The following is a 57671-nucleotide window of genomic DNA, read 5'->3' on the forward strand; positions in this document are numbered from 1 at the left end:
GGAGAACTATCCCGGCTACGCCGATCCGGTCCAGGGGCCCTGGATGATGGAACAGATGCTGAAGCAGGCGACGCACGTCGGTGCGGAGATCGTCAATGACCTTGTGACCGATGTCGATCTTTCCGTCCGCCCCTTTCGCATCAAGACCGATAGCGGCAACGACTGGACGACGGATGCATTGATCATCGCCACCGGCGCCAAGGCGAAGTGGCTCGGCATCGAAACCGAACCGACCTTCATGGGCTTCGGCGTTTCGGCATGCGCTACCTGCGATGGTTTCTTCTATCGGAACAAGGATGTCATCGTCGTCGGCGGCGGCAATTCCGCGGTGGAAGAAGCGCTCTATCTTTCAAATCTGGCAAAAACCGTCACCGTCGTTCACCGCCGCGACGCGTTCCGGGCGGAAAAGATCCTTCAGGAGCGTCTTTTCGCCAAGCCGAACGTGAAGGTCATCTGGGATCATGAGGTTATCGAATATCTCGGTACGCCCGCAAAGCCGCCGATGCCCGCTTCGGTCAACGGCGTGAAGCTTCGCAACACCAAGACCGGCGAAACCACGGATATGGTCACCGATGGCGTGTTCGTCGCGATCGGCCACGCGCCGGCGGTGGAGTTGTTCAAGGGCAAGCTTCGGCAGAAGCCGAATGGCTATCTCTGGACCGCGCCGGATTCGACGGCGACCGATGTCGCAGGAGTGTTTGCTGCCGGTGATGTCACCGACGACGTCTATCGCCAAGCAGTCACGGCGGCGGGCATGGGCTGCATGGCGGCGCTCGAGGCGGAGAAATATCTGGCGGGTCATATGCCCGTCGCAATTGCAGCCGAATAGAAGCTGCGAATCGGGACGCGCGCCGTAAGGCGCCGCGTCCCGCGTGGGAACAGGTGTATCAGCCACAACCGGAGGGCGACCAGCCAGCCCCCCGGAGTGGTCGTTTATGGGGGCTTTCATGTCGTTAGACTGGGATAAACTGCGCATATTTCATGCGGCGGCCGAGGCAGGCTCGTTCACGCACGCGGCAGACAAACTCCATCTTTCGCAATCGGCCATCAGCCGGCAGGTCAGTTCGCTCGAACAGGATGTCGGCATCAAGCTGTTTCATCGCCACGCGCGCGGCCTCATTCTCACCGAACAGGGCGAGATCCTCTACCGCACCGCGCACGAGGTGCTGATGAAGCTCGAGAGCGTCAAGGTGCAATTGACCGAGACGACCGACAAACCTACCGGCAAGCTGCGCATCACCACCACGGTCGGCCTCGGCCAGGGCTGGTTGACCGACAAGGTCCAGGAATTCATGTCGCTGCACCCGGACGTGCAGGTCCAACTCATCCTCGACAACGAAGAGCTCGACGTGAACATGCGGCATGCCGATTGCGCGATCCGGCTGCGCCAGCCACAGCAGTCGGATCTGATCCAGCGCAAACTCTTCACGGTGCACATGCATGTCTATGCCGCTCCCTCCTACATCAACAAATACGGTGAGCCCCAATCCGTCGGGGATCTGGACAATCACCGCATCATCACTTTCGGTGAGCCGGCGCCCAACTACCTGCTCGATGTGAACTGGCTGGAGATCGCCGGACGCGATCACGACAATCCGCGTATTTCGCATCTCCAGATCAACAGCCAGACGTCGATCAAGCGCGCCTGCCTGCTCGGGATCGGCATTGCCATGCTTCCCGATTACATCGTCGGCCGCGACCCCGGGCTGATTCAGCTTCCGATCAGCGCGGACATCCCCTCCTTCGATACCTATTTCTGCTATCCCGACGAAATGAAGAACGCGGCGAAGCTGAAAGTCTTCCGTGACTATATCGTCGCCAAGGCGCGCAACTGGAATTTTTAACGTCTGCTGCAGTTGCTTGAATTGTGGGCAATTGCTCAGCGAAGTCGTAAATTCTTGTTTTAAAAACAAATATTCTGACGAAGAAGAAGACATCCGGAGGCTGGGGGCATTGTGCGCCGCAAAAATGTGCAGGAATGCGCGCACGACATGGCTGTCATGCATATTAAATGATTGCTGCGCGCCCAAAAAAACAGCATACCAAACCCAGCTGATGCATCTTTGGTGGCTTCTCCTCCCAGTGCCACCGCAGCAGCTGTTCCCCTCTGGAGGTTCTTATTACCTTCACAACTACAAGGGCCCAAGTTTTCTTGCGGCCCTCTTTTTTTGCCCGCCGTTTGCTCACAGCCATCAGTTGAGAAAAACGCGAGACGAGCTATTGAAAGCCGCCTTCGCACTCCCCATATGCCTTTTGGCTGATGCATATGGCGGCATTCTCCTCCCAGCCGCCGCAGCAGCTGTTCCCCTCTGGAGGTTTTTAGACCTTCACAACTGTATGGGCCCAAGTTTTCTTGTGGCCCTCTTTTTTTTGCCATGAAACAGCGTGATTTCGGATCGACTCCCGACGATTGCTCTGCTGCTTCCTCGAAATCACGAGCATGTGATTTGTATATCTAATTTTTGCGATACATATATCGATAAAACTAGGTACGACGATTTACGATGGATAAAGACGAAATCCTGAAGGCACTGGCGCATCCGGCCCGCATGGACATCCTCACATGGCTGAAGGAGCCACAGGTGCATTTTTCCGGTCAGGAGCATCCTCTCGAGATGGGAGTCTGCGCCGGGCAGTTCGAGCGTTGCGGACTGTCGCAATCGACTGTGTCGTCTCATCTTGCGGTGCTGCAGCGCGCCGGCCTGGTGACGACCCGCCGTGTCGGTCAGTGGATCTTTTACAAGCGCAACGAAGAAACGATCGCCGAGTTCCTCAAGGCCATCGGCAACCTTTGACGCCATTCTTCCTCCCAAGTCTCATCTCCTCCCAAGTCTCAACCGAAACGGAAAGGACACTTTCATGGCTTCTCTTTTCGACCCGATCACGATCGGTGATATCGCGCTCAAGAACCGGGTCGTGATGGCTCCGCTCACTCGCAATCGCTCGCCGAAAGCGGTCCCCAATACGCTGAACGTAACCTACTACGAGCAGCGCGCTTCCGCCGGCTTGCTGATTACGGAAGCAACGGCGATCACACATCAAGGGCAAGGCTATGCGGACGTTCCGGGCCTCTATACATCCGAGGCGCTTGAAGGATGGCGCAAGGTGACGGATGCCGTTCACAAGGCTGACGGCAAGATCGTCGTCCAGATGTGGCATGTCGGCCGTATTTCGCACACCTCCCTCCAGCCCAATGGCGGTCAGCCCGTGGCTCCGTCGGCGATCCGGGCAAAGTCGAAGACCTATCTCGTCAACGGCGACGGAACCGGCAGCTTCGCCGAAACGTCCGAACCCCGCGCGCTGGAACTGGCGGAAATTGCCGGAATCGTCGAAGATTACCGCAAGGCCGCACGCGCCGCGATCGATGTCGGATTCGACGGTGTCGAAATACACGCCGCGAACGGTTATCTGCTCGACCAGTTCCTTCGCTCCAGCTCCAACAAGCGCACCGACGCCTACGGCGGCTCGCTCGAGAATCGCGCGCGCTTCCTCTTCGAGGTCGTTGACGTGGTCACGAAGGAGATCGGCGCGGGCCGTGTCGGCATCCGCATTTCGCCGGTCACTCCGTCCAACGATGCTTTTGACCCGGAACCGCAGGCGCTCTTCACTTACGTGGTGGAAAAACTCGCTGGCTATCCGCTTGCCTATGTTCACGTCGTCGAAGGCGCGACGGGCGGGGCGCGTGATCACCAGCAGGGCGATCGCCCCTTCGACTACGCCGGGCTTCGTGCTGCATACACAGCAGCCGGCGGCAAGGCTGCCTGGATGGCGAACAACGGATACGACCGCGACCTGGCCGTCAGAACCGTCGAAAGTGGTGAAGCTGATCTGGTCGCTTTCGGCAAGCCGTTTATTGCCAACCCGGATCTCGTCCGCCGGCTGAAGGACGGCGCGCCGCTTAATGCGCCCGACCAGGCAACCTTCTACGGCGGTGGCGCCAAGGGATACACCGATTATCCGCTGCTTGAGCAGGTGGCTTGAGACTTAAGTCGGATGAAGTGGCCCTGCGCGATGCGGGGCCCTTTCGCATGAAGAATCGCCTATCCTGCCCCGATGTTTGCTCCTTGGATCGAAAAATGGGCGCTTGCGCCTGACGGAGAGGCAATCACGACCCGTTCGAGCCGCCTGCTGCCGGTGCGCTGGCACGGTCTGCCGGCAATGCTCAAGATTGCGCAGGAGGCGGAGGAAAAATTCGGCGGGCCGCTCATGCAATGGTGGGACGGCCACGGTGCAGCACGCGTCCATGCTGCGGAAGGTGACGCGATCCTCCTGGAACGCGCGGAAAGTCGGCGGTCCCTTTTCCACATGGCCATGACCGGCGGCGATGACGCTGCAACCCGTGTCATTTGCCGCACGATAGCCGCGCTGCATTCCCCACGCTCAAAGCCGCTTCCGGAACTCGTTCCGCTCGAGCGATGGTTCGAGGCACTGGACCCGGTGGCGCGTGCCGAGGGCGGTCTGTTCGGGATCTGCGCCGGGGCAGCAAGGGCGCTTTTCGCTGATCCTCATCCGCCGAGCGTGCTGCACGGCGACATTCACCATGGGAACATTCTCGATTTTGGCGAACGCGGCTGGCTCGCGATCGATCCGAAGCGCCTTCACGGCGAACGTGGGTTCGACTACGCGAACCTATTTTGTAATCCCGAGTTGCCGATCGTCACCGCTCCCGGCCGATTGGAGAAACAGCTCGCTGTCGTAGCGGAGGAGGCGCGGCTCGACCCGCGGCGGGTTCTTCACTGGGTTCTCGCCTACGCAGGCCTGTCGGCAGCCTGGTTTTTGCAGGATGGCGAAAGTGCGGAACGTCCGCTTGCGATGGCGGAGATTGCCGCGGCTGCACTGAACCGTTAAAGCTCGCGGCGCTCTCGATGGCGCCGCGTCGCGGCGCTGTTGATCGAGAGCAGCCAGGGAGAGCAACATGCAAATCAGGGATGCGGCCGACAGCGATCTGGAGGCCATTCGCGACATCTATAACGACGCGGTGGCGAACACGACGGCAATCTGGAACGAGACGCTCGTCGATGTCGCCAACCGTGCAACCTGGCTCAAGGCGCGAAAATCGGTAGGTTTTCCTGTGATCGTTGCGACCTCCGATGCAGGCGAAGTCATCGGCTACGCCTCCTTCGGCGATTGGCGTGCTTTCGACGGCTATCGCCATACGGTCGAGCATTCTGTCTATGTACGCAGCGACCGGCGCGGCGGCGGCATCGGCCGGGCGTTGATGGTGGCGCTCATTGAGCGCGCCGAGGCACTCGGCAAGCACGTGATGGTCGCCGGGATCGAATCGAGCAACCTCGCCTCGATCCGTTTGCACGAGCAATTGGGCTTCGAGCAAACTGGCCACATTAAGGAAGTCGGCACAAAATTCGGCCGCTGGCTTGATCTGACCTTCATGCAACTCACCCTGCGCACCGGTGCGCCGAGCTGAGATTGCCTTCGCCTGTTTTTCGTGATCGACGAAGATGCTATGTTTGCTCACTCGTCCGTCGCTGAGGAGCCGCATGGTCGAACACAACAGAGTCGGCAGATGCCGCATCTGGGGCAACCGAATGGGACGTCTGGCGCGCTCTGCGGGGGCTGCGTTGGTTGCAATGGGGCTTTGCGCCACTGTCGCGGCGGTTGCCGAGGCCCGCACAGATGCGCCGCCGGTTCCTCCGCGAAAGTGCCTCTATTCAGGCGTCTCCGCTACGAACCCGTCGCTTCGTCTCTGCATCAGTCCCGATAATTTTGCCCGAGATGTCTGTGGCATCATTGAGCACTATGCCGTCGCGAACGACCTGCCAGCTCCTTTCTTTGCCCGGTTGATCTGGCGCGAAAGCCTTTTTCAACCGGACGCCATCAGTCCGAAGGGTGCGGAGGGAATCGCGCAATTCATGCCGGCAACGGCAAAGCTGCGCGGCCTGTCGGATAGTTTCGATGCTGTGGCGGCACTCGGCAAATCGGCCGAGTATTTGAGTGAGCTGAAGTCGCGCTACGGCAATCTCGGCTTTGCCGCAGCGGCCTACAACGCTGGTGAGGCCGGCCTTGAGCGCTTCCTCGAAAACGATCGGCTGCCCTACGAGACGCGCGATTACGTCTTGGCGATCACAGCTTTTCCCGTCGAAGACTGGCGCGACAATCCACCGAAGTCGCTCAATCTTGAGCTCGAAAAGGACAAGAGCTTTCTGGACGGCTGCGTCGCGCTGGCCAACACCCGGCGGTTGCGCGAGCTCGTCATCGCCGACGAGGCGGTCTGGGCGCCCTGGGGCGTCCAGCTCTCGGCGCATTACCAGAAATCCGTTGCGCAACGTTTGTTCTTGCACGCGGTGAAAAGACTACCGGCGCCAATCAACACCGAGAAGGCAGTCCTCGTGCGGGAGCGCAACGGCGCATTTGGAGCGAGAAGACGGTACGCCGCCCGCATCGGCCGCCAGACGCAAGGAGAGGCAAACGAACTCTGCGCCGCCATTCGCAAGAGTGGCGGCGCCTGCATCGTTTTCAAGAACTGACGTTCAGGCTTCGCGACGCAGCGGAGCCGCGATCGGCACGCGTATTGCAGCCGGAAGGCAATCGAGCGATGTAAGCGTCGCCGCGACAGCGTCATCAATCGCCGTCTGCGGCTCCTCGCCGAGCGTGGCGATCATCCGATCATTGCGCATCTCGAGCGGCTCGCGCCAAAGATAGCGCATTTCCTTGAGCTCCTTGAAAAACGGCACGAAGGGCGACGCGATGATCACGAGCCACCAGGGAAACCGTTTGACCTTGAGATCAGGGTCCTCAACGGCGCGCCGGATCGCCGCAATCATCTTCGTGCCGTCTTCGTCGAAGAAACCGCGCATGTGGTAGATCGCAAATGGTGGGAGGCTTTCCGCCCGCTCGATCAATCGGATCATCGTCTCTGCCACATCCGGCAGATAGGCCCATTGGTGGGCCGTTCCCGCCTTCCCCGGATAGGTGATCGCGGTCACCCGCTTTCCGGGTTTCACAAGCCCTTGCGAGAACCAGTTGTTGGCGGCATCCGGGCCGAAGAAGTCTCCTGCCCGTAGAATGACGACACCAACCCCGGCTTCGGAAGCAGCCTTCAGCCTGGCTTCCATCTCCTTGCGGATGGCACCCTTTGCCGTTCTCGGGTTCTGTGGCGCATCTTCGTCAAGCACCGGGAATGCATCGGGCCCGAAATTATAGATCGTACCGGGCAGGACGATGCGCGCGCCAGCCGCCCTGGCCGCTGCGATCGTGTTGTCGAGCATCGGCAATACGAGCTTGCCCCAGTCGCGATAGCCGGGTGGATTGACCGCGTGGACGATGACCGCCGCGCCCTCGGCGGCAGCATTACGTCGGTGACGTTCATTGCGTCGCCCTGGATCCATTCGAACGCGGGCGCCCTTCTGGACGCCTTCGCGGCGTCCCGGTTCAAGGCTCGGACCATCCACCCGCGAAGGTGAAGGCCTCGGGCAACCGCGCCGCCAATCCCGCCGGTCGCGCCCAGCACGAGAACCGTTCCTATCTTGTCCTGTGTTTCCGTCACGTTTCTCTCCATCGGTTCGGATGGATCAAGCATCGTGGTTATTGAGGTCAAACGGAATTGTCTAAATGCCTATGGCGGCTATACTTAAATTCATGAACAAGGATGAACCGAGCTGGGATTTTTACCGCACCTTTCTGATGGTCCTGAGTGAGGGGTCGCTGTCGGCCGCCGCGCGCGAACTTGGGCTGACGCAGCCGACCGTCGGCCGTCATACCGACGCGTTGGAAGCGGCTCTCGGTTTCGCGCTGTTCACGCGCTCGCCGCACGGGCTGCTGCCGACCGATGCGGCCCTGGAACTGAAGCCATATGCCGAGACCATGGCAGCCACCTCCTCCGCCCTGCTTCGCGCCGCCTCTGGCCAGCAGGGCGCGATTGGCGGGACCGTGCGCATCAGCGCCAGCGAGGTGATCGGCATCGAGGTCTTGCCGCCGATCCTCGCCGAACTCAACCGAGAATATCCGGACCTCTCCATCGAGCTTTCCGCGTCCGATGCGGTGGAGGATCTTCTGCGCCAGGAAGCCGATATCGCCGTGCGTATGGTCAGGCCGGAGCAGGATGCGCTGATCGCTCTTCATATCGGCGCGGTGCCGCTCGGCTTCCACGCGCATCGGTCCTATCTCGAAAGGCGCGGCGTGCCTGAAAAGATCGATGATCTCTCCCGGCACAGTCTCATCGGTTTCGACCGGCAAACCGCCGCGATCCGCGCGATCATGGCAAGGACGCCGAACCTGCCAGCAGCGCGATTTGCATTGAAGACCGACAGCAATGTCGCGCAACTTGCTGCGATACGCGCCGGCTTCGGCATCGGCATCTGCCAGAACGCTCTTGCTACCCGCGATCCTCAGCTTGTCCATGTACTTCCCGACGCGTTCGAGATGAAGCTCGAAACCTGGCTCGTGATGCACGAAAATCTGCGCGCAAGCCCGCGCTGCCGTGTTGCCTTCGACGCGCTGGCCAAGGGTCTAAAGGCCTATATCCGGCAATAACGCCAACGGATAGACGCAACGAAAAAGCCCGCCGGCGAGGCGGGCTTTTCAGGTCTCGAAGGTCAGTTCGATCAGTCTTCAGATGCTTCAGGTGGCTCCGGCGCGATACCTTCGCCATTCGCAGCGTCCACGACCTCGTCCTCGCCGTCCGGTTCGCTGATTCGCTCGACCGACACGACCTTCTCATCCTTGGCGGTCGAGAAAATCGTAACGCCCTTTGTCGCGCGGCTGGCCAGACGGATGCCGTTGATGGGCACGCGAATGAGCTGACCGCCATCGGAGACGAGCATGATCTGATCGTTGAGCTCGACCGGGAAGGCGGCGACCAGTTCGCCGATCTCTGCCGTCTTCGACGTATCGGTGGCGCGGATGCCCTTGCCGCCGCGGCCGGAGGTGCGGAAGTCGTACGAAGACGAACGCTTGCCGAAGCCTCTCTCGGAAACTGTCAGCACGAACTGTTCGCGTGCCTTCAGTTCCTCGTAGCGCTCGTTGGAAAGCTCGCCGCCGTCGGTAACTTCCTCGCCGACCAGTGCGATTTCCTCTTCTTCGCCGTTCGTCGTGCGCCGCTCGGCCGCTGCGCGCTTCAGATAGGCCGCACGCTCCCAAGGCTCGGCATCGACATGGCCGACGATCGCCATCGAGATGATCCGGTCGTTGTCGCCGAGCGAGATGCCGCGCACGCCGATCGAATTGCGGCCCGCGAAGACGCGCACGTCGGAGACGGGGAAGCGGATGCATTGGCCGAGCGCCGTGGTCAGCAGCACGTCATCGAACTCGGTGCAGGTGTCGACCGACAAAATCTGGTCGCCCTCTTCATCAAGCTTCATGGCGATCTTGCCATTGCGGTTGACCTGGACGAAGTCCGAGAGCTTGTTGCGGCGGACCGTGCCACGTGTGGTCGAGAACATGACGTCCAGGTTTTCCCAGGTCGTTTCGTCCTCGGGCAGCGGCATGATCGTGGTGATGCGCTCGCCGGGTTCGAGCGGCAGCATGTTGATTAGCGCCTTGCCGCGCGATTGCGGAGTGCCGATCGGCAGCCGCCAGACCTTCTCCTTGTAAACGATGCCGCGCGACGAGAAGAACAGCACCGGCGTATGGGTGTTCGCAACGAATAGCCGGGTAACGAAATCCTCGTCCCGCGTTGCCATGCCGGAGCGGCCCTTGCCGCCGCGACGCTGTGCCCGATAGGTCGCCAGTGGCACGCGCTTGATATAGCCGAGATGGGACACGGTGACGACCATGTCCTCCTGGGCGATCAGGTCTTCGTCATCCATATCCGGACCGCCCTCGGCGATCTCGGTACGGCGCGGCGTCCCGAACTCGTCGCGGACGGCTTCCAGTTCCTGCTTGACGATCGACATGATCCGCAAGCGCGAGGAGAGGATATCGAGGTAGTCCTTGATTTCCTCGCCGATCTTGTTGAGTTCATCGCCGATTTCGTCGCGGCCGAGCGCGGTCAGGCGCTGCAGGCGCAGGTCGAGGATGGCACGGGCCTGCTCTTCCGACAGGTTGTAGGTGCCGTCCGCGTTGATGCGATGACGCGGATCGTCGATCAGGCGGATCAGAGCGTCGACGTCATGCGCCGGCCAGCGGCGCTCCATCAACTGCTCGCGCGCCGTCTGCGGATCTGGCGCGTGACGGATAAGCTTGATGACCTCGTCGATGTTGGCGACCGAGATCGCGAGACCGACCAACACATGCGCGCGCTCGCGCGCCTTGCGCAGCAGGTATTTTGTTCTCCGGCTAACGACTTCTTCTCGGAAAGAGACGAAGGCGCGCAGCATGTCGAGCAGCGTCATCTGCTCCGGCTTGCCGCCGTTGAGCGCCACCATGTTGCAGCCGAACGAGGTCTGCAGCGGCGTATAGCGGTAGAGCTGGTTGAGGATGACCTCGGCATTGGCGTCGCGCTTCAGTTCGATGACGACGCGATAGCCCTGGCGGTCGGATTCGTCACGCAGGTCCGAAATGCCCTCTATGCGCTTCTCGCGCACCAGTTCGGCCATCTTCTCGATCATCGTCGCCTTGTTCACCTGATAGGGGATCTCGGTGATGATGATCTGCTCGCGATCGCCGCGCATCGGCTCGACATGGGCGCGTCCGCGCATGATGACCGAGCCGCGACCAGTCTCATAGGCCTGGCGAATACCTGAGCGACCGAGGATGAGCGCGCCGGTCGGAAAATCCGGCCCGGGAATGATCTGCATCAGTTCCGGTAGTTCGAGCGCCGGATCGTCGATCAGTGCGATGCAGCCGTTGATGACTTCGCCGAGATTGTGCGGCGGGATGTTTGTCGCCATGCCGACGGCAATGCCGCCCGCGCCATTTACCAGGAGATTCGGGAACTTCGCCGGGACGACGACCGGCTCGTGCAGTGTGCCGTCATAGTTGTCGCGGAAATCGACCGTTTCCTTGTCGAGATCATCGAGCAGCGAATGCGCCGCCTTCTGCAGCCGGCACTCGGTATAGCGTTCAGCTGCTGGCGGATCGCCGTCGACGGAACCGAAATTGCCCTGGCCGTCGATCAGCGGCAATCTGAGCGACCAGTCCTGCGCCATGCGGGCCAGTGCGTCGTAGATCGCCATGTTGCCGTGCGGGTGATATTTACCCATCACGTCGCCGGTGACGCGGGCGCATTTGACGTATTTCTTGTTCCAGTCGATGCCGAGTTCGCTCATCCCGTAGAGGATGCGCCGGTGAACCGGTTTCAGACCGTCGCGCACATCGGGAAGCGCGCGGGAAACAATTACGCTCATGGCGTAATCGAGATAGGACCGCTGCATTTCCTCGATGATGGAAATCGGCTCGATGCCTGGCGGATTTTTTCCGCCGCCGGGATTGCTTTGTTCAGTCAATGTTGATCACGATCTTTGTTCAGAATCAGTCGATTTTTTATAGCCGAATGCGGCTCTAAGCGCCAATTTTTGCAGTTGGTTGTGAACAGTCTTTTGCCGCCAGAACAGGCTTTTCTAGGGCATTCGTCCGGAAATCGGAACGAGATCTGCGTCTGCCTCCCATGTGCACCTGCGTCCCTGACGATCAGGGCCACAATCGACGCGCCCAGCCCGGTTTAAGCCATTGATCGACCGTTGGCTAGCCACCCCTTTCCAAGCTCGCTGCGCTTGCCTAACAATGCGTCCATGCCACCGGGAAAACCCGGGGTAGCAATCCGGGAGGGGAAACGGATGTTCAATGTCGATCTTTTGATCAATGCACTGACGACTTTGCTTGTCACGCTCGATCCGCCGGGCCTGGCGCCGATTTTCTTAAGTCTTACAGTGGGTCTCAGCCGTCAGGAGCGTTTTCAGGTCGCCACCCGTGGCTCGCTGATCGCCTTCTTCATCCTTGCCGCCTTCGCTCTCTTCGGTGATGGCATCCTCGGTTTGCTCGGCATCTCGATCGGCGCCTTTCGCATCGCAGGCGGGCTGCTGCTCTTCTGGATCTCCTTCGAGATGATCTTCGAGAAACGTCAGGAACGGAAGGAAAAGGCCGGCGAAGTTGCAGTGACCAAGGACCATCTTCACAACATCGCGGTCTTTCCCCTCGCCCTGCCTTTGATCGCCGGCCCGGGCGCGATTTCGGCCACGATCCTGCTCGGCAGTTCGTTTCCCTCCGTCGTCGACCGAGTCCAGCTTCTCCTCGTCATCGCCGCGTCGATGGCGCTCCTGTTTCTGGCACTCGTCATCGCCGAACGCATCGACCGCTTTCTCGGGGTCACCGGGCGCGCCATCCTCACGCGTCTCCTCGGTGTCATCCTGGCTGCACTGGCAGTGCAGTTCGTCGTCGACGGCGTACGCTCGGCCTTTCTGGCGTAGCGCGCTTCTCGCATGGCAGAACCGAAGCCCTGTTGCGCAGCGATCCCGTGCGCACCAACAACTGGATTGTCTGCGGGCCGGCGCGCCCAAGCGGCAATGGAGTGGAAAAGTCAAAAAAACGTCGAAAGCCGGCCCTCTTGGACCGGCTTTCTGATACTTCGCCGCCTATCGCGTACAAACAGACGTGAGCCGCCCTTGCGAGCGGCAACACATCAGAACGGAATGTCGTCGTCGAGATCGCGCGAGAAGTTGCCGCCGCTTTGACCACCCTGGCTGCCTTGGCCGCCAGAACGGCCGCCCGAAGACTGGCGCGGCTGATCGTAATCCTCATAGCCGCCGCCGTAGTCGCTGCCGCCGCCACGGCTGACACCGGAGCCACCGCCCTCGCCTCTACCGTCGAGCATCGTCAGCGTCGAGTTGAAGCCCTGCAGTACGACTTCGGTCGAATAGCGGTCGTTGCCGTTCTGGTCTTGCCACTTGCGGGTCTGCAACTGACCTTCGATATAGAGCTTCGCGCCCTTCTTCACATATTGCTCGACCACCTTGCAGAGGCCCTCGTTGAAGACGACGACGGTGTGCCATTCCGTCTTCTCTCGGCGCTCTCCGCTGTTGCGGTCGCGCCAGGTTTCCGAGGTGGCGATGCGCAGGTTGGCGATCGGGCGGCCATCCTGCGTGCGCCGGATTTCCGGGTCGGCCCCGACATTTCCGATCAAGATCACCTTGTTGACGCTACCAGCCATATCGCTTTTCCCGTGTTTTCCGCCGAACCGCCGGTCCGGCTCTCCAATATTTCAAGAACGCGCATCTTAGCGGCCCGCCGCCGTTGATACGCCCCGCATAGCGCATAATCCACAGCTGATTTGCAAGATTAGCCCTGACATTTGTTCTTTTTTTGTTCTAATATTCCCCTATTATCCTGTCAACCGAATCGCAATTGAGCCGCCTCTTTGCCGATTGCGCCTCGACATGGGCGTTGTCGTCATTACATAGGAGGCTTTCAACGACATGCAAAGCTGGCTTCCGATGAGCGAACTCAAGACCATCTCCATTCGCGGCGCGCGCGAGCACAATCTCAAGGGCATCGACCTTGATCTGCCGCGCAACAAGCTCATCGTGATGACCGGGCTTTCCGGATCCGGCAAGTCCTCGCTCGCGTTCGATACGATCTACGCCGAGGGCCAGCGCCGCTATGTCGAGAGTCTGTCGGCCTATGCCCGCCAGTTCCTCGAAATGATGCAGAAGCCAGATGTCGACCAGATCGACGGCCTGTCGCCGGCGATCTCGATCGAGCAGAAGACGACTTCGCGCAATCCGCGCTCTACGGTCGGCACGGTCACCGAGATCTACGATTATATGCGCCTGCTTTTCGCGCGCGTCGGCGTGCCCTATTCGCCGGCCACCGGTCTGCCGATCGAGAGCCAGACCGTCAGCCAGATGGTCGATCGCGTGCTGGACTTCGGCGAAGGCACGCGTCTCTATATTCTTGCACCGCTCGTGCGCGGCCGTAAGGGCGAGTACAAGAAGGAACTCGCCGAACTGATGAAGAAGGGCTTCCAGCGCGTCAAGGTGGATGGCCAATTCTATGAAATCGCCGACGTGCCGGCGCTCGACAAGAAATACAAGCACGACATCGATGTGGTCGTCGACCGTGTCGTGGTGCGGCCCGATCTCGCGACGCGTCTTGCCGACAGCCTCGAGACCTGCCTGACGCTTGCCGATGGCCTGGCGATCGCCGAATTCGCTGACAAACCTCTGCCGCCGGAAGAAACCGCTGCCGGCGGCTCTGCCAACAAATCATTGAACGAGACACACGAGCGGGTGCTGTTTTCGGAAAAATTCGCCTGCCCAGTCTCCGGTTTCACCATTCCGGAGATCGAGCCGCGGCTCTTTTCGTTCAACAATCCCTTCGGCGCCTGCCCGACCTGCGATGGGCTCGGCAGCCAGCAGAAGATCGACGAGGCGTTGATCGTCCCGGAGCCGAACCGGACCTTGCGCGACGGCGCGATTGCGCCCTGGGCAAAATCCTCCTCGCCTTATTACAATCAAACGCTGGAGGCGCTGGGCAAGGTCTTTGATTTCAAGCTCGGTAGCCGCTGGAGCGAACTCTCCGGGGAGGCGCAGCGGGCCATCCTGCATGGCACGGAGGAAAAGATCGTCTTCCACTATGTGGATGGTGCGCGTTCCTACAACACGACGAAGACCTTCGAAGGCATCGTGCCCAATCTCGAGCGCCGCTGGAAGGAGACCGATAGCGCCTGGGCGCGCGAGGAGATCGAGCGCTTCATGTCGGCGGCCCCCTGCCCGGCCTGTGCCGGATATCGGCTGAAGCCGGAGGCGCTTGCCGTCAAGATCAACAAACTGCACATCGGCGAAGTCACCGAGATGTCGATCCGAGTCGCCCGCGACTGGTTTGATGCGTTGCCTGAACACCTCAACGCCAAGCAGAACGAGATTGCCGTGCGCATCCTCAAGGAGATCCGCGAGCGGCTGCGCTTCCTCAACGATGTCGGGCTTGAATATCTCAGCCTCTCACGCAATTCCGGCACGCTCTCCGGTGGCGAAAGCCAGCGCATCCGGCTTGCTTCCCAGATCGGTTCCGGTCTGACCGGCGTGCTTTATGTGCTCGACGAGCCCTCGATCGGTCTGCATCAACGCGACAATGCCCGCCTGCTCGAGACGCTCCGGCATCTGCGCGACATCGGCAACACGGTCATTGTCGTGGAGCACGACGAGGACGCGATCCTGACGGCAGACTATGTCGTTGATATCGGCCCGGCGGCCGGCATCCACGGCGGCGAGATTGTCGCCGAAGGTGCACCGTCCGACATCATGGCCAATCCGAAATCGCTCACCGGAAAATACCTCTCCGGAGAACTCGCCGTCGCCGTTCCGAGCGAACGGCGGAAGCCGAAAAAGAAGAAGGAAATTACGGTCGTAGGCGCGCGGGCTAACAACCTGAAAGACGTTTCAGCCTCGATCCCGCTCGGTGTCTTCACCGCGGTCACAGGCGTTTCGGGCGGCGGCAAGTCGACCTTCCTCATCGAAACGCTCTATAAGGCTGCCGCACGCCGCATCATGGGCGCACGCGAAAATCCTGCAGAGCACGACCGGATCGACGGCTTCGAGCATATCGACAAGGTGATCGATATCGACCAGTCGCCGATCGGCCGCACGCCGCGCTCGAACCCGGCGACCTATACCGGTGCCTTCACGCCGATTCGCGATTGGTTTGCAGGGCTTCCCGAGGCGAAGGCGCGCGGCTACCAGCCGGGACGCTTCTCCTTCAACGTCAAGGGCGGCCGCTGTGAAGCCTGCCAGGGAGACGGCGTCATCAAGATCGAGATGCACTTCCTCCCGGACGTCTACGTCACCTGCGACGTCTGCCATGGCAAGCGCTACAACCGCGAAACGCTGGACGTGCATTTCAAAGGTAAGTCGATTGCCGACGTGCTCGACATGACGGTCGAAGAAGGCGTCGAATTCTTCTCGGCCGTGCCGTCAGTGCGCGACAAGCTCGTGACGCTGAACCAGGTGGGCCTTGGCTATATCAAGGTGGGGCAACAGGCGAACACCCTTTCGGGTGGCGAAGCGCAGCGCGTGAAGCTCGCCAAGGAACTGTCGAAACGGTCGACCGGCCGCACGCTCTATATCCTCGACGAACCGACAACGGGCTTGCATTTCCACGACGTAGCGAAACTTCTTGAAGTTCTGCATGAGCTCGTCAATCAGGGAAATTCGGTCGTGGTCATCGAGCACAATCTGGAAGTCATCAAGACGGCCGACTGGATCATCGACTTCGGCCCGGAGGGCGGCGACGGCGGCGGCGAAGTGATCGCCAGGGGTACGCCGGAAGACGTGGTGAAGGAGCCCCGCTCCTATACCGGGCAATTCCTGAAAGAGCTGCTGGAGCGTCGACCGCTCAAGAAGGTCGAAGCGGCGGAGTGACCGGCTTACGGCCGATCCGCGTTTCCGACACGGGGTGGAACGCGGCGCTCGGTTGGAACTGACGCTCGCTCGGAAACGGGTGGCCGTGCTGACGGGGATCGGCGACGCTGATTGCGAGTGTCGTCGAGCCGTTTGGCGGCAATGAGGTGAAACGCCCCGAAGGGCCGTGAGGAGGAGACGATGACACAATCCGGGAAAATCCGCGTCGGCATCGGCGGCTGGACCTTCGAGCCCTGGGAAGGCACCTTCTACCCTTCCGACCTGCCGAAGAAGCGCCAGCTCGAATTCGCCGGCAAGGAACTGCGGACGATCGAGATCAACGGTACCTATTACAGCTCGCAGAAGCCGGAAACCTTTGCCCGGTGGGCGGCGGAAGTCCCGGACGATTTTATCTTCTCGCTGAAAGCCAGCCGCTTCGTGACGAATCGCAAGATTCTCGCCGAAGCCGGTGAATCGATGGGGAGATTCCTGACCCAGGGCCTGACGGAACTGGGCGAGCACCTCGGCCCTATCCTTTGGCAGTTCGCGCCAACCAAGAAATTCGAGCCGGACGATTTCGAAGGATTTCTCAAGCTCCTTCCGGAAAAGCAGGATGGGCTGAAGCTTCGCCATGTGGTCGAGGTCCGCAGTCCGTCCTTTCAAACGCCCGACTTCATCGGACTCCTGAACAAATACAAGGTGGCGGTCGTGCTCGCCGAACATGCGGACTATCCGATGATCGCCGACGTCACCGCGGACTTCGTCTATGCGCGACTGCAGATCGGCAGCGATGACATAAAGACCTGTTATCCGCCAAAGGACCTGGATCTCTGGGCCGAACGGCTGAAAACCTTTGCGGCGGGCGGCGAGCCGGAAGGGCTCGAGAAGAGTGCGCCGGACCGCAACGCAGACAAGCAGTCCCGCGACGTTTTTGCCTTCTTCATAACCTCGGGCAAGATCAACGCGCCGAATGGTGCACGAGAACTGCAGAAGCGGGTGGGTTAGCCCGCCCCGCCGCTATCTCGAACGGCGTAGCGCCGAGCACAAGGTGATTCGCTGCAGCGGGGTCGCCGCGGCGACGCTAGTGCATGTATCCTTAAATCGGAGCCGATTTAAGGATACATGCAGCAGCTCAAAGTGCTACAGCTGATAAGACGCGCGGCGCTGTAGTGTCGTGGGCGCTCGCTCAAATCGCCACGGAGCTGCCTCTTCGATGTCACCGCACAGCGAATCACTAAGGTGCGGTCATAGACGGACCGTGTTTGCAATCGCGGGTAGCGGTACGGCATAGCCTTCATCTGCTTTTTTACCCCTGAAAATTTTGATCTTGCCCCTGCCGTTGCGGCATTGTCGCAGGCAACCTGCTGAAGTCCCTGATTTTCAACGGCTTGACCAATGTCCCCGTTTTCCACAGTCGATCCACACAACATATAGCGCTCAAACTTCCGTCACAAACCACCCCTTGACGCCCCGAGCCGATTCACGGTTAATGGATTTCACGTTGCGACGGCGGCGGACCGGGAAGTTAAGAGGCCGGTTCATCTCCCCAAATCGTCGGTCCTGGCATGCGATCCGCACGGATGATCCGTGTGGCCGCGGCGGGGGAGTTTTGCGCGATTTTCGGGCCGTCGGGACAACATTCAGGCTGGCATAAATGACTTGTTAATACTATATTTAGTGTTTGCAGCCAGCATAATCACAAGATACAGGGTGACCCAGGGCGTGGGTTTCCTTCAAATGACGGAAGCTGGAGCTGGCTGCGGGACCTCGCGGCCGGGCGGGGATATTTGCGCCTCGGGCGCATGGCAACAAAGGACACGGGACCATGAAGATCGAACGCCGTTTCACGAAGGCCGGGCAAACCGCCTACGCCGAGATCGATTTCCGCAAGGCGACGAGTGAGATCAAGAACCCGGATGGGTCGATCGTTTTCCGCCTCGAGAACATCGATGTGCCGGCGCAGTTCTCCCAGGTCGCCGCCGACATTCTGGCGCAGAAGTATTTCCGCAAGGCGGGCGTGCCGGCCAAGCTGAAGCGTGTCGAGGAAAACGACGTACCCTCCTTCCTGTGGCGCTCCGTGCCCGATACCGATGCGCTGAAGGCGCTGCCGAAGGATGAGCAGTACGGCTCCGAAACGGATGCGCGCCAGGTTTTCGATCGCCTGGCCGGCACCTGGACCTATTGGGGCTGGAAGGGCGGCTACTTCGACACGGAAGAAGATGCTGCCGCTTTCCGTGACGAACTCGCCTACATGCTCGCGACCCAGCGCGTCGCGCCGAACTCGCCGCAATGGTTCAACACCGGCCTGCACTGGGCCTACGGCATCGATGGCCCCGGCCAGGGCCACTTCTATGTCGATCCCTTTACCGGCAAGCTGACGAAGTCGAAATCCGCTTACGAGCACCCGCAGCCGCATGCCTGCTTCATCCAGTCCGTTGCCGATGACCTCGTCAACGAGGGCGGCATCATGGATCTCTGGGTGCGCGAGGCGCGCCTCTTCAAATACGGCTCCGGCACCGGCTCCAACTTCTCGCATCTGCGTGGCGAAGGCGAAAAGCTGTCGGGCGGCGGCAAGTCCTCCGGCCTCATGAGCTTCCTGAAGATCGGCGACCGCGCCGCCGGCGCCATCAAGTCGGGCGGCACGACGCGCCGCGCTGCCAAGATGGTGGTCGTCGACATCGACCATCCGGATATCGAGGAATACATCAACTGGAAGGTCAAGGAAGAGCAAAAGGTCGCTGCCCTCGTCACCGGCTCCAAGATCGTCGCGAAGCATCTGAAGGCGATCATGAAGGCCTGCGTCAATTGTGACGGCAGCGACGACGCCTGCTTCGACCCGAAGCAGAACCCGGCGCTGAAGCGTGAGATCCGCGCCGCCAAGCAGGCGCTGGTTCCAGAAAACTACGTCAAGCGCGTCATCCAGTTCGCGCGCCAGGGCTACAAGGATATCGAGTTCAAGACCTATGACACGGACTGGGATTCGGAAGCCTATCTCACCGTCTCCGGCCAGAACTCGAACAACTCCGTGTCGATCAAGGACGACTTCCTGCGTGCCGTCGAGGCCGATGGTGAGTGGAAACTGACCGCCCGCAAGGACGGCCGTGTGATGAAGACGTTGAAGGCCCGCGATCTCTGGGAGTCGATCTCCTACGCCGCCTGGGCGTCGGCCGACCCGGGCCTGCACTTCAACACGACGATGAACGACTGGCACACCTGCCCGGCTGCCGGCCCGATCCGCGCGTCGAACCCATGCTCGGAATACATGTTCCTCGATGACACGGCCTGCAATCTCGCCTCACTGAACTTGATGCAGTTCAAGGATGCCGCCACCAAGCGGATCAACATCGGCGATTACGAACATGCCGTCCGCCTCTGGACGCTCGTTCTCGAAATCTCGGTGATGATGGCGCAGTTCCCGTCCCGCGAGATCGCCGAGCTTTCCTATGAATACCGCACGCTCGGCCTCGGCTACGCCAATATCGGCGGCCTGCTGATGTCGTCCGGCATTCCCTATGACTCGGCCGAAGGCCGTGCCATCGCCGGTGCGCTGACCGCGATCATGACCGGTATTGCCTATGCCACTTCGGCCGAAATCTCGGCCAAGCTCGGCCCCTTCCCGAGCTTTGCGCCGAACCGCGACAACATGCTGCGCGTCATGCGCAACCATCGCCGTGCCGCCTACGGCGAGGCGAAGGGCTATGAGAGCCTGTCGGTCAACCCGGTCGCTCTCGTCCACGCCGATTGCCCGGACCAGGACCTGATCACCCACGCCAAGAGCGCCTGGGACAAGGCGGTCGAACTCGGGGAGAAGCACGGCTACCGCAATGCCCAGGGAACCGTTATCGCGCCGACCGGCACGATCGGCCTCGTAATGGATTGCGACACCACCGGCATCGAGCCTGACTTCGCGCTCGTAAAGTTCAAGAAGCTCGCCGGCGGCGGCTACTTCAAGATCATCAACCGCGCGGTACCGGAAGCACTGCGCACGCTCGGCTACTCGGAAAGCCAGATCGCCGAGATCGAGGCTTACGCCGTCGGCCACGGCAACCTCAACCAGGCGCCGGCGATCAACCCGGCGACGCTCAAGGCCAAGGGCTTCACCGACGAGAAAGTCGAAGCCGTCAACGCCGCGCTGAAGTCCGCCTTCGACATCAAGTTCGTCTTCAACCAGTGGACGCTTGGTGCAGATTTCCTCAAGGGCACGCTGAAGGTCACCGACGAACAGCTTGCCTCCATGGACTTCAACCTCCTCGAGCACCTGGGCTTCTCCAAGAAGGACATCGAAGCCGCCAACATCCACGTTTGCGGCGCGATGACGCTCGAAGGCGCGCCGTTCCTGAAGGCCGAACACCTGCCGGTGTTCGATTGCGCCAACCCCTGCGGCAAGATCGGCAAGCGTTACCTTTCGGTCGAGAGCCACATCCGCATGATGGCGGCCGCCCAGCCGTTCATCTCCGGCGCGATCTCGAAGACGATCAACATGCCGAACGAGGCGACCGTCGAGGATTGCAAGAACGCCTACATGCTTTCCTGGAAGCTGGCGCTGAAGGCGAACGCCCTTTATCGCGATGGATCGAAGCTGTCGCAGCCGCTGAACGCTTCGCTGATCGAGGACGACGAGGAAGAGGAAGCAATCGAAGAGCTGATGCAGGCACCGGCGGCCGCCCAGGCTGTCGCAGTGACCGAGAAGATCGTAGAGCGCGTGATCGAGAAGGTCATCCGCGCCCGTGAAAAGCTGCCGAATCGCCGCCAAGGCTACACCCAGAAGGCGATCGTCGGCGGCCATAAGGTCTACCTCCGCACCGGCGAATTCGGCGATGGCCGCTTGGGCGAGATCTTCATCGACATGCACAAGGAAGGCGCCGCCTTCCGCGCGATGATGAACAACTTCGCCATCGCCATCTCGCTCGGCCTGCAATATGGCGTGCCGCTCGAAGAATATGTGGAGGCCTTCACCTTCACCAAGTTCGAGCCGGCCGGCATGGTCCAGGGCAATGACGCGATCAAGAACGCGACGTCGATCCTCGACTACGTGTTCCGCGAACTCGCGGTCTCCTATCTCGGCCGCCACGACCTTGCGCACGTCGATACCTCCGACTTCGGCAACACCGCACTGGGCCGCGGCATTCAGGAAGGCAAGACCAACCTCGTCTCGACCGGCTGGACCCGCGGCTACAAGCCGACCATCGTCGGCGGCACGGCAGATCGCACCCTCTCCGAGCCGAAGGGTGCATCGACCGCCGCACCGGCGCGTGCTTCCGGCGGTGCCACGATCACCTCGATCGCCGGCAACGCCGCCCGCAAGCTGGAACCGGCCGTGGCGGCTGCTGCATCGGAAGCCCTCGCCTTCAAGCGCGATTATGAAGAACGCGCCGCGGAGCTTGCCGAAGACGTTGCGGCCGATTCGGACGAGGGCGTAACCGCCCTCTTCTCCGACAAGGCCGCCGCTGAGGCCGCCTCCGCCAAGGCCGACGCCAAGAAGGTCGAAGCCGAACGCCGCGCCCGCTCGATCATGCAGGGCTACACCGGCAACATGTGCTCCGAGTGCCAGAACTTCACGATGGTCAGGAACGGCACCTGCGAGAAGTGCGACACCTGCGGCGCGACGAGCGGGTGCAGCTGATGACACTTGCGCCCCGGCTGCTGCTGATGATGCTGCTGCGGGACTGAACACCACCTAGCAAAGAAAAGTCAGAGAGCGGCCACCCGGCCGCTCTTATGCGTTATATCGCATGTCTGGCTCAGCTTGTTCGCCGCGCTACATACCCGTGCAGCGTGTGTCTGATCATGGGCAGACGGCTGCAGGGGAAGGACTTGCACCCGCGTGCGCCGGCAACGAACGCGCGCCTCAGCGCATCGGCCTGAAAATCGGAATCGATTTTCGGAAAGCACGATGCGTAGATTCAAAGACTTACAGCGTCCTTTGTGCGTCCTGAAGGACGCACGGCGCTGTAGCCGAGCCGTGGGAGGGAAGGAACGATGAGAGATGTCGACGGCAAACAGTTCGTTCTGGCAGGCATCGTCATGAAACGCCTGCTGTCCGGAGAACAGACAGCGGGGCAGTTCTGCCTCTTCGAGAACAACAGCGACGGAAACACGAGGACGCCGATCCATGTCCACGCCAAGGACGACGAGACGGTCTACATCGTCAAGGGCGAACTGACTGCGGTGATCGACGGCGAGCGTCGGCGCCTGACCGCAGGCGAGAGCATCTTCCTGCCGCGCGGCATTCCGCACCAGCTTATGAACATGAGCGGCAATCCTTGCAGATACATCTTGATCGGGACGCCCGCTTTGTTCGACCGGTTTGTCGAGGAAGCCGGCCACGAACTTCGACCGGGCGAAGTCGCAGGGCCGCCGACACCCGAGGAGATCGAGCGCCTGCGCGAGGCTTCGCCAAGGTTCGGCATCACTTTGCTCTCGGATTGGCACCAGCCCAGGTGACTAAGTGTCCTGGGCATCAACGCGTCTCCTGACGAAGAGACCAGTCTCGCTCACCTTCGTGTCACAGGACACTGGCGCCCCTCGCGGAATTCTCCTATACACTTCAGGTGATGGGGTCGTAGCTCAGTTGGGAGAGCGCCGCAATCGCACTGCGGAGGTCGAGGGTTCGAATCCCTTCGACTCCACCAAATGTTTCTTGTCCGGCCCGGACCCTAAGACATGGGTGACGATCTCGCGTCGAGGGAAGCACCTGCCCCGGCACGCGCGGATGTCGGTATATGACTTGACCCGCGCGAGTTTCGGACGCGGCTTCCATGAAAGCCCGACTTCGAGGACTTCAGCGAAAGCGCTTTCTGGCCAAATGCCGACATTTGCGGTCTGAGAGGCTTTGGCGATTTGCCTGGCCCCGCGCGGCTGCTGTCGGAGATTCTGCCGATGCGGGCCAACAATCACCGCGGCGGAACGATGCCCTGGTAGTACTCCCCTTCGCCTCCGACGTGGACGGTTTGCGAGCATGCCGCGAGAGTGGCGATTGCGAGCAACAACAGGATCTTGCGCATAGGTCTCGTACTTTTTGCTAACGGATTGACGATCATTGATATTCCGGCGTTGGCGCGGGATCAATTCCCTACGGGTGATCGGGAGCCATTCTTTTGGATGTGCTCACTCATTGGCCAAGCGAAGATTTGCGACAGAGCATCGGCTATGCCTCAAATGGAGTGCGTCCATTCAGGAGACGCGATCAGCGGGGCAGGAAGCCCGGTCGATGAGGCCCCCCTGCGTCACGACTTCCGTAACGTGAATGCGGTTGGCGTTCTAGAATGGGGTCGGCGGTACGATGCCCGGATAGTAATCCCCTTCCCCGCGTTCGTACCGGTCGACCGTGGTCGACCTTGAGGTTTGCGAGCACGCGCACAGTGCAGAAAGCGCTACCAACAACACGATCACGCGCATAGACCTTCGTCCTTTCCTGGCTGAGTGACGTCCCCCAATGCTCATGCATTTGCGCAGGATCTGGCGGCCCCTTTTCTTCGTTGCGACTGTGATTGTACTATGTTGCTCAACCGAAGGTATAGAAATTATTGGGTGAATTCGGGCACCCATCGCAGCATGCGAATGCGTTGGTCTATTTCCCCCGGACCTCTTCCGCCCAGCTCTTCGCGCCGCTCTCGCCGTTGAGGAAGGGTAAGGCTGCTTCCAAAAGCTTCGGCGAGACGAAGATGTCGTAATGGGTGAGATCGGGCAGGATCGCCAGCCGGTTCTTCGACATGTTCTCGCGCATCCAGCCGGCGTCCTTCAGACCGCCGCCGAGCTTGTGGTAGAAATCGACGACGTGCTCAAGCCGGAACATGTCGCTGTCGCCATAAATGAGCATGACGGGCATGGTGAGCTTGGCCACGGCTGCTGACCCGTCATAGTCGCGCCGCATCAGGTCGCCCATAGCGTCGAGCAGTTTCGGGAACTCCGACACGTCCGGCGCGACGGCAGCGTAGGACTTGTACATCGGCGTCTCCTTCATCATCTCGGCCGCGCCTGCGCCGACCTGGGCCTGCGCTGCGATCATTTCGGGATAAAAGCCGTCTTTGGCGTAGGGCGTCGAGACCAGCACCAGCCGCCGCACGCTCCCGGGCGCCTGCGCCGCCATCTGCAAAGCGACGCCGCCGCCCATCGAATAGCCGAGCACGTCGACCTGTTCGTAGCCGAGCTCCTTGACGAGAGCGCCCATGTCCGCGCCCATCGCGGCGAGATCGATCCGGCGGTTGCCGAGTGGCGTACGGCCGTGTCCCTGGAGATCGACGCCGATCACCTGGCGGCTCTCGGCAAGCTTCGCGAGATTAGGCCCGAACATTTCGATGATCCCGAGACCACCATGGAGCAGCAGTACCGGCTCGCCATCGCCGTAGACCTGATAGTAGTAGTTGATGCCGTTCAGCTTGAGGTGCCCGCTCCTCGTTGGCGCCGGGGTTGCCTTCTGTTCCACTGTCGCCTCTTCGGCGGCGCTTGTCGCGGGCGTGCAAAGTGCGCCTATCGTCGCAACGATCAGGCTGACCAAGGTCGTCTTCAGCATGTCTCATCCTCCAGTTTGGATCGCCCTAGGTGGCGTGTCATGCCTCAAGGACGGCCCGGCGGATAATCTGCCGACAGCACAGCGCAAACTTTTTGCCGGCCGCCGCTGCAGTCGACGCAAACGTTAAGATTTGTATAAAATCCGCCCGCCCGATTTCACCGCCTCGCAAGCGAAATCTGGCACAGAAGAAGGATTGTTGAGGTTCGAAAAGGCGCTTGGCGCTGAACGAGGCGGGATATCTTGACCCAGGTCGTCTCCATCTCCGCGACAACGGCGGCATACGCGGCGGAAGCCGTGAAGCCGTCGGCCCGCGTGCGTGGCGACGGCCCGACCGATGAGGCGATCACGCTGCTTTCGGTGCGCAGGCAGGAACACGCCGCGCCAGCGCCAATTGCCATGGTCAAGGGCGCCCTGCCCCTCGGGTTAATGCTCATCAGCGCCGATGGCCGCCCGCCGCAAGAGACGCAGGCCGAAGCGCTGCGTCGCTATCTCGAACACATGGATGATGAACGCGGCGAGAAAGAGGAAAGCCGGCAGGACGATCCTGCCGGCGACGAAAGAGAAAATGACGATGAGATCGCCGCGATGCTGGATCAATTCATCCAGGGATCGTGACGGTCTGAAGCGGACGAGGTTCAGTTGTGCTTATGGCCGCCGGTGGCGGCGCCGACTGGCAGCACATAATCGACCTTGCCCGCCTTTTCGAAGGTGAGCGTCACGGGCACTGTCTCGCCCTCGGCAAAGGGCTTCTTCACCTCCATGAACATCAGGTGCAGGCCGCCGCTCTTCAGTTCGACGGTCGCGCCTGCCGGAATGGCAACGCCGTCATCGAGCTTGCGCATCTTCATGACGTCGTTTTCCATCTTCATTTCATGCAGTTCTACCCGCCCTGCAGCAGGGCTCTCGACAGCGAGCAGCCGATCGTCAGTGCCGCCGGTATTCTTCACGACAAATCCGCCACCGCCGACCTTCGCGCCTGGCAGCATTGCCTTGACGGCGCCGCCGGAGATTTCGAGGTCCCCGGCCCCGACCGGCCCACCGGCCATCTGCTGATTGTCCTGCTCGCCCTGTGCGTGCGTGCTGCTTGCGAGCGTCACAGTCGGTGCCGGGCCCTCGGCCGCCACCTGGTCAAACTGGAGAACGGCCCTGGAAGTTGTTTCGGCAGCGGTTTGGAAGGTGGAATGGGCCTGCGCCATAGTGGTGGCGGTAAGGCTGAGGCCGGCGGCAAGCAGGGTCAATTTGATCTTGGTCATGTCGTAATCTCCGAACCACGCGGGTCTCGGACCCTTGTGGTCAACACCGCCTTGGCGGTTGAATGAAAAATGGAATGCGTCAGGAGAAGCTTACGACAGCTGTTGGCGGACCGCGTGACGGCGGCAACAGCCGGAATAGGGGAAGCGCCACTTCGGTCTTGATGGCTGGCGCCTGAACGAGCCAGTTGCCGTTGTCAGCGGGGGCGCTTTCTTGGGGCGGCGCTGGCAGCATGACCGATCCGGCCAGGCGGCAGGCTTCACATACGGGGGCGATCTTGGGCGCTTTTTCCTGTCCCGCGTCATGATCGACACCGTCCGTGCCGAAGCAGATATCCGCGAATGTGCCGTCGGGCAGCAGATACTCGGCAGCATCCTCTGGGCCCAGCGTTTTCGGGAAAGCCGGCTTGTGGGCGAAAGACAGGAAAACGAGCGCAAAGGCGGTGAGCACCCGCACCGCAATCCGCCATTTGTCCACGCGCCTTGCCATGATCTCCCCTTGGTCAGCCAATTCGTTATCCCCAGCCGACCAGAATTGCAAAGGCCGAATTGCCGCACGTTGTTAGCGGCGGTGATGAAGCTCACGCGACAAAAATATGTTTGGTCGCGACATAGGCTCTTGCCAAGTTCCGGCCTTCGCCGTTATCTGGAGACGATCTTGTTGGGAGAAACCGGTTCAATCCGGTGCCGAAGGAGCAACCGCCCCGGAAACTCTCAGGCCAAAGGACCAGCAAGGTGCCGGTAGGACTCTGGAGAGAAGCGGTCACGCTCGCCGAAGGGATAACAATCTCAGGCAAAGGGACAGAGGGGGCTCAAATTTCTCGGCGTTTGACGCCGGTAGTGTGAGCCGGCGCAGGATGCGCCAGACCTGGAGGCCGGATTTGGAAGATATTTCCCATTTGAAGCACACGCCGCTTAACGCGTTGCACCTTTCACTCGGTGCGCGCATGGTGCCCTTTGCCGGCTACGACATGCCGGTGCAGTACCCGGAAGGCGTTCTCAAGGAACACCTGCACACTCGCGCCGCAGCAGGCCTCTTCGACGTGTCGCACATGGGCCAGATCGTCGTCCGGCCGAAGTCCGGTCGCATCGAGGACGCGGCGCGGGCGCTCGAAAAACTCGTGCCTGTCGACGTGCTCGGCCTGGCGGAGGGCCGCCAGCGTTATGGCCTGTTCACCAATGACGAAGGCGGCATCCTTGACGATCTGATGATCACCAATCGCGGCGATCACCTTTTCCTCGTCGTCAATGCCGCCTGCAAGGGCGCGGATTTCGAGCACCTGAAGAAGGGTCTTGGCGACAGTTGCGAGGTCACCATGCTCGATGACCGCGCTCTAGTTGCGCTGCAGGGACCGCGTGCGGAAACGGTGCTGTGCGAGCTCTGGGCAGACGTCGCCTCCATGCGCTTCATGGATGTGGCGGAGGCCGACCTCCACGACGTGAGCTGCATCATTTCTCGCTCCGGCTACACCGGCGAGGACGGCTTCGAAATCTCGATCCCCGTCCAGTCGGCCGCCGACGTGACCCAGCGCCTGCTGGAACATCCGGACGTCATGCCGATCGGTCTCGGCGCGCGCGATTCGCTTCGCCTCGAGGCGGGTCTTTGTCTTTACGGCAACGACATCGATACCGACACGACGCCGGTCGAGGCGGCGCTCGAATGGGCGATCCAGAAGAGCCGCCGCTCGGGCGGCGATCGCGCCGGCGGTTTCCCCGGTGCCGAGCGCATCCTTTCCGAATTCGCCAGCGGAGCCGCGCGCCGCCGTGTCGGGTTGAAGCCTGAAGGGCGCGCGCCTGTTCGTGGCGGAGCCAAGATTTTCGCTGATGCCGAAGGCAAGATGCCCGTGGGCACCGTCACCTCCGGCGGCTTCGGCCCGAGCGTCGATGGCCCCGTTGCCATGGGCTATGTCGACGCCGCCCAGGCCGGAAACGGCACGAAACTTTACGCGGAGGTGCGGGGCAAATACCTGCCGCTTACCGTCACCGCCATGCCCTTTGTAAAACAAACCTACAAACGCTGATCAGGAGAGAGCGCCAATGCTGAAATTCACCGAGGAACACGAGTGGCTGAAGATCGAAGGTGACGTCGCGACTGTCGGCATCACCGAGCACGCAGCCGGGCAGCTCGGCGATCTCGTCTTCGTGGAACTGCCGGAAGCCGGTGCCTCCTTCGCCAAGGGCGATTCGGCCGCGACCGTCGAATCCGTCAAGGCGGCCTCCGACGTTTATTGTCCGCTCGACGGAGAGATTGTCGAGGTCAACCAGGCGATCGTCGACGACCCTTCGCTCGTCAACAGTGATCCGCAGGGTGCTGCCTGGTTCTTCAAGCTGAAACTCGCCGATCCGAGTGCCGTCAACGCCCTTCTCGATGAAGCGGCCTACAAGGAGCTCGTCGCCTGATGAGCATGCCCAAGGACTTCACCTTTACCGACTACAAACCTTACGACTTCGCCAATCGGCGTCACATTGGCCCCTCGCCCGCGGAAATGGATGAGATGCTGAAGGTTGTCGGCTATCCAAGCCTCGACGCCCTCATCGACGATACGGTTCCGCCGGCGATCCGTCAAAAAACACCGCTCGTCTGGGGCACGCCGATGACCGAGCGCGAGGCGCTCGACAAGCTGCGCGAAACGGCGAACCGCAACCAGAAACTCGTCTCGCTGATCGGTCAGGGCTATTACGGCACGATCACGCCGCCGGTCATCCAGCGCAATATTCTGGAAAATCCGGCCTGGTACACCGCCTATACGCCTTATCAGCCCGAAATCAGCCAAGGCCGCCTCGAAGCCCTGCTCAATTACCAGACCATGGTCTGCGACCTGACCGGGCTCGATGTCGCGAATGCTTCACTGCTCGACGAGGCGACGGCGGCTGCGGAAGCCATGGCCATGGCCGAGCGCGTTGCGAAGTCGAAGGCGAAAACCTTCTTTGTCGACGCGAATTGCCACCCCCAGACGATCGCGCTCCTGAAAACCCGTGCTGCGCCGCTCGGGTGGCAGGTCGTTGTCGGCGATCCCTTCGCGGATCTCGATGCCGCCAATGTCTTCGGCGCGATCTTCCAGTATCCAGGCACCTACGGCCACGTTCGCGACTTCACCACCCTGATCGCCAAGCTGCACGAACAGGGCGCGATCGCGGCCGTCGCGGCCGACCCGCTGGCGCTGGCGTTGCTCAAGTCGCCCGGCGACATGGGCGCTGATATCGCCATCGGCTCGACGCAGCGCTTCGGCGTCCCGGTTGGTTATGGCGGCCCGCATGCAGCCTATATGGCCGTCAAGGACGCCTACAAGCGCTCGATGCCGGGCCGTCTTGTGGGCGTTTCGGTCGATTCGCGCGGCAACCGCGCCTACCGTCTGTCGCTGCAGACGCGCGAACAGCACATCCGCCGCGAAAAGGCGACATCCAACATCTGCACGGCGCAGGTGCTGCTTGCCGTGATGGCGTCGATGTATGCCGTTTTCCACGGCCCGCAGGGCATCAAGGCGATCGCGCAGAGCGTCCACCAGAAGACGGTGCGTCTCGCGATGGGGCTGGAAAAGCTCGGCTACACTGTCGAGCCGGACGTCTTCTTCGACACGATCACGGTCGAGGTGGGCAAGCTGCAGGGCATCATCCTGAAGACGGCGGTGGCCGAGGAAGTGAACCTTCGCAAGATCGGCAGCACGAAAATCGGCATCAGCCTCGACGAACGCTCGCGGCCGGTGACGCTCGAAGCCGTCTGGCGCGCCTTCGGCGGTGATTTCAGGGTGGAAGAGTTCGAGCCGGGCTATCGCCTGCCGCAGCCGTTGCTGCGCACCAGCGAATATTTGACCCATCCGATCTTCCACATGAACCGCGCTGAAAGCGAGATGACGCGCTATATCCGCCGCCTCGCGGACCGCGATCTCGCGCTCGACCGGGCGATGATCCCGCTCGGCTCGTGCACGATGAAGCTCAACGCTACGGCGGAAATGCTGCCGATCAGCTGGCCGGAATTTTCCGAAATTCATCCCTTCGCTCCGGCGGACCAGGCGCTCGGCTATCGCCACATGATCGAGGATCTGTCGCAAAAACTTTGCGCAGTCACGGGATATGACGCGATTTCGATGCAACCAAACTCGGGTGCGCAAGGTGAATATGCCGGTCTTCTGACGATTCGCGCCTATCACATCGCCAACGGCAACGATCATCGCGACGTTTGCCTCATTCCGACCTCGGCGCACGGCACCAACCCGGCCTCCGCGCAGATGGCCGGCATGAAGGTGGTGGTCGTCAAGGTCAGCGACATCGGCGAAATCGACATGGACGATTTCCGTGCCAAAGCCGAGCAACATGCCGACAATCTCTCCTGCTGCATGATCACCTATCCCTCCACGCATGGCGTGTTCGAGGAGAATGTGCGCGAAGTCTGCGAGATCGTTCACAAGCACGGCGGCCAGGTCTATATGGATGGTGCCAACATGAACGCCATGGTCGGTCTCGCCCGACCCGGCGACATCGGCTCCGACGTCAGCCACCTGAACCTGCACAAGACTTTCTGCATTCCGCACGGAGGCGGCGGCCCAGGCATGGGACCGATCGGCGTGAAGGCGCATCTTGCTCCCTTCCTTCCGGGCCATCCGGAAACGGACGGTCATGAGGGTGCCGTGTCCGCAGCTCCCTTCGGTTCGGCCTCGATCCTGCCGATCTCCTGGAGCTACTGCCTGATGATGGGCGGCGAAGGCCTGGCCCAGGCGACCAAGGTGGCGATCCTCAATGCCAACTATATCGCCGCGCGGCTGAAGGGTGCTTACGATGTGCTCTACAAGTCGGCTAGGGGCCGTGTCGCACACGAATGCATCGTCGACACGCGTCCGCTTGTCGACAGCGCAGGCGTCACCGTCGACGATGTCGCCAAGCGCCTGATCGACTGCGGCTTCCATGCGCCGACAATGAGCTGGCCGGTTGCCGGCACGCTGATGATCGAGCCGACCGAGTCGGAAACGAAGGCGGAACTCGACCGGTTCTGCGATGCGATGCTGGCGATCCGCGAGGAAGCCCGCGCGATCGAGGAAGGCCGGATGGACAAGGTCAACAACCCGCTGAAGAATGCGCCGCACACGGTCGAAGACCTCGTCGGCGACTGGGATCGGCCCTATTCTCGCGAACAGGCTTGCTTCCCGCCCGGTGCCTTCCGGGTCGACAAATACTGGTCGCCGGTTAACCGTGTCGATAACGTCTACGGCGACCGCAATCTTGTCTGCACCTGCCCGCCGATCGAAAGCTACGCGGAAGCGGCGGAATGATGTGACGCGGCGGAGCGTGCCACGTGCACGACCGCCGCCCCGTCAACGACAATCGCGATAAAACGAAAAAGCCCGGCTGAAACCGGGCTTTCTTAAATTCTTCACGCTTGCGAAACGGTCAGTTCGCGCGAACGACGGCATCGCCGCGGGACGCAAGCGCCGCCAGATCGGCCGGCTTGAGCTCGACGGACTCGCCGCAGCCGCAGGCGGAAGTCTGGTTGGGGTTGTTGAAGGTGAAGCCGGAGCGCAGCGGCGTCACTTCGAAATCCATCTGAGTGCCGAGCAGATAGAGCACCGCCTCGGGCGCGACCCAGACCCTGGCATCGAGATGCTCGACCAGATCGTCCTTGCTATTCGGCTCGGTCACCAGGTCGATGGCATATTCCATGCCGGCGCAGCCGCCCTTCTTGATGCTCACGCGGATGCCCTTGGCATCGCTTCCAGCGTTCTCGACGATCGCCCGTACGCGGCCGGCGGCCGCATCGGTCAAGCTCATCACGGCAAAGCCCATCGGCTTTTTCTCCTTCATATCACCGGGGTAAAGGCCCAGCGCTTTCCAGAATCTAATGTAGTGCCCGCGCCTTAACGGATCAATATCAGGCTGAAGCTCAGTACCAGCCGAGCGCGACCTGCGCCTCTTCCGACATGCGGTCCGGCGTCCACGGCGGGTCGAAGGTCATCGTCACCTCGACGCCCAAAACACCTTCGACGGCGCCGACAGCGTTTTCGACCCAGCCCGGCATCTCACCCGCCACGGGGCAGCCCGGAGCGGTCAGCGTCATCTCGATCTTCACCATCCGGTCGTCTTCGATGTCGATCTTGTAGATAAGACCGAGCTCGAAGATGTCGGCCGGGATCTCCGGGTCATAGACTGTCTTGAGCGCTGCAATGATGTCGTCGCTGAGGCGCGCCAATTCCTCGGCAGGAATAGCCGAGTGAACGATGCCTTCGCGGACATCGACCTTTTCTTGCGTTGCATCCAGGCTCATATCGGCCTCCTTAGACAGGCTCCGCGAAAGTGTTCCGGTAAGAGCCCGCGAGAAAACAACATCAACAGACGCCCTGCAGCGGTCTGTTCAGGCGAAAAACTTGCGAGCGTGGTCCAGCGCATCGGCCAGCGCATCGACCTCGGCCCGCGTATTGTAGAGGCCGAAGGACGCACGGCATGTGGAGGTAACGCCGAAGCGTTTCAAGAGCGGCTGAGCACAATGTGTTCCTGCCCTGACGGCAACGCCAGCACGGTCGATTACCATTGAAACGTCGTGGGCATGAACGCCGGCAATCTCGAAGGAAAAGATGCTGCCCTTGCCCGGTGCATCGCCGAAGACCCGCAGCGAGTTGATCGACGACAGCCGCTCGCGGGCGTAAGCCGTGAGATCCGCCTCATGGGCCCGGATCGCTTCCCGGCCGATTTTATCCATATAATCGAGTGCGTAGCCGAGGCCGATCGCCTGCACGATCGGCGGTGTACCGGCCTCGAAGCGGTGCGGCGGATCGTTGTAGGTGACGCGGTCCTCGGTCACCTCCTCGATCATCTCGCCGCCGCCCATGAAGGGACGCATGTCCTTCAGGCGATCCATCTTGCCGTAGAGCACGCCGACGCCGGACGGACCGTACAGCTTGTGGCCGGTCATTACGTACCAGTCGCAGTCTATGTCCTGAACATCGACCGGCATATGCACAGCGCCCTGGCTACCGTCGATCAGCACCGGAATGCCGCGCTCACGGGCGATGCGGCAAATCTCCTTTACGGGCACGACCGTGCCGAGCGCGTTCGACATGTGGGTGATGGCGATCAGCTTCGTGCGTTCCGTCAGGCACTTGACGAAGTCCTTGATGTGGAACGTACCGTCGTCGTCGATGGGCGCCCAGACGAGCTTCGCACCCTGGCGCTCACGGATGAAATGCCAGGGAACGATGTTGGAGTGATGCTCCATGATCGAGAGCACGATCTCGTCGCCTTCGCCGAGTTTCGGCATGCCGTAGCCGTACGCAACCGTATTGATCGCCTCGGTCGAGGACTTGGTGAAGATGATGTTGTCGGCCGACGGCGCATTCAGGAACCGGCGAACCTTTTCGCGCGCCGCCTCATAGGCTTCCGTCGCGGCGTTCGACAGGAAATGCAGGCCGCGATGGACGTTGGCGTATTCATTGGCATAGGCATGGGCGACGGCGTCGATAACGAGCTGCGGCTTCTGCGCCGATGCGCCGTTGTCGAGATAGACAAGCAGCTTGCCATAGACCGTCCGCGAAAGGATCGGGAAATCCTTTCTGATGGCTTCGACGTCATAGGCCGGCACCGGCACGATATGTTCCATGTCTTTCGTCCAATCAGGCGTGTTTTTCCAGCCAGGTCGAGATTATGCCTTCCAGCGCCTCGACCAGTTCCTCGTCATCGTCAAGTTCTTCGACGATCTCGGCGACGAAGGCGTTAACGAGCATCGCGCGCGCCTTGTTCTCCGGGATGCCGCGGGCGAGCAGGTAGAAGAGCTGCGTATGGTCGATATCGGCGACCGTCGCACCATGACCGCACTGCACGTCGTCTGCAAAGATTTCGAGCTCAGGCTTTGCCGAAAGATCGGCATCGTCGGACAAGAGCAGCGTATTGCAGGACATCTTCGCGTCGGTCTTCTGCGCATCCTTGGCGACCAGGATCTTGCCTTGGAATACGCCCTTCGCCCGGTCGAAAACGACGTTGCGGATGATCTCGCTCGAGGTGGTGTGCGGCACGTCGTGGCTGAGCGTGAACGTCACGTCCGTGTGGCTCTCGCCGCCAAGCAGGTTGATGCCGCGCAGCGTCAGATCAGCACCCTCGCCGCTCGTCTTGCCATGGATCTCCTGGCGCACCAGCTTGCCGCCGGCGTTAATGACGAAGAGGTGCAGCTTCGCGTCCTTGCCGAGGTTGAAGCGGATCTGGCCGAGATGGGTATCGGCCGCGCCCTGCTGTTGCACGATGATCCAGATCACGTCGGAACCCTCGGCGAGGGTGACGTCGCTCACCGACGAAACGAAGCTCGGCTCCGCATTCGTCGACAGGTGCCGTTCGATCACCGTCGCCTTGGAGCCGGCGCCGAAGGACACGGGAAAGCGCGTGTGTGCTTGGCCATGACTCTGAACAACCTGAATCTCGAGCGGCGCTTCCAGTTCGGCGCCTTCCGCAAGCTCGATCTCGAGACCACCGCGGACGAGCCCGCCGTTGATCCGGCCGATTGCGTCATCCGAACCGAGAACAGCGAGACCGGCGATAGCCGAACCGTCAATCAGGCTCTCGGTGTAGGAGCGTGCCGTCACGCCTTTGGGAAGGCTCTTGACGTCGGCCTGACCGCTGCGAACCGAAAGCACCGACGAACCCGGAACGACGGCATCGACCCGATCGGCAAAGGCGGACGGATCGGCGTCAGGCACCGCGCGCAACAGCGTGCGCAAGTCCGTATAGTGCCAGGACTCGATGCGGCGGGTCGGCAATCCTGCCGTCCGCAGTTCGTGGACGAGCGTGTCGCGGAGCGACAGCACGGCCCCGTCGCCGGGCAGATCACCGATCTGCGCAGTATAGGCATCGACCAGCGCCGTTTCGGCGGCCGTCATCTTGATGGCCTGTTGCATATTCATTCGAACACTCCTTCAACAGGCGTCAGGCTGCTGCCTCGATCAGATCGGCATAGCCGTTGGCTTCCAGTTCATGCGCCAGCGTCTTGTCGCCCGACTTGATGACTTGGCCCTTGTAGAGAACGTGGACGGTATCGGGAACGATGTAGTCGAGCAGGCGCTGGTAGTGCGTGATCACGATAACGGCGCGATCGGGCGAACGTAGCGCATTGACGCCATCGGCGACGACCTTGAGCGCGTCAATGTCGAGACCCGAGTCGGTTTCGTCGAGCACGCAAAGCTTCGGCTCCAGCAGCGCCATCTGCAGGATTTCCGCACGCTTCTTCTCACCGCCGGAGAAGCCGACGTTGAGCGGACGGCGCAGCATTTCCGGTGCGATTTTCAGCTCGGCGGCGGCTTCCTTGACGCGACGCATGAATTCCGGTGTCGTCAGTTCATCCTCGCCGCGATATTTGCGCTGCTCGTTCATCGCCACCTTCAGGAACTGCATGGTGGCAACGCCGGGAATCTCGACCGGGTACTGGAAGGCGAGGAAGATACCCTTGGCTGCGCGCTCCGAAGCGTCGAGCTCCAGGATGCTTTCGCCGTTATAGAGGATGTCGCCCTCGGTCACTTCATAATCTTCGCGCCCCGAAAGGATATAGGACAGCGTCGACTTGCCGGAGCCGTTCGGTCCCATGATGGCGGCGACTTCGCCGGCCTTCACGGTCAGATCCAGGCCGCGGATGATCTCGGTGCCGTCTTCGGCGATGCGTGCGTGCAGGTTCTTGATTTCAAGCATTTTCAATCGTCCTCTTGGGAAGCGAATAGTTTTTGCGCGCAAGTCCGTGCGCGCTTTTCGATAGTCAGTTCGAGGCGTTAGCCCACGCTGCCTTCAAGCGAGATGCCGATCAGCTTCTGCGCTTCGACCGCGAATTCCATCGGCAGTTCCTGGATGACTTCCTTGACGAAGCCGTTGACGATCAGTGCGATCGCCGCCTCTTCCGGAATGCCGCGCTGCAGGCAGTAGAACAACTGGTCCTCGGAAATCTTGGACGTCGTTGCCTCGTGCTCGAACTGCGCCGTCGAATTCTTCGCTTCGATGTAGGGCACCGTATGGGCCCCGCACTTGTCGCCGATCAAGAGCGAGTCGCACTGCGTGAAGTTGCGGGCGTTCTCGGCCTTGCGGTGGGCCGAAACCTGACCGCGATAGGTGTTGTCCGAAACGCCGGCGGCGATGCCCTTCGAGATGATGCGGCTCGACGTATTCTTGCCGAGATGGATCATCTTGGTGCCGGAGTCGACCTGCTGGTGGCCGTTGGACACGGCGATCGAGTAGAACTCCCCGCGCGAGCCATCGCCACGCAGGATGCAGGACGGATATTTCCAGGTGATCGCCGAGCCGGTCTCCACCTGTGTCCAGGAAATCTTCGAGTTCTTGCCGCGGCAATCGCCGCGCTTGGTGACGAAGTTGTAGACGCCGCCCTTGCCGTGCTTGTCGCCCGGATACCAGTTCTGCACCGTCGAATACTTGATCTCGGCATCATCGAGCGCGATCAATTCGACGACCGCGGCATGAAGCTGGTTCTCGTCGCGCTGCGGCGCCGTGCAGCCCTCGAGATAGGACACATAGGCGCCCTCGTCGGCGATGATCAGCGTGCGCTCGAACTGGCCCGTGTTCTTCTCGTTGATGCGGAAATAGGTCGAAAGCTCCATCGGGCACCGCACACCCTTCGGCACGTAGACGAAGGAGCCATCGGTGAAGACAGCGGAGTTCAGCGTCGCATAGAAGTTGTCCGTCGGCGGAACGACCGAGCCGAGGTACTTCTTGACCAGATCCGGATGCTCGCGGATGGCTTCCGAGATCGACATGAAGATCACGCCGGCCTTCTTCAGCTCTTCCTTGAAGGTGGTGACGACCGAGACGGAATCGAACACCGCATCGACGGCGATCTTCGACTTCTGCACGCCAGCAAGGATTTCCTGTTCCTTGAGCGGGATACCGAGTTTCTCGTAGACCGCAAGCAGTTCCGGATCGACCTCTTCGAGCGACTTCGGACCCGTCGTGCCCTTCGGCGCGGCGTAGTAGTGAATGTCGTTGAAGTCGATCTTGGGATAGCGGACACGCGCCCAGCTCGGCTCGTCCATGGTCAGCCAGCGGCGATAGGCGTCAAGGCGCCACTCCAGCATCCACTCCGGTTCGTTCTTCTTGGCCGAAATGAAACGGATGATCTCCTCGGACAGGCCCTTCGGTGCCTTGTCCCTCTCGATCAGCGTTTCGAAGCCGTATTTGTACTGGTCCACGTCGATCTGGCGGACCTGATCAATGGTCTCCTGCACGGCAGGCATGTCGTTCTCCAATCTCGCCGGATCCAAGGTCCGGCAGCTTGTCAACACGATGCGAACTTTGCGCACCGCTTATGTAATGGCTAAAAGGCGCTTTTCACCCCGTTTGCCAAGCGGAAAGTTGCTTTTCCGCAAATTCATTCAATCGTTTTGCTTCATGCGGCCTGTCCGGTCGAGCGACGGCGGGCCGCCACTTTCGCGAACACCGCCCCGCAGCGCTCGATTTCGGCCTCCGTGGTTGCCTCGCCGATTGAAATACGCAACGCACCCTGTCGAGGATCGTAGCCCATCGCTGTCAGCACATGGCTCTGCCCGACCTTGCCGGAGGAGCAGGCCGATCCCGCCGATAGCGCCACGCCTTCGAGATCGAAGGCGATCTGGCCGGTTTCGGCTTTCAGGCCCGGAAGCGTGAAAAAGGTCGTGTTGCCGATGCGAGCAATATCGCGTCCATGGATCACCACATCCGGCGCCGACGACTGCATTTCGGCCTCGAGCCGGTCGCGCAGCGCGGCAACGGCGGCCATTCGTCCGTCTATATTACCGGCAGCCACACGGGCAGCCGCTCCAAAGCCGGCAAGTGCGGGCGCATTTTCCGTACCCGAACGGTGACCTTTCTCCTGCCCGCCGCCGCGGATCAGCGCCGAAGGCATCATCACTTCGCCACGTGCGATGAGCGCGCCCGCACCTTTCGGTCCGCCGATCTTGTGTGAAGAGACGATGAGGAAATCCGCGCCAAGCGCTTCGATCGACAAAGGCAGACGTCCGGCCGCCTGTACAGCATCGACGACCAGGAGGCCGCCATGGGCGCGAACGATGGCGGCCACCTCGGCGATGGGCTGGACTATACCGCTCTCGTTATTGGCAAGCATCACGGCGACCATTGGCAGCCCGGCCTGGCGGTCATGGGAGGCAAGCAATGTTTCCAGCACGGCACAATCGACGACACCGGCGGCCGTCACCGGCACCTCGCAAACATTTTCGCGCGCGAAACGCCCGCCCTCGCGGATCGCCGGATGCTCGATCGCCGACGCGTAGAGCTTGGCGATCCTGAGCGGCGTCCGCCCCATGCGGAAATCCGGGGTCAGCACCATATTGGCGGCCTCGGTCGCGCCGCTGGTGAAGGTGACTGAGGCGGCTTGCGCGCCGCAAAGTGCAGCGACATCACGCCGCGCGCTTTCGACAAGCGCGCGCGTCGCCCTACCCTCGCCGTGAACCGAAGACGGGTTGCCGACCTGATCAAGCGCCGACAGGAAGGCCTCGCGCGCTTCAGCTAGAAGCGGCGCCGTGGCGTTCCAGTCCATATAAATGCGCGATCCCGACATCGTTTCTTTCGTTAGGGCAAACGGCTCTGCCGTTACAATCGGTGCTGTTGCATTTTCCTTGAATTTTCCGCGTCGCTTGCCTTATGAGACGAAGCACAAGGCGGAATGCCCGCACCGAAGTTTTGAACGGTTCTAAACTAGGTTTTAGAAAAGCTGACTGCTTTCGTCAAGACAAGATCGGCACTGAAACCGCAATTCGAACCAGAAACATTCCCGGAGAGCCAATGCCCGAGATTATCTTCAACGGACCAGCCGGTCGACTGGAAGGTCGCTACCAGCCTTCGAAGCAGAAGAGCGCCCCGATCGCCATCGTCCTGCACCCGCACCCCCAGTTCGGCGGCACGATGAACAACCAGATCGTCTACCAGCTTTTCTACATGTTTCAGAAGCGCGGTTTCACGACGCTCCGGTTCAACTTCCGCGGTATCGGGCGAAGCCAGGGTGAGTTTGATCATGGTGCCGGCGAGCTTTCCGACGCGGCGTCTGCGCTCGACTGGGTGCAGAGCCTGCATCCCGATTCAAAGAGCTGCTGGGTTGCCGGTTACTCCTTCGGCGCCTGGATCGGCATGCAACTCTTGATGCGCCGTCCGGAAATCGAAGGCTTCATGGCGGTCGCGCCGCAGCCGAACATCTATGACTTCTCGTTCCTCGCCCCTTGCCCCTCGTCCGGGCTGATTATCAACGGCGATTCCGACAAGGTTGCCCCCGAGAAGGACGTCAACGGCCTCGTCGACAAGCTGAAGGCGCAGAAAGGCATCCTGATCACGCACAAGACCGTGCCCGGCGCGAACCATTTCTTCAACGGCCAGATCGAGAATCTGATGGCCGAATGCGAAGACTATCTCGATCGCCGTCTTAACGGCGAACTGACGCCGGAGCCGGCCGCCAAGCGCATCCGCTGACAGATGGATTGTACCAAGCCGTCTCGCGCGCGGATGAGCACGCGAGACGCGCTTAACAAAAGGCGGCGTCTAGCTCCGTCCGACCCAATGCGGGACTGCCGGCTTGACGACGTGTGTCGGCGTTTCGGCGCACTCAACCCTGTTTCGTCCAGCGGCCTTGGCGGCATAAAGCGCCTTGTCCGCACGTCGCATGGCCAATTCAAGCGGCTCGTTTACGACGACAGTAGCGACGCCGAAGCTGGCGGTAACCGTCGCGTTGTCAGGCAGGCCGTCAATCTGCATCGATGCCATCGCCGCGCGGATGCCATGGGCGAGCACACGCGCCTCGGACAGGCTCGTGAGGGGAAGAAACACGGCAAATTCCTCGCCTCCAAGGCGTCCGGCAACGGCGCGGCTCGGCATCAGGTCGTGAAGGAGGCATGAAAACCGCCGGATCACCTCGTCTCCGGCATGATGGCCGTAACTGTCGTTCACCTGCTTGAAATGGTCGAGGTCGGTAAGGATGAGAGCGCCAGGATTTTCGGCGCCGCGTCGCTCCAGCATCGGAGCAAGACGCTCCATGAAGCCCCGGCGATTGTAGAGGCCCGAAAGGGCGTCGATTTCAGAGCTGGCCCTGGCGTCGTCAATGATATCCTTGACCATGACGCCGAGCATTGCGAGGCCGGTTCCGACGATCAGCATGGCTCCAAGAGCCTGCGAAATCAGCGCGAACGGGCTGGAGACATAATCGGCTGCCGTTCTTCCTGCGCCTGCTGCCACGGCAGCGTAGATCTTCGCAAGGTAGTAGGCCGCACTCAACATCAGAAGCCAGAGCAGGATTCGGTCGGCGTAGTTTTTCCGCCGCGACCGGACGATAGCCGACGCGGACCACGCCTGTATCAGGAAGAACGGCATCTGGTAAAAGAAAGCGTGCTGCAAGGTCCCGCGCGGAAGGTCGTAAATCAGGAGATCCACGATGACCGAACCGATGAAGAAAGCTGCAAGCAGCGCCGGCCGGGCCGGCACCTGATAAAGCAGCCCAAGCCCGACGCGAAGCAGGCTGAAGCCCCCGAGGACACTCGCGAAAGCGGCTATCGCGAACAGGCGGGGAAACGGGCTGAAAGGCAGAACCGCTTCAAACACCGCCGCCAAGGAGGCGACAGCGAAACAGGCAGCTATCCAGATCGCCGGCCGGCCCGAGCGGCTTTTTGCCGCGACGACGAGGAATGCGACCACAAAAATCTGGGCGACAATAAAATTCACGGCCAGAAGGGAAATCGCACCACCCATTCGACAGCTTCCGAACAGCTCCGATTGCGAATCACCGATCCGCATAAGTCTCACACACGGGAAGCTATCCTAGCGGCGGAGTACGAAGAAACAATTAGAGCACAAGGAAAAGTGTGAAGTTGCTGTCAAGGCCGTTCGCCGTATGTTGTCCCTTGATCAGGTTCGGTATCTATCGCCTGCGATGCAAATCGACCACCACTCACGGGGCGATCGACGCCGGTCGTTTCGGGGTAGGTCAACGGCAAGCCACGCAGTGACCTCACTGCCAGATACGCCCACGCCTCGGCCTCCATCGAATCGCCGTTTAATTCCAGTGCTTCAGCGGTAAGCACGCGGCCGTGCGCGGTATCGGCGAGCGCCGTCAGATCCTTCATGATGGTCGGATTGAGCCGGCCGCCGCCGCAGATCACATAGGTCGCCGGTGCCTCCGGAAGATGCCCTGCCGATTTGAAAATGGCTGCGGCGGTGACGTAGGCGAGCGTGCGCGCGCCGTCTTCCAGGCCTGCGTCGGCGCCCGAGGGTGGCGCGAAGTCGTTACGGTCGAGCGAGCGGCGCTTCTCCGCGGTAAAGAACGGATGAGAGAGATAGCGGTCGGCGAGTTCTGGCACGATCGTGCCTTCGCTCGCGATCATGCCGCCCTGATCATAAGGGACACCGGCATGGGCCTCCACCCATTGGTCGATCAGCGTATTGCCGGGACCGCTGTCATAGGCGACGATTCGCCCGTCCGCGCCAACGAAAGTGAGGTTGGAGATACCACCGATGTTGACGAAGACAACCGGTGCGTCGATCGCCCGCTTTTCCGACAAGCCATGTGCCAGCGCGGCGTGGTAGACCGGAATGAGCGGCGCACCCTGGCCGCCATGGATCATGTCGTTGGCCCGCATATCGTAGACGATGTCGATTTGTGTTTCGCGCGCCAGCAGGTCTCCGTCGCCGATCTGCACCGTCAATCCCTCGTCGGGGCGGTGCAGGACTGTTTGCCCATGGAAACCTATTACATCAATATTCTCGGGCAATAGATTGTTTTCACGCAGAAATGCCATGACTGCCTCCGCATGGCGCAGCGTTAAGTCCCGCTCCAGTTGGGCGAGTGTCCCCGGCCTTTCCGTTCGGACGGTGATCGATTTGGCGTCTTCAAGCCCCTGTTTCAGCCGTGCTCGAAAATGCGCATCATAGGCGTATCCGGCCGAAGGGCCTCTCTCAACGATGTTCTCGCCGTCGGTCCGGAGCAGCGCGACGTCGATGCCGTCCATGCTCGTGCCGCTCATCAGGCCGATCGCCGTCAAGAGCTTGCCCATTGATTCCTCCGCGCTGGTCGCCTCGATCGATGCCGGCAGGAACAGACACTGTTCCTCGTCCGCCTCGCCGTTCATAACAAAATGCCCGCCAACCAAAAACGTGCACTTTCGACAAAACAATGATAAACGCCGGCCGCAGACGTCCTACCCAGCCGAAAGAAACAGGTTATGTCCGAGTTCAAGTCCGAATTCCTCCATACGCTCAGCGAGCGCGGTTTCATCCATCAGACCTCCGATGATGCCGGGCTCGACCAGCTGTTCCGTACGGAAACCGTGACTGCCTATATCGGCTTCGATCCTACCGCACCGAGTCTCCATGCGGGCGGTCTCATTCAGATCATGATGCTTCACTGGCTGCAGGCGACCGGGCACCGACCGATCTCGCTCATGGGTGGCGGCACCGGCATGGTCGGTGATCCGTCCTTCAAGGACGAGGCGCGGCAACTGATGACGCCGCAGACGATCGCGGCCAACATTGCCAGCATCAAGACGGTATTTTCCAACTACCTGAAATACGGAGAAGGACCGACGGACGCATTGATGATCAACAATGCGGACTGGCTGCTTGGCATCAACTACCTCGAATTCCTGCGTGATGTCGGTCGCCACTTCTCGGTAAACCGCATGCTGTCGTTCGACAGCGTCAAGACGCGGCTCGATCGCGAACAGTCGCTGTCGTTCCTCGAATTCAATTACATGATCCTCCAGGCCTATGATTTCGTGGAACTCCACAAGCGGACGGGATGCCGGCTGCAAATGGGCGGTTCGGATCAATGGGGCAACATCGTCAACGGCATCGATCTCGGCCACCGCATGGGCACGCCGCAGCTGTACGCGCTCACATCGCCGCTTCTGACCACGGCGTCCGGCGCCAAGATGGGCAAGTCGGTCACCGGCGCCATTTGGCTCAATCCCGATATGCTCGGCGCTTACGACTTCTGGCAATACTGGCGCAATACCGAGGATGCTGACGTCGTCCGTTTCCTGAAGCTCTACACGACCTTGCCGATGACGGAGATCAATCGTCTGGCCAAGCTCGGCGGTTCCGAGATCAACGAGGTCAAGAAGATCCTCGCGACGGAAATCACGGCCATGCTGCACGGGCGCCCGGCCGCCGAGCAGGCAGCCGAAACGGCGCGCAAGACCTTCGAGGAAGGCGCGCTTGCCGAGAACCTGCCGTCGGTCGAAGTCCCCGGCTCCGAACTCAAGGCCGGCGTCGGGTTACTGACGCTCATCGTGCGGGCCGGTCTGGCGGCCTCCAATGGCGAAGCGCGACGCCACGTCCAGGGCGGTGCTGTGAGAATCAACGACGAAGCGATCAGCGACGAACGTCGTGTCGTGGCGTATGACGACATCGCCGGCGGCGTCATCAAGCTTTCGCTCGGCAAGAAGAAGCATATCCTGGTGCGACCGGCCTGAGCCGCATGGGAGAGTCCTTTGCGCATCTGATAAGACGCGCGCCGCTATAGAACGGGAGGGGAAGCTGCAGCTTCCCCTCCCGTTCTCGTTTTTGCATTTTGCTGTCGATGGACTCCGCGGTAATACCGCCATGGTCCGGATCGATCGTCTCACTGAAACTCGAAAATGCTGCGGAACACGCCGGGCGCGATGATTGACAACGGGTTGATCGTGAGTTGGGGTTGCGTGAATTGGCCGGTCAGCTTGAAGGTGATGCCGAGCAGGCCGCGATCACGGCCGTTGCCGAGGAGAACTCCGATCAGTGGAAGTTCGCCGAACAGCCGGTTCAGGCCGTAGGCCGGCATGAAGGTACCCGTCATGTCCATCCGATCCCGCGAGTCGCGGACGGTGCCCTGGAATGTCGCCCCGACATTGACGCCGCGCAGGATGCCGCTTTCGACGCGGATCGTGCCCTGATCCAGGAAGAGTTGAGCGAAGCCGCGGTCGAACTGCGCGGTGCTCACGTCGATATCACGCCGAACCGCCTCATTAAGGCTACGGCCATCCTCTCCCGCCGGCGTCGAGACCATGGATTGCAGCCGCTGTTCACCGACGAGCGAGAATTTGCGCACATCCACAGCGCCGCGCCAGGAACGCGCGCCACGGTCGCGCAGCCTAAGATTCATCAGGCCGCCGCGCATGTTGCGATAGATATCGGCAAAGCGCGCCAGCGAGCCTGCGTCACCGGTTGTCAGTTCCAGTATGTTGTCGGCGCCGGATTTGGCGCTCTTGGCGACAACCGCTTGCCCGCTCCCGGTCACAGCCGAAAAGTCGATATCCTCGATCTGTTGCCCGCGGGCCGAATAGAAGAAGCGCACATTGGACAAGACTTCGCCATTGAAGCCCGTGACCTGGTCAAGCCGGGCTTTGAGCGTGATATTGCCACTGTCAGCCGAGTCGGATCCGGCTTTCACGCGCACCAGCGCCGGTCTGATGTCCGCTGCCCGACCTGTCAGGCCAACAGCATAACCGCCCTTGTTCCGATCGATCGTGACGGCAAAATTGTCTCCGCCTGCAAGGCGCACACCGTTCAACTCGGCCGATGCAAGGCCGGCGTCGTCGACGCGCAGACGACCTGCAGCACCGAACCCGTCGCCAGCGATATCGAAATCGCCGATCTCGGTTACTCCGTCGCTTGCCTTGACGGTGAATTGGGCTTTGGCTGGGATTCCGGCTCCCTTGCTCCAGCCGATCCAGGGCAGCGACAGCGACGCCTTGCCGAGATCCGCCTTGACGGATTGGCTGCCGTCGTCCGCCATCGATACGTCGACACCCACTGGCCCGCTGACGCTGCCGGACAAGGCCGGAGCGATCTTCCGTCGGGCGGCGTCGTCGAGCGTTCCGGAGATTTCGCGTGTTCGCTTCACGTTTGCCTTGCTGTCCACCGGCTCGGTCAGTGCGATCCGCATCTTGGAACCGTCGATCAGTGCATCGGCCTCAAGTACCGCCTGGGCGTTGTCGATCCGCATGGTGCCCGCCAGGTTCGCGATGGAACGACCTGAGATGGGACGGTTAATCGTCACGTCCTGTAGCTGCATCTCCGCCTGCCAGAGAGGCGACGGCGGCTTCTGATCCGAAATCAGGCCGAACCGCGCCCCAACCAAGGCGGTCATCGGCCCGGTGAAATCCTGAGGCACGAATGGTGTCTTCTGGAGAGCACGGATCGGTTTGTAAGCGACCAGTTCGGCAATAGCGTCGGCCTGCCCGCCGACTTCGATCTTCATTTCCGCCATCAACGGCTTTGAATAGACATCGGGTATGATGAAGTCGCCGCCGTTCAACGCGACCGAGCGCCCGGACGGGAAATAGGCGGCCCCCCGCTCGACGTCGACGACCATGCGCTCGCCGCTGAGCTTGAAATGGCCCGCCGTGTCGCGAAGCGGCGGGATATCGCCGGCGATATTGATCCGGGTGTCTTCGATGTCGAAGTTTATGTTGAGCTCATGCTCGTTGAGCCTGAGGTCGCCCTTGTTGTTGGCGATCCGTCCCTCGGCTATCGAAACCTCGATCCGCGCGTCGGTAACCGTGCCGCCGAAGAGATTGCCGATCGCCCATCGTCTCGCTCCCTTGGCAATCCACCAAGGCCACAATTGCTTGACGGCGGTGGAATGCATCTGATCGCTGAGCATGGCGAAGCTGATCTGCGGCGACGTCTTGCCGAAGGTCACAGACAGCGAACCGGCCATGGAACCAAGCGGGCTCGATATCGCCAGTTGGTCGAAAATAAGCCTGTGACTGCCGGCCTCGAAGCGTCCGCTTGCCTTAGCGTCGAAGGCAAGCGGGCTATCCTGTATGTCTTCAGGGTCCGAGCTTGCGTTCCTCAACAGAAGGTCAACGGCGAAGCCCTTTTGGCTGGCCTCTGCAACCTTGTCGAGATCGATGAGGGCGCCGGTAAAAGGAAAGCTCGAGCGTCCGATCTTGACGATGGACGGCAATATTTCGACCGAGGCGCGGTCAAAATCATAGGAGACATTCAGTTCCGAGGGATTGAGCGCGGAAACAAGGCCACCGGCATGGAACGACCCCTGCGATGTCCTGATGCCGACGTCCAGCGCCGGCTTCTGGCCGTCAGCCGCGCGGGTGGCCTTCAGGCTGACGTCCGCCGCCGCCTCGACACCGAAGGCTTCCTCGCTTCCCGATTTGCCGTGATAGAGAAAGGGAGAGAGCGGCAAAGCACTGACGGTCCCTTCGAAGCCGCCGATGCGGCCATTCTCGCCGAGGGCCCTGGCGGTCAATTGCGCTTCGATCCCGTCGATCGCGACCGTTCCGTCGACGCGCATGGAGCTGTCGGGGTCGTGCGTGAACTCCAGCGTTTTCACTTCCACGGGAACGACGCGACCACGCGAGCCCGTGACTGAGAGGCTGAAATCGGAGAGCAGCACGGTTTGAGTCGCCCTGCCCGCGGTCAGCCGCGACATGCGATCGGCCTGCGCAAACAACTTCTCGAGCGCATCGCCGACATCGGCGATGCGGATCGTGGTGAGGTCGATCGGTTCGCCGCGTGGCAGCAAACCTGTATCGAGCTGGCCTTCTTCGGCCTCGAGACGCGACACGGCGATGCGTCCGGTCATCAGGGCGAAGGGATCGAGTGCTATCGAAATTGCGCCGAGCTTGGCGAGATGGCGGCCCGACCCTCTTTCCTTGAGCGTCACCCCGCGCGCCTTTAGTGCAAGCGCACCACCGCTGGTCATGCGGAGAACGGTGCTCTCGACATCGGCATTGTAGTTTTCGCCAAGAGCGGCGTTCAGCGCCGTGCGCGCCCGCCGGTTGAGCGGCCCGTCGACCAGGCCGCTTTCGATGGCGGCGACAAGGGACGCCACGACGAGGAAAGCGAGCAGCGAGCAGCACAGTATGATCTTGCCGAGAAAACGCATGGCGCCGCCCGGCCGAGGCGCATGCACGATCACCGGATCATGGGCCTGCGCCGAAGGCAGCTCGTGCAGCGCGATGATGTCTTCCTTGCGAAAGCAAACCCTTTCGCCGCGGATATCGCTCATCGGTGCCGGCGCCCTCCAGCTAAGTGCGGCATTGCATATTTCCTTGTAAGACCAGTCGCCGCGCGCGAGGGCCGGACCTTTCTTTCACCCATGTAGATCACAATTTGTCGAGCCACGTCACCACGCGTCCCTGCCGATGCTGTGGAAAGGCTCGCTACCGCCCCGGTTTTTGCATGACGAAACGCCGACCAGACTCCTAGCCGGGGAAGCCGTCCGCCGCCTGTCAAATTTATCACATATGCGCTGGACGGCCGTCGTTGATTTTCGATATGCCCTACAGCGTCCTTTGTGCGTCGTTTCAGACGGACAAAGGACGCTGTAGCACTTTGAATCGCTGCATGTTTTTTGTCCTTAAATCGACTGCGATTTCAGGAAACATGCAGTAGCTGCCGAATGTCTGCAAAACTTGGCGTAAGAAAGGTTAAATCATGGCACGATTAGGACCAGGTGATGTCGCACCCGACTTTGAACTTCCTCGCGACGGTGGTGGTTCAATCTCGCTCTCCGCTCTCCGCGGCAAACCGGTGGTGCTCTTTTTCTATCCCAAGGACGATACCAAGGCCTGCACCGAGGAAGCGATCTCCTTCTCGAGCCTCGCCAACGATTTCGCGGCGGCGGGCGTCGTTCTGATCGGGCTCTCGCCCGATTCGGTTAAAAGGCACGACCGCTTCGCCAAGAAGCACAATCTCACCGTTATGCTGGCGGCGGACGAAGAAAAGAACGTCGTCAATGCCTACGGCGTCTGGGCGGAGAAGACCCTGTATGGGCGCAAATACATGGGCGTCGAGCGTACGACATTCCTGATAAACCCGGATGGGACCATCAACCGGGTCTGGAAAAAGGTCAGGGTTGCCGGCCACGCGAGCGAGGTTCTGGCGGCCGCGAAGACGCTTTGAACCGAGAGAAGCGAGAGATGACCGACCTTCCGCAGTTCCACAGTTTGCGAGGCGCTGCCGTCGAGGCGATCCGCACGCCGGACCTTCAGCAAAAGACTGAGTTGGCGCAGGCGGCGGCGCGACGTTGGCAAGGGAGAAAGCTGTCGTTGCGCTCCCCGCTAGATCGTTCGGTTCCCGAGCGTCCAGGACGTCCGGCGAAACCCGTGCTCACGCCGCCGACCCAGGTCAAGCGGCGCTCGCTCGGTTCATTGAAAGGGCGCATCGCGCTCCTGCACGCGATCGCGCATATCGAATTGAACGCCGTCGACCTGGCGCTCGATATCGTCGCCCGCTTTGCCTCGGAAGCTGTGCCCAATTCTTTCTTCGACGGATGGATGCAGGTCGCCTTCGAGGAGGCGAAACATTTTCGGATGGTGCGGCAGAGGCTGAACGACCTTGGTGCGGACTATGGCGATCTGCCCGCGCATGACGGGCTGTGGCAGGCCGCGCACGATACGCGGAACGACCTGACCGCGCGCCTTGCCGTCGTCCCGCTCATACTCGAAGCCCGCGGTCTTGACGTCACGCCGGCTCTGCAGGCGAAAATGCGCGAAACCGGCGATCACGAAAGTGCTGCCGTTCTGGATGTGATCTACGAAGACGAAAAGGGGCACGTCGCCGTCGGGGCAAAATGGTTCCGCTTCCTGTGCGCCCGACAAAAGAAAGATCCGGCCGCAACGTTTCAGGCGCTCGTGCGGGCGAATTTTCGCGGACCGCTGAAGGCCCCGTTCAATGATATTGCGCGCGCGGAAGCTGGTTTGACGCCGTCCTTCTATCGCTCGATGACAGCGTCCACCAACATCTGATATCGGCCCACGCTCAATCGTTTGTTAACCCTAATAAAGTGTAATCGCTCCCGGGCAACGCGAGGTGGTTCGCATCCGGCTGGGGGTGATGTGGTGTCTGGTCGTTCGGCAAACGGCGCCTTTCGAAAGCGCAAGCAAAGCCACGTGCTTATCCTGGCGAGCGGCGACAAGGTGCGACACATGACCGTCCGCCCGTGGATGGCGGCGCTGGCTGCCTCCGTCATCGGGGTCTTCAGCATTGGTTATCTGGCGGCCACGACCTACCTAGTCCTGCGCGACGACCTCATTGGTGGCACGATCGCTCGCCAAGCCCGTATGCAACACGAATACGAAGACCGAATCACTGCTCTCAGGGCGCAAGTAGATCGGGTGACGAGCCGGCAATTGCTGGACCAGCAAGTCGTCGAGGACAAAGTCGAGAAGCTCCTGCAGCAGCAGTCGGCGCTATCTTCGCGCAGTGACAAGCTTGGTGCCTTGGCGGCAAGTGCCGACACTTCCGAAGGCCTAGGCGATGAGGCATCTCCTGCGGCTGACCCGCTCGCTTTCGATAAGCCTGCAGATGCGAAAGCTGGGGTGGAGGCAATTGAAGAGATCATGGGGTTGAACAGGGAGGCCGGCGCAACGCCGATCCGCCTCGGCGCCCTCGGCTACGCACCTGCCCAGCCCGAAAATGGCGAAAAGGAAACCGTCTCCGATCGGGCGGACCGGATATTTTCCAAAGTCACGCTTTCGCTCAAGGACGTCGAGCGCGATCAGATGGCCCGCATGGAGCATTTGACGAGCAGCGCGAACCGGACGTCTGAAACCATCAGGACGATCGTTGAGCGCACCGGCGTCACACTGTCGGCCGGCACGACGGAGGCTGCTGCGAGCAAGGTCGATGGAAATGCGATCGGCGGACCGTTCGTCGAACCGCAGGATGAGGACCCGTTCGGGAAATCGCTTGCCGCGCTCGATAGCGCGCTTTTGGAATTGGAGGAAACCCGCGACGCCGCCCGCAAGTTGCCGCTCCTAAGTCCGGCACCCGCCAGCGATGTCACCAGCAATTTCGGCAACCGGCTGGATCCGTTTATGGGGCGACTGGCGCTTCACGCGGGCATCGATTTTCGAGTATCGATCGGCACGCGCATTCGCTCGGCGGCCGCTGGGACCGTCACCACGGCCGGCCCGACGGGCGGGTACGGCAATATGGTCGAAATCGATCATGGCAACGGCGTCGTAACCCGTTATGCCCACCTGTCGGTCATTCTCGTCAATGTCGGCGACCATGTGCGAGCAGACGACGTCATCGCCAAGTCCGGAAGCACCGGGCGATCGACGGGTCCGCATCTGCATTATGAAGTTCGCTTGGACGGCCGCGCCATCGATCCAGTGCATTTTCTTCGCGCCGGCACGAAGCTCGCGGGCTTGATGAACTGACGTCTACGAGCGCTAATATCGTCTCCTTACGCTTGACAAGAAATGGACAGATTCGCACTCGTTTACCTTTCATTGCTTCAACGTGCTGGATTTCTTGACTTTCGGCGCCTTTCGGCTTAAGAGCGCCGCCACGTGGTGGCGCATTTTCCATCGATCGAGCAGTGTTCTATTGAACCGGAACGGAAACAGTTTCCCCTTTGACCAATTTTGCTGACCTTGGCCTGAGCCAAAAAGTTCTCTCCGCCGTTACCGATGCGGGCTACGCAACTCCTACTCCGATCCAGGCCGGGGCCATCCCTCCGGCGCTGCAACGCCGTGACATTCTGGGTATAGCACAGACCGGAACCGGCAAGACGGCGTCCTTCGTTTTGCCGATGCTGACGCTGTTGGAAAAGGGTCGTGCCCGCGCCCGCATGCCGCGCACGCTGATCCTCGAGCCGACGCGCGAGCTCGCCGCGCAGGTCGCGGAGAACTTTGACAAGTACGGCAAGAACCACAAGCTCAACATCGCGCTTTTGATCGGTGGCGTTTCCTTTGATGAACAGGACCGCAAGCTCGAGCGCGGAGCCGATGTGCTGATCTGCACCCCCGGCCGCCTGCTCGACCACTTCGAGCGCGGCAAGTTGCTGATGACCGGCGTCGAGATCCTTGTCATCGACGAAGCGGACCGCATGCTCGACATGGGTTTCATCCCTGACATCGAACGAATCGCGAAGCTCATTCCCTTCACACGCCAAACGCTGTTCTTCTCGGCGACGATGCCGCCGGAAATCCAGAAGCTTGCCGACCGCTTCCTGCAGAATCCGGAGCGTGTGGAGGTGGCCCGTCCGGCCTCTACCGCGAACACCGTGACGCAGCGGTTCGTTGCCGCACATGCCAAGGACTATGAGAAACGCGCCGTCCTGCGCGATCTGATCCGCGCCCAGGACGAATTGAAGAACGCAATCATCTTCTGCAATCGCAAGAAGGACGTTGCTGATCTGTTCCGTTCGCTCGATCGCCACGGCTTCTCCGTCGGCGCATTGCATGGAGACATGGATCAGCGCTCGCGCATGGCGATGCTCGCCAATTTCAAGGACGGCAATATCAAGCTGCTCGTCGCTTCAGATGTAGCCGCGCGCGGGCTGGATATTCCCGATGTCAGCCATGTCTTCAATTTCGACGTCCCGATTCACGCGGAAGACTATGTTCACCGTATCGGCCGCACCGGCCGCGCAGGCCGTTCCGGTGCTTCTTTCACGCTCGTCACGAAGCGCGACACGAAATTCTCGGATGCCATCGAGAAGCTGATCGGCCAGAAGGTCGAGTGGCTGAACGGCGATCTTTCCGAGCTTCCGGAACCGATGGAAAGCCATGACACCGGTCGCAAGGATCGTGGCCGCGATCGTCATAAGGACCGCAAAAAAGATGTGGAACGTTCCGGCAGGGGCCGCTCCGAACATAGATCTGATACTGCCTATGCCGATAGTGCGGCTGAACTCGAACCAGTCGCGGAAAGGGCGGAAGCGGTGAAACCGGAACGCAATGCAGACAATGGGCGCGGCCATGCCGGCCGCAACGATCGGCCTGGCCGTGCGCAGAATGCCGCCAATGACGACAACCGCGACCGCCGCAACCGGCATCGTCGCGATCATGACGACGGTCCGACGCCCGTCGGTTTTGGCGATGAGATCCCGGCCTTCATGTTGATCGCCGGCAAGGCTTGACTTTCGGCCTCATGGCACTTCCCGGCGTCGATTTCCCCGGTGTTGGTTGCGGACTCGCAATCGTGCGCGACGGCAAGATCCTGCTTTGCCGGCGCCTCAAGGCGCCAGAGGCGGGCCACTGGAACATCGTCGGGGGCAAGGTCGACCATATGGAACGCGCCGAGAATGCGGCGCGCCGAGAGGCGGAAGAGGAAAGCGGCCTTTCGATCCATTCGACCCGCTTTCTCTGCGTCAGCGAACAGGTGATCGAAGCCGACCAGCAGCACTGGATTTCGCTCATCTACGTCACGGAAGATTTTTCAGGTGAGCCGCATCTCACCGAACCGGACAAGCTCTCCGACATCGGCTGGTTTGATCTTTCCGCCCTGCCCCAGCCGCTCTCGCGTTTCGCCGCCGACGCGCTTCGGGCCCTCGCCTGAGCTCTTGGCCTCGTTAGTTCGGGCAGCACCACTCTACTTTCTTGTTCTGAGCGCCGCCGCGTAGGCGATCCTCACCCAGCGCGCCATTTCGTCCGGGTCGTCGAGTGCCGGATCGGGAATGCTCCAATAGGGCATCTTCACGCTTTTGCCTTTGCCGTCGTAGGCCCACTGGCGGCAGCCCGCCTGCTCGTACTCGGGCGCCGATTCGGCGTCGCCTTTGAGAAGGATTTCGCCGTCGACTTCGAGCGCGAAGATCACGCCTTCGAAATAGATGCCCTTGCCGCCGAACATGCGGCGGATCGTCACCGGTCCCAGCGTTTCGAACATCTCCTCGATCGCCGCATTGTCCATCGTCACTCCTTCAGTACGCCGCCTGCGGCGATGATTGCGTCCGGGGTGTCGAGATCAAGGCGCGCCGCTTCACCAAGCTCGACGTCGATGACCGGGAGCCCGCATCGTTCGACGATATGCCGTGCCCCGACGTCGCCGACGAGTTGCCTGACCGCGGCGAAGGTCTCTTTCGGCAGGATGACGGGATTGCCGCGCTGGCCTTGCGAAACGGCGCGCACGACCGCTTGCCTGCCTTCGCCGTCGAAGACTTCAATCATCTTGTGCAGGTGATCGGCGGTAATACCCGGCATGTCCGCCAGCATCACGAGAGCGCCGCCTGCCTCCGTTCCGAGCGCGGTCACGCCTGCTACCAGCGAAGAGGCCATGCCGGCGGTGTAGTCCGGATTCGAGGCAAACTCCACAGGCAGGCCTGCGAGCGCGGCGCGAATATCCGCTTCGCGGTGTCCGGTTACGACGACCACCTTTCCGGCATCGGCGGCGAGTGCGGTTTCGACTGTGCGCCGGACCAGTGGAACGCCGTCGAACTCGGCCAGGAGCTTGTGTCCGCCGCTAGCCCCCATCCTGCTTGCCCGCCCCGCAGCCAGGACGACGATTCGTGCCGGGCCTCGCGGTGGATTGGCGGTTTGCTCTCGCGGCTGCGGCCGCGTCGGGATCTCGTTCAGAAGGCCGCCGACACCGAGGCCGGTTATATCCTCAGAATTCGGCCATTCACCGGCAAGCAGGCGGTCGAGAATCCAGTCGAACCCGTTTTCCCTGGGACTGCGTGCGCAACCCGGTGCCCCGACGACAGGACTTTCGGCAATTCGGCCCAGGACCAGAAGATTGCCCGGATCGACCGGCATTCCGACATGTTCGACGACTCCGCCTGCGCGTCGGATTGCCGCCGGAATCACGTCGTCCGGATCGGAGACTGCCGAAGCGCCGAAGATGACGATCAGGTCATGGGCCGGCTTGAGATCGGCGATGGCGGCGGCAACCGCCGCCTCCGTATGCGCCACACGACGTTCCGTGACGAGATGGCTTCCGGAGCGCAAGAGCCGGGCTGCGAGAACCGCATGGGTCTTGTCCATCACTTGCGGCTTGAGCGACGGCAACTCGGTTGCGATCAGTCCCGCGCGGTGTGGCACGAACGGTTTCACCTCAAAGGCAGGCTCCGCTCGCAGTATACGCTCCGCCTGTTCGACGAACGGCTCCGCTACCGCCAGTGGGATGATCTTGATCGTCGCCACCATGTCGCCCGTTTCAACCGCCGTGTGATCGGCGAGACAGGCGAGCGTGATCGCCGGATCGATCCGGTTCAGCCGGTCGACGACAGTGCGGTTTGCAACGAAAAGGCCAGAAACGGTGGCGTGGGCATTCACCCGGCCGGTCGCTGCTTTTGAAAAGCGCAGGTGGTCGGGAGCGATCGCCGCGGCGATGCGTGCCGCCGCCTCGTTTTCGAGTAGGTCATCGGCATCGAGCCGGGCGACGATGACCTCCTCCACACCGGCTTCGGCAAACGTCGCGATGTCCGTTCGGCTCAGCCGGTGGCCTTTCGGCAATCGCTGCGCTCCGGTTTTCATTGCGTGTGCAAGAACAGCGCCCTCGGCATCGGCGAGCCGTGCGGGACCAAATCTCATCTTGCACCTCCCGCCCGGCCCGTCGGATCACGGCGGCGCAGGGCTTCGATGATCTCGGCCAGGATCGCGACGGCAATTTCGGCGGGGCTCGCCGCGCCAATGTCGAGGCCGATCGGGGCCTTGATCCGATCGATGGCGTCCGTGGGCACGCCTGCCTGTCCCAATCGTTCGACGCGTGCTGCATGCGTTTTGCGGCTGCCGAGCGCGCCCACATAGAAACAGCGCGCTTCCAGAGCCGCCCGGATCGGATGATCGTCGATCTTCGGATCATGCGTAAGCGCGGCGAGTGCCGTGTAGCGGTCGAGTGGCCTCGAAGGCAGAACGTCTTCCGGCCATTCAGCCAGGAGTTCGACGGCACGGAACCGCTCAGGTGTCGCGAACGCAGTGCGCGGATCTATGATCGTCATGTCGAATCCGGCAACCGTCGCCAGCTCGGCAAGCGCCTGGGAGATGTGAACGGCGCCGATCGCAACGATGCGCGGTGGCGGCAGATGGACATTGACGAAGAGCGATCGTCCCTCGACCGCCGCAACGCCTGCGCGTCCCGAGCGCAATGCCGCGACGATCAGGCCGTCCCATTCCGGCGGAAAGCGCGCGCCTTCGAGAAAAACCTGACTGGCGCCGTCCGAAAGATCGGTGACGACCACGGCCGCCCGTCGCGCGGCACGCGCTGCATTGATTGCTTGAAGGGTGGAGCGTTCCATCGTCAGCCGTCAACTCTTTCGACATAGACCCGGATGCGGCCGCCGCAGGAAAGGCCGACGCGCCAGGCCGTCTCGTCGGCAACACCGAATTCGAGGATCTTGGGTGTTCCTGATTCGATGATGTCCATTGCCTCGGCGATGACGGCGCCTTCGACGCATCCGCCTGAGACGGATCCCTGGAAATTCCCTTCTTCATCGATCACCAGATGGCTGCCGATCGGTCGCGGTGCAGAACCCCATGTCTCGATGACGGTCGCAAGCGCCACTTTGCGTCCGTCGTTGCACCAGGTTTCGGCGATCTTCAGCGGGTCAAGAATATTGGGCTCATTCGACATGTTGGCTACCCGTTGTTTGTGTCTCATGCCGTTCGCGCACGCAGAAAGCGTCGCGGATCGGCGCCCTGCACACCTTGACCGGACAGCGACTTCACCAGTTCGGCCACAGACTCAAGATTGTGCACCGCCCGGAATTCGTCAACATGCGGCAGCATGGCCCGGACGCCCCGGGCGCGTGCTTCAAAACCGTCGAAGCGCAGCAGCGGGTTGAGCCAGATGAGGCGCCGGCAAGAGCGATGCAGTCGATCGATCTCGACTTCGAGTTCTGCCGTGTCATCGCGCTCGAGGCCGTCGGTGATCAGGAGGACGATGGCACCCTGCCCGAGCACCCGGCGCAACCAACGCCGGTTGAATTCGTGAAGCGTTTCTCCAATGCGTGTGCCACCAGACCAATCCTTGACCGCTGCCACGCATTCGTCGAGCGCTTCGTCGGGATCGCGGTTGCGCATCTGGCGCGTGACATTCGTCAGCCGCGTCCCGAAAAGAAACGTGTGAACGCGTTGTCGCTGTTCCGTCAGCGCGTGCAGGAAATGCAGGAAAATCCGCGTGTACTGGCTCATCGATCCAGAAATATCGGCGAGCACGACGAGCGGCGGGTGAACAAGGCGCGGCTCGCGAAAGCGCGGCAGAATCAACTCGCCGCCAAAGCGCATTGCATCGCGCATGGTGGCGCGCGGATCGATCCGCGCTGGCCGATGGGCAGCGCGAAAGCGACGGGTTCGGACGCGATCCAGCGGCAATATCAGGGATGACAAGACCTTCCGCGCCTCCGCGATCTCCGCGGCGGTCATCTGCGCGAAATCCGCCTTGCGGAAGAGCTCGCGACCGGAGACCGTGTCGCGGGCATCTATCTCGATTTCCGGTTCGTCGCGCGGCGGACGGGCGTCGTCCCTTCCTGCGAGGAGTGCCTCGCGGAGTCGCTCCGCGCCCGCACGCCTAGCGCGATCTTCCCCCTGCCGCTCGGGTGCAATCGGCGACAGAAGAGCGATCATCTTCTGGACGAGGTCGCGCGACCGCCAGAAGAGGTTGAACGCTTCGTCGAACAGCAGCTGGTCCTCATGACGCTTGACGAACGTGCATTGAAGGGCGGCATAAAACTCGTTGCGAGACCCGATCCCGATCAAGGTAGCGGCATCGATGGCGTCAGCAATTGCGGCGGGACCTATTCTCATTCCTGCCCTTCGAAGAGCGCGGGCAAAGAATACGATGTTGTCGGCAAGTTTGCCGTCGCCCGGCGCGACAGAAGAAACTGCGACCGAAGAAACTATTTGGTCGTCCACCATGACGGTCAGCCCTGAGCCAGGAGTTCGGCCTTGACCTCGGCAAGCAGCTTGCGCCCCTCCGCACCCTCGATCCGGGCGATATCATCCTGGTATTTGAGCAGCGTGCCGAGCGTGTCGGCTATCGTTTCCGGATCGAGCGCCAATCGGTCAAGTTCGGTGAGCGCCGTCGCCCAGTCGATCGTCTCCGCCACGCCGGGGTTCTTGAAGAGATCAATCGCCCGCAGTCTTTGGACATAGGCGACGACTTCCCGCGAGAGAGTGGCGCTACAGCCGGGCACCTTGCGCCGGATGATCTCCAGTTCCTGTGCCGCCTTCGGATAGTCGACCCAGTGATAAAGACAGCGTCGCTTCAGGGCGTCATGAATTTCGCGGGTGCGGTTGGTCGTGATGATGACGATCGGCGGCTCATCCGCTTTGATCGTCCCGAGCTCGGGGATCGTAACCTGAAAATCGGAAAGCACTTCCAGAAGGAAAGCCTCGAAAGCTTCGTCGGTGCGGTCGAGTTCGTCGATCAGGAACACCGGGGCCCGGCCCACGCCAGCGGATATTGCCTGAAGCACCGGGCGGCGGATCAGAAACCGTTCGGAGAAGATGTCGCCCTCGATCCTTTGGCGATCGACCGTGCCGGCCGCCTCCGAAAGGCGAATTTCCAGCATCTGCGCCGGATAGTTCCATTCATAGACGGCTGAGGAGACGTCGAGCCCTTCGTAGCATTGCAGCCGGATCAGCGGGCGATCGAGCGAACGGGCGAGGACCTTGGCGATCTCGGTCTTGCCGACACCGGCCTCGCCTTCCAGAAACAGCGGGCGCTTCATTTTCAGCGCCAGGAAAAGCACCGTCGCAAGTTGAGTTCCGGCGAGGTAATTCTGTGCCTCCAGCATTGCCATCGTCTCGTCGATGGATTGCGGCAGCTTTCCCGTCTCGTGTTTCGCCATGTTTCCTCCACAGCCGAAGAAAACTTATAGCGTGTGATACCCACGGTCCACATAAATGAGCGGTGGGTGCTTCTCGCCGAGGTGCATATCGACGACCTCGCCGAAGAGGATGAGATGGGTCGCCATGATCTTGACCTCGATGAGTCGGCAGTCGAAGGCGACGACGGCGTCGGTAAGAATGGGCGCGCCGGTCGTGAGCTGCGTCCATTGGCCGAACGCGAAGCGCC

The 57671-nt window shown here is 61.3% G+C and carries 45 protein-coding genes, 1 tRNA gene, 2 pseudogenes and 1 riboswitch (2 of these 49 running past the window's edge); of the genes and pseudogenes, 25 read left to right on the forward strand and 23 right to left on the reverse strand.

Annotation, left to right across the window (positions count from 1 at the left end):
* From trxB to FKV68_RS09840, 7 genes are all read left to right on the forward strand, one after another.
* Positions 1–829, forward strand: the 3' portion of a protein-coding gene (trxB, locus tag FKV68_RS09810; protein WP_180941288.1) for a thioredoxin-disulfide reductase. Its footprint begins 146 nt before the window's first position; the window shows 829 of its 975 coding nt (coding positions 147–975); the start codon falls outside the window, past its left edge; it ends in the stop codon at positions 827–829.
* 118 nt (positions 830–947) lie between these two features.
* The gene (locus FKV68_RS09815) at positions 948–1844 is read left to right on the forward strand and encodes a LysR family transcriptional regulator VtlR (RefSeq protein WP_180941289.1); all 897 of its coding nucleotides are present in this window, start codon (positions 948–950) and stop codon (positions 1842–1844) included.
* A 660-nt stretch (positions 1845–2504) separates the two neighbouring features.
* Complete coding sequence (locus FKV68_RS09820; RefSeq protein ID WP_180941290.1) at positions 2505–2795, forward strand: ArsR/SmtB family transcription factor; 291 nt, start codon at positions 2505–2507, stop codon at positions 2793–2795.
* 64 nt (positions 2796–2859) lie between these two features.
* Positions 2860–3981 (forward strand): alkene reductase, encoded by a 1122-nt coding sequence (locus FKV68_RS09825; protein ID WP_180941291.1) that lies wholly within the window; start codon positions 2860–2862, stop codon positions 3979–3981.
* Between the two features lie 72 nt (positions 3982–4053).
* Positions 4054–4848, forward strand: coding sequence for an aminoglycoside phosphotransferase family protein (locus FKV68_RS09830; RefSeq protein WP_180941292.1), 795 nt, complete (start codon positions 4054–4056; stop codon positions 4846–4848).
* Positions 4849–4915: 67 nt separating this feature from the next.
* Entirely contained in the window at positions 4916–5425 is a 510-nt protein-coding gene (locus FKV68_RS09835) for a GNAT family N-acetyltransferase (RefSeq protein WP_180941293.1), read from the forward strand.
* A gap of 121 nt (positions 5426–5546) precedes the next feature.
* The gene (locus tag FKV68_RS09840; RefSeq protein ID WP_425347576.1) at positions 5547–6485 is read left to right on the forward strand and encodes a transglycosylase SLT domain-containing protein; all 939 of its coding nucleotides are present in this window, start codon (positions 5547–5549) and stop codon (positions 6483–6485) included.
* A 3-nt stretch (positions 6486–6488) separates the two neighbouring features.
* On the opposite strand, the pseudogene FKV68_RS09845 reads toward FKV68_RS09840, so the two are convergent.
* Positions 6489–7516 (reverse strand): annotated as a pseudogene (locus tag FKV68_RS09845) (NAD-dependent epimerase/dehydratase family protein).
* 80 nt (positions 7517–7596) lie between these two features.
* On the opposite strand from FKV68_RS09845, the gene FKV68_RS09850 reads away from it, so the two are divergent.
* On the forward strand, positions 7597–8490 hold the full coding sequence (locus FKV68_RS09850) for a LysR family transcriptional regulator (protein WP_180941295.1): 894 nt from the start codon (positions 7597–7599) through the stop codon (positions 8488–8490).
* A gap of 71 nt (positions 8491–8561) precedes the next feature.
* Here the strand turns inward: FKV68_RS09850 and gyrA are convergent, their stop codons facing one another.
* Complete coding sequence (gene gyrA / locus FKV68_RS09855; RefSeq protein ID WP_180941296.1) at positions 8562–11342, reverse strand: DNA gyrase subunit A; 2781 nt, start codon at positions 11340–11342, stop codon at positions 8562–8564.
* A gap of 330 nt (positions 11343–11672) precedes the next feature.
* Between gyrA and FKV68_RS09860 the strand changes: the two genes are divergently transcribed.
* Complete coding sequence (locus FKV68_RS09860; protein WP_180941297.1) at positions 11673–12302, forward strand: MarC family protein; 630 nt, start codon at positions 11673–11675, stop codon at positions 12300–12302.
* A gap of 212 nt (positions 12303–12514) precedes the next feature.
* Here FKV68_RS09860 and FKV68_RS09865 read toward each other — a convergent pair whose 3' ends face one another.
* Positions 12515–13042 (reverse strand): single-stranded DNA-binding protein, encoded by a 528-nt coding sequence (locus tag FKV68_RS09865; protein WP_180941298.1) that lies wholly within the window; start codon positions 13040–13042, stop codon positions 12515–12517.
* Positions 13043–13325: 283 nt separating this feature from the next.
* Between FKV68_RS09865 and uvrA the strand changes: the two genes are divergently transcribed.
* The 5 genes from uvrA (at position 13326) to FKV68_RS09890 (ending at position 22858) form a co-directional block, all read left to right on the forward strand.
* Entirely contained in the window at positions 13326–16247 is a 2922-nt protein-coding gene (uvrA, locus tag FKV68_RS09870) for an excinuclease ABC subunit UvrA (protein ID WP_180941457.1), read from the forward strand.
* Between the two features lie 180 nt (positions 16248–16427).
* Positions 16428–17231, forward strand: a complete 804-nt coding sequence (locus tag FKV68_RS09875; RefSeq protein ID WP_180941299.1) for a DUF72 domain-containing protein — start codon at positions 16428–16430, stop codon at positions 17229–17231.
* An 820-nt stretch (positions 17232–18051) separates the two neighbouring features.
* On the forward strand, positions 18052–21849 hold the full coding sequence (locus FKV68_RS09880; RefSeq protein WP_180941300.1) for a vitamin B12-dependent ribonucleotide reductase: 3798 nt from the start codon (positions 18052–18054) through the stop codon (positions 21847–21849).
* Positions 21850–22205: 356 nt separating this feature from the next.
* The gene (locus tag FKV68_RS09885; RefSeq protein ID WP_180941301.1) at positions 22206–22670 is read left to right on the forward strand and encodes a cupin domain-containing protein; all 465 of its coding nucleotides are present in this window, start codon (positions 22206–22208) and stop codon (positions 22668–22670) included.
* A 112-nt stretch (positions 22671–22782) separates the two neighbouring features.
* A tRNA-Ala gene (locus FKV68_RS09890) sits at positions 22783–22858 on the forward strand.
* Positions 22859–23796: 938 nt separating this feature from the next.
* On the opposite strand, the gene FKV68_RS09895 is transcribed toward FKV68_RS09890, so the two are convergent.
* A complete protein-coding gene (locus FKV68_RS09895) occupies positions 23797–24738 on the reverse strand; it encodes an alpha/beta fold hydrolase (RefSeq protein WP_180941302.1) in 942 nt (313 codons plus the stop codon).
* 240 nt (positions 24739–24978) lie between these two features.
* On the opposite strand from FKV68_RS09895, the gene FKV68_RS09900 reads away from it, so the two are divergent.
* Positions 24979–25353 (forward strand): hypothetical protein, encoded by a 375-nt coding sequence (locus FKV68_RS09900; RefSeq protein ID WP_180941303.1) that lies wholly within the window; start codon positions 24979–24981, stop codon positions 25351–25353.
* Positions 25354–25373: 20 nt separating this feature from the next.
* Here the strand turns inward: FKV68_RS09900 and FKV68_RS09905 are convergent.
* Positions 25374–25871: pseudogene (locus FKV68_RS09905) on the reverse strand (copper chaperone PCu(A)C); the annotation flags it as partial.
* 199 nt (positions 25872–26070) lie between these two features.
* Positions 26071–26478 carry a hypothetical protein gene (locus FKV68_RS09910; protein ID WP_180941305.1) on the reverse strand — a complete coding sequence of 136 codons (408 nt, stop codon included), beginning with the start codon at positions 26476–26478 and terminating at the stop codon, positions 26071–26073.
* 162 nt (positions 26479–26640) lie between these two features.
* Positions 26641–26728, forward strand: a riboswitch (glycine riboswitch).
* Between the two features lie 117 nt (positions 26729–26845).
* Between FKV68_RS09910 and gcvT the strand changes: the two genes are divergently transcribed.
* Genes gcvT through gcvP form a run of 3 tightly spaced genes read left to right on the forward strand, consistent with a single transcriptional unit; the run spans position 26846 to position 31252 of the window.
* Positions 26846–28009, forward strand: a complete 1164-nt coding sequence (gene gcvT / locus FKV68_RS09915) for a glycine cleavage system aminomethyltransferase GcvT (RefSeq protein ID WP_425347577.1) — start codon at positions 26846–26848, stop codon at positions 28007–28009.
* Positions 28010–28025: 16 nt separating this feature from the next.
* Complete coding sequence (gene gcvH / locus FKV68_RS09920; protein ID WP_180941307.1) at positions 28026–28388, forward strand: glycine cleavage system protein GcvH; 363 nt, start codon at positions 28026–28028, stop codon at positions 28386–28388.
* Positions 28388–31252: an aminomethyl-transferring glycine dehydrogenase gene (gene gcvP / locus FKV68_RS09925; RefSeq protein WP_180941308.1), complete on the forward strand. Its 2865-nt coding sequence runs from the start codon at positions 28388–28390 to the stop codon at positions 31250–31252. The genes gcvH and gcvP overlap by 1 nt, the downstream gene beginning before the upstream one ends.
* A gap of 118 nt (positions 31253–31370) precedes the next feature.
* On the opposite strand, the gene sufA is transcribed toward gcvP, so the two are convergent.
* The 7 genes from sufA to FKV68_RS09960 form a co-directional block, all read right to left on the reverse strand.
* Complete coding sequence (sufA, locus tag FKV68_RS09930; RefSeq protein WP_180941309.1) at positions 31371–31763, reverse strand: Fe-S cluster assembly scaffold SufA; 393 nt, start codon at positions 31761–31763, stop codon at positions 31371–31373.
* A 97-nt stretch (positions 31764–31860) separates the two neighbouring features.
* A complete protein-coding gene (locus tag FKV68_RS09935; RefSeq protein ID WP_180941310.1) occupies positions 31861–32241 on the reverse strand; it encodes an SUF system Fe-S cluster assembly protein in 381 nt (126 codons plus the stop codon).
* Positions 32242–32328: 87 nt separating this feature from the next.
* Entirely contained in the window at positions 32329–33570 is a 1242-nt protein-coding gene (locus tag FKV68_RS09940; RefSeq protein WP_180941311.1) for a cysteine desulfurase, read from the reverse strand.
* Between the two features lie 13 nt (positions 33571–33583).
* Positions 33584–34861, reverse strand: a complete 1278-nt coding sequence (gene sufD, locus FKV68_RS09945) for a Fe-S cluster assembly protein SufD (protein WP_180941312.1) — start codon at positions 34859–34861, stop codon at positions 33584–33586.
* Positions 34862–34883: 22 nt separating this feature from the next.
* A complete protein-coding gene (sufC, locus tag FKV68_RS09950; protein WP_180941313.1) occupies positions 34884–35639 on the reverse strand; it encodes a Fe-S cluster assembly ATPase SufC in 756 nt (251 codons plus the stop codon).
* 77 nt (positions 35640–35716) lie between these two features.
* Entirely contained in the window at positions 35717–37186 is a 1470-nt protein-coding gene (gene sufB, locus FKV68_RS09955) for a Fe-S cluster assembly protein SufB (RefSeq protein WP_180941314.1), read from the reverse strand.
* A gap of 152 nt (positions 37187–37338) precedes the next feature.
* Positions 37339–38505 (reverse strand): cysteine desulfurase family protein, encoded by a 1167-nt coding sequence (locus FKV68_RS09960; protein ID WP_180941315.1) that lies wholly within the window; start codon positions 38503–38505, stop codon positions 37339–37341.
* Positions 38506–38729: 224 nt separating this feature from the next.
* Here FKV68_RS09960 and FKV68_RS09965 point away from each other — a divergent pair, with 224 nt between their 5' ends.
* On the forward strand, positions 38730–39407 hold the full coding sequence (locus tag FKV68_RS09965; protein WP_180941316.1) for an alpha/beta hydrolase: 678 nt from the start codon (positions 38730–38732) through the stop codon (positions 39405–39407).
* Positions 39408–39476: 69 nt separating this feature from the next.
* Here FKV68_RS09965 and FKV68_RS09970 read toward each other — a convergent pair whose 3' ends face one another.
* Together FKV68_RS09970 and FKV68_RS09975 are read right to left on the reverse strand one after the other, a co-directional pair.
* Positions 39477–40676, reverse strand: coding sequence for a GGDEF domain-containing protein (locus FKV68_RS09970; protein ID WP_180941317.1), 1200 nt, complete (start codon positions 40674–40676; stop codon positions 39477–39479).
* 125 nt (positions 40677–40801) lie between these two features.
* Positions 40802–41977 (reverse strand): anhydro-N-acetylmuramic acid kinase, encoded by a 1176-nt coding sequence (locus tag FKV68_RS09975; protein WP_180941458.1) that lies wholly within the window; start codon positions 41975–41977, stop codon positions 40802–40804.
* A 168-nt stretch (positions 41978–42145) separates the two neighbouring features.
* On the opposite strand from FKV68_RS09975, the gene tyrS reads away from it, so the two are divergent.
* Positions 42146–43396 carry a tyrosine--tRNA ligase gene (gene tyrS / locus FKV68_RS09980; protein ID WP_180941318.1) on the forward strand — a complete coding sequence of 417 codons (1251 nt, stop codon included), beginning with the start codon at positions 42146–42148 and terminating at the stop codon, positions 43394–43396.
* Positions 43397–43545: 149 nt separating this feature from the next.
* On the opposite strand, the gene FKV68_RS09985 is transcribed toward tyrS, so the two are convergent.
* Complete coding sequence (locus tag FKV68_RS09985) at positions 43546–46932, reverse strand: YhdP family protein (protein ID WP_180941319.1); 3387 nt, start codon at positions 46930–46932, stop codon at positions 43546–43548.
* Positions 46933–47360: 428 nt separating this feature from the next.
* Here FKV68_RS09985 and FKV68_RS09990 point away from each other — a divergent pair, with 428 nt between their 5' ends.
* From FKV68_RS09990 to FKV68_RS10010, 5 genes are all read left to right on the forward strand, one after another.
* Positions 47361–47828, forward strand: coding sequence for a peroxiredoxin (locus FKV68_RS09990; RefSeq protein ID WP_180941320.1), 468 nt, complete (start codon positions 47361–47363; stop codon positions 47826–47828).
* Positions 47829–47845: 17 nt separating this feature from the next.
* The gene (locus FKV68_RS09995; protein ID WP_180941321.1) at positions 47846–48673 is read left to right on the forward strand and encodes a ferritin-like domain-containing protein; all 828 of its coding nucleotides are present in this window, start codon (positions 47846–47848) and stop codon (positions 48671–48673) included.
* A gap of 93 nt (positions 48674–48766) precedes the next feature.
* Complete coding sequence (locus tag FKV68_RS10000; protein ID WP_180941322.1) at positions 48767–50092, forward strand: M23 family metallopeptidase; 1326 nt, start codon at positions 48767–48769, stop codon at positions 50090–50092.
* A gap of 197 nt (positions 50093–50289) precedes the next feature.
* A complete protein-coding gene (locus FKV68_RS10005; RefSeq protein WP_180941323.1) occupies positions 50290–51798 on the forward strand; it encodes a DEAD/DEAH box helicase in 1509 nt (502 codons plus the stop codon).
* 11 nt (positions 51799–51809) lie between these two features.
* On the forward strand, positions 51810–52217 hold the full coding sequence (locus FKV68_RS10010) for an NUDIX hydrolase (RefSeq protein WP_180941324.1): 408 nt from the start codon (positions 51810–51812) through the stop codon (positions 52215–52217).
* 33 nt (positions 52218–52250) lie between these two features.
* Here FKV68_RS10010 and FKV68_RS10015 read toward each other — a convergent pair whose 3' ends face one another.
* The 7 genes in view from FKV68_RS10015 to FKV68_RS10045 are tightly spaced (at most 24 nt apart) and all read right to left on the reverse strand, a layout consistent with a single transcriptional unit that may run on beyond the window.
* Positions 52251–52568: a TfoX/Sxy family protein gene (locus FKV68_RS10015; RefSeq protein ID WP_180941325.1), complete on the reverse strand. Its 318-nt coding sequence runs from the start codon at positions 52566–52568 to the stop codon at positions 52251–52253.
* A 2-nt stretch (positions 52569–52570) separates the two neighbouring features.
* Positions 52571–54187, reverse strand: a complete 1617-nt coding sequence (locus FKV68_RS10020; RefSeq protein WP_180941326.1) for an NTP transferase domain-containing protein — start codon at positions 54185–54187, stop codon at positions 52571–52573.
* Positions 54184–54891, reverse strand: coding sequence for an XdhC family protein (locus FKV68_RS10025; RefSeq protein ID WP_180941327.1), 708 nt, complete (start codon positions 54889–54891; stop codon positions 54184–54186). The genes FKV68_RS10020 and FKV68_RS10025 overlap by 4 nt, the downstream gene beginning before the upstream one ends.
* Positions 54892–54893: 2 nt before the next feature.
* Positions 54894–55226 carry an XdhC family protein gene (locus FKV68_RS10030; protein ID WP_180941328.1) on the reverse strand — a complete coding sequence of 111 codons (333 nt, stop codon included), beginning with the start codon at positions 55224–55226 and terminating at the stop codon, positions 54894–54896.
* Between the two features lie 23 nt (positions 55227–55249).
* Positions 55250–56509, reverse strand: coding sequence for a vWA domain-containing protein (locus tag FKV68_RS10035; RefSeq protein WP_180941329.1), 1260 nt, complete (start codon positions 56507–56509; stop codon positions 55250–55252).
* A gap of 5 nt (positions 56510–56514) precedes the next feature.
* Positions 56515–57444: an AAA family ATPase gene (locus tag FKV68_RS10040; RefSeq protein ID WP_180941330.1), complete on the reverse strand. Its 930-nt coding sequence runs from the start codon at positions 57442–57444 to the stop codon at positions 56515–56517.
* A 24-nt stretch (positions 57445–57468) separates the two neighbouring features.
* Positions 57469–57671, reverse strand: partial view of a flavin reductase gene (locus tag FKV68_RS10045; RefSeq protein WP_180941331.1) — the 3' portion only. Its footprint extends 325 nt past the window's final position; only the last 203 of its 528 coding nucleotides appear in the window; the start codon falls outside the window, past its right edge; the stop codon is at positions 57469–57471.

This window comes from Sinorhizobium mexicanum (assembly GCF_013488225.1).
Taxonomy (GTDB): Bacteria; Pseudomonadota; Alphaproteobacteria; order Rhizobiales; family Rhizobiaceae; genus Sinorhizobium; species Sinorhizobium mexicanum.

Coding starts and splice junctions, on each gene's coding strand:
- gcvP (WP_180941308.1), top strand. CDS start 28,388: ATGAGCATGCCCAAGGACTTCACCTTTACCGACTACAAACCTTACGAC.
- FKV68_RS09835 (WP_180941293.1), top strand. CDS start 4,916: ATGCAAATCAGGGATGCGGCCGACAGCGATCTGGAGGCCATTCGCGAC.
- FKV68_RS09965 (WP_180941316.1), top strand. CDS start 38,730: ATGCCCGAGATTATCTTCAACGGACCAGCCGGTCGACTGGAAGGTCGC.
- FKV68_RS10040 (WP_180941330.1), bottom strand. CDS start 57,444: ATGGCGAAACACGAGACGGGAAAGCTGCCGCAATCCATCGACGAGACG.
- sufC (WP_180941313.1), bottom strand. CDS start 35,639: ATGCTTGAAATCAAGAACCTGCACGCACGCATCGCCGAAGACGGCACC.
- FKV68_RS09815 (WP_180941289.1), top strand. CDS start 948: ATGTCGTTAGACTGGGATAAACTGCGCATATTTCATGCGGCGGCCGAG.
- FKV68_RS10015 (WP_180941325.1), bottom strand. CDS start 52,568: ATGGACAATGCGGCGATCGAGGAGATGTTCGAAACGCTGGGACCGGTG.
- FKV68_RS09885 (WP_180941301.1), top strand. CDS start 22,206: ATGAGAGATGTCGACGGCAAACAGTTCGTTCTGGCAGGCATCGTCATG.
- gcvT (WP_425347577.1), top strand. CDS start 26,846: ATGCGCCAGACCTGGAGGCCGGATTTGGAAGATATTTCCCATTTGAAG.
- FKV68_RS10035 (WP_180941329.1), bottom strand. CDS start 56,509: ATGGTGGACGACCAAATAGTTTCTTCGGTCGCAGTTTCTTCTGTCGCG.
- FKV68_RS10010 (WP_180941324.1), top strand. CDS start 51,810: ATGGCACTTCCCGGCGTCGATTTCCCCGGTGTTGGTTGCGGACTCGCA.
- FKV68_RS09860 (WP_180941297.1), top strand. CDS start 11,673: ATGTTCAATGTCGATCTTTTGATCAATGCACTGACGACTTTGCTTGTC.
- FKV68_RS09850 (WP_180941295.1), top strand. CDS start 7,597: ATGAACAAGGATGAACCGAGCTGGGATTTTTACCGCACCTTTCTGATG.
- FKV68_RS10025 (WP_180941327.1), bottom strand. CDS start 54,891: ATGGAACGCTCCACCCTTCAAGCAATCAATGCAGCGCGTGCCGCGCGA.
- FKV68_RS09830 (WP_180941292.1), top strand. CDS start 4,054: ATGTTTGCTCCTTGGATCGAAAAATGGGCGCTTGCGCCTGACGGAGAG.
- FKV68_RS09880 (WP_180941300.1), top strand. CDS start 18,052: ATGAAGATCGAACGCCGTTTCACGAAGGCCGGGCAAACCGCCTACGCC.
- FKV68_RS09940 (WP_180941311.1), bottom strand. CDS start 33,570: ATGGAACATATCGTGCCGGTGCCGGCCTATGACGTCGAAGCCATCAGA.
- FKV68_RS09970 (WP_180941317.1), bottom strand. CDS start 40,676: ATGGGTGGTGCGATTTCCCTTCTGGCCGTGAATTTTATTGTCGCCCAG.
- FKV68_RS09995 (WP_180941321.1), top strand. CDS start 47,846: ATGACCGACCTTCCGCAGTTCCACAGTTTGCGAGGCGCTGCCGTCGAG.
- FKV68_RS09840 (WP_425347576.1), top strand. CDS start 5,547: ATGGGACGTCTGGCGCGCTCTGCGGGGGCTGCGTTGGTTGCAATGGGG.
- FKV68_RS09985 (WP_180941319.1), bottom strand. CDS start 46,932: ATGAGCGATATCCGCGGCGAAAGGGTTTGCTTTCGCAAGGAAGACATC.
- FKV68_RS09935 (WP_180941310.1), bottom strand. CDS start 32,241: ATGAGCCTGGATGCAACGCAAGAAAAGGTCGATGTCCGCGAAGGCATC.
- sufD (WP_180941312.1), bottom strand. CDS start 34,861: ATGAATATGCAACAGGCCATCAAGATGACGGCCGCCGAAACGGCGCTG.
- FKV68_RS09910 (WP_180941305.1), bottom strand. CDS start 26,478: ATGGCAAGGCGCGTGGACAAATGGCGGATTGCGGTGCGGGTGCTCACC.
- tyrS (WP_180941318.1), top strand. CDS start 42,146: ATGTCCGAGTTCAAGTCCGAATTCCTCCATACGCTCAGCGAGCGCGGT.
- FKV68_RS09820 (WP_180941290.1), top strand. CDS start 2,505: ATGGATAAAGACGAAATCCTGAAGGCACTGGCGCATCCGGCCCGCATG.
- FKV68_RS09975 (WP_180941458.1), bottom strand. CDS start 41,977: ATGGGCAAGCTCTTGACGGCGATCGGCCTGATGAGCGGCACGAGCATG.
- FKV68_RS09960 (WP_180941315.1), bottom strand. CDS start 38,505: ATGTCGGGATCGCGCATTTATATGGACTGGAACGCCACGGCGCCGCTT.
- FKV68_RS09825 (WP_180941291.1), top strand. CDS start 2,860: ATGGCTTCTCTTTTCGACCCGATCACGATCGGTGATATCGCGCTCAAG.
- sufA (WP_180941309.1), bottom strand. CDS start 31,763: ATGGGCTTTGCCGTGATGAGCTTGACCGATGCGGCCGCCGGCCGCGTA.
- uvrA (WP_180941457.1), top strand. CDS start 13,326: ATGAGCGAACTCAAGACCATCTCCATTCGCGGCGCGCGCGAGCACAAT.
- FKV68_RS09875 (WP_180941299.1), top strand. CDS start 16,428: ATGACACAATCCGGGAAAATCCGCGTCGGCATCGGCGGCTGGACCTTC.
- sufB (WP_180941314.1), bottom strand. CDS start 37,186: ATGCCTGCCGTGCAGGAGACCATTGATCAGGTCCGCCAGATCGACGTG.
- FKV68_RS09895 (WP_180941302.1), bottom strand. CDS start 24,738: ATGCTGAAGACGACCTTGGTCAGCCTGATCGTTGCGACGATAGGCGCA.
- FKV68_RS09990 (WP_180941320.1), top strand. CDS start 47,361: ATGGCACGATTAGGACCAGGTGATGTCGCACCCGACTTTGAACTTCCT.
- FKV68_RS10030 (WP_180941328.1), bottom strand. CDS start 55,226: ATGTCGAATGAGCCCAATATTCTTGACCCGCTGAAGATCGCCGAAACC.
- FKV68_RS09865 (WP_180941298.1), bottom strand. CDS start 13,042: ATGGCTGGTAGCGTCAACAAGGTGATCTTGATCGGAAATGTCGGGGCC.
- FKV68_RS10020 (WP_180941326.1), bottom strand. CDS start 54,187: ATGAGATTTGGTCCCGCACGGCTCGCCGATGCCGAGGGCGCTGTTCTT.
- gcvH (WP_180941307.1), top strand. CDS start 28,026: ATGCTGAAATTCACCGAGGAACACGAGTGGCTGAAGATCGAAGGTGAC.